Genomic DNA, 57,671 nt, shown 5'->3' with positions numbered 1-57,671 from the left:
CGCCGTCGGGCACCGAGCTGATCCGCGTCAACCAGGTCGGGTACCTGCCGGCCGCCGCCAAGGTCGCCACGGTCGTCGCCGCGGCCGACAAGCCGCATGCGTGGGAGCTCGTCGACGCCGGCGGCACGGTGGTCGCCAGCGGGGCGACCCGCGTCGTGGGCGACGACGCGAGCTCCGGCGAGCACGTGCACACCATCGATTTCAGCGGTTTCACGACCGTCGGCGAGGGGTACACCCTCCGTGTCGGGGAGGTGTCGAGCCACCCGTTCGACGTGGGCCCGACCATCTACTCTCAGATGAAGTACGACGCGCTCGCGTACTTCTATCACAACCGTTCCGGCATCGAGATCCTGGAGCAGTACGTCGGCCCCGACCACGCGCGTCCGGCGGGGCACCTGCCGGACGAGGCCCCTTGCGGCGCGGATATCGGCTGCACGTACACGCTCGACGTCACCGGCGGGTGGTACGACGCCGGCGATCACGGCAAGTACGTGGTCAACGGCGGTATCTCCGCCTGGACGTTGCTGAACCAGTACGAGCGCTTCGTCGCGCTCGGGTCGACGGCGGACGACTTCGGCGACGGCAAGCTGAAGATCCCCGAGAACGCGAACCAGATCCCCGACCTCCTCGACGAGGCCCGGTGGGAGATCGAGTTCATGCTCGCGATGCAGGTGCCGGAGGGCCAGACCAACGCGGGCATGGTGCACCACAAGATCCACGACCTGGAGTGGACCGGCCTGCCGATGCCGCCGCACGAGGATCCGCAGCCGCGCTTCCTGCGCCCGGTGAGCACGGCGGCGACGCTCAACCTCGCCGCCACCGCGGCCCAGGCCGCGCGCATCTGGCGCGATCTCGATCCCGGGTTCTCGGCCGAGTGCCTCGAGGCCGCGACGCGGGCGTGGACCGCGGCGAAGGCGAACCCGAAGGTCGTCCCGGACGAGAGCAAGGTCGTGGGCGGCGGCGGCTACGGAGACGCCGAGCTGAGCGACGAGTTCTACTGGGCGGCCGCCGAGCTCTTCCTCACCACGAAGGACGCCGCGTACCAGGCCGAGCTCGCGGCGTCGCCGTACAGCGAGGAGCTCGCCGGCGCGGACGGCACGTTCAGCGCCATGACGTGGGGACAGGTCGACGGGCTGGGCGCCATCTCGCTCGCCGTGGTCGAGGCCCAGCATGCCGCGGCGGAGCGTGAGGCGGCCCGGACCAAGCTGATCGCCATCGCCGACAAGTACCTCGAGGTCCTCGGGGCGGAGGGGTACCGGGTGCCCTTCAAGGCGAACGAGAAAGGGTATCCCTGGGGCTCCAACTCCTTCGTGCTCAACAACATGGTGGTCCTGGCCCTGGCGCACGACTTCACCGGCGAGCAAAAGTACTTCGACGGCGTGGCGTCGGGCGCGGATTACCTCCTCGGGCGCAACCCGATGGACAAGTCCTATGTCTCCGGCTACGGCGAGAACCCGCTCGAGAACCCGCATCATCGCTTCTGGGCGCACCAGCTGGACGCGTCGTTCCCGTCCGCTCCGCCCGGCGCGGTCTCCGGTGGGCCGAACTCCGGGCTGGAGGATCCGGTGGCGAAAGAGGCGCTCGACGCGGCGGAGGGCCGCGCGAAGTGCGTCCCGCAGAAGTGCTACATCGACGACATCGAGGCGTGGTCGGCGAACGAGATCACCATCAACTGGAACAGCCCGCTCGCGTGGACGGTGGCCTGGCTGGACGAGAAGGCCAAGGCGAGCGCCCAGTGACCCGGAGCGCGGGGGTGGGGCACGTTGACTGAAGGTGGGGGCTTTTGAGCCGCCAAGCACGCCAAGCACGCCAAGGACGCCAAGGACGCCAAAAAATCTAATAATATCGGCGTCTTATGGCGTCTTATGGCGCCTTGGCGGTTCCATCATCCCGGCAGGGTGGGGGATTGCCGCCACCCCGGAGCGCCGCGCAGCCGCGCCGCGCCATGCCGCGCCCCACGCCCGATGAGCGATTGGCCGCGACAACCGTCCAGCTTCTGCTAGGTTGCGCGGCTTTCATGAATCCAGCCTCATCGCTCGACGCCTTGCCCGCGCCGCTCGCGGGCGCCCTCGCCCGCCGCGGCTTCACCTCCCTCACCCCCGTCCAACAGGCCGTCCTCGCCCCTGAGCTCGCCGGGCGGGACCTTCGTGTCTCGTCGCAGACCGGCTCCGGAAAGACCGTGGCCATCGGCCTCGCGCTCGCCCCCCGCCTCGCGCGCGCCCTCGCCGAGCGCGCGGCCGCGCCCGACGGCGCGCCCCGCACCGCGGCGGCTCCGGCCGCGGTGATCATCGCGCCGACGCGCGAGCTCGCCGCGCAGATCGCCGGCGAGCTCAGCTGGCTTCTCTCGCCCCTCGGCGCGCGCGTCGCGTGCGTCACCGGCGGCACGAGCTTCGGCGACGAGGCGCGCTCGCTGCGGCGCGACCCCCTGGTCATCGCCGGGACGCCCGGCCGCCTGCTCGATCACCTGGACCGCGGGACGCTCGATCCGCGCGGCGTCCTCGCCCTCGTGCTCGACGAGGCGGACCAGATGCTCGACCTCGGCTTCCGCGACGACCTCGAGGCGATCGTCGGCAAGATGCCCGAGGCTCGCCAGACCCACCTCGTGTCGGCCACCTTTTCCCGCGAGGTCCGCGCGCTCGCCGATCGCTTTCAGCGCGACGCCGTGAGCGTCGAGGGCACGCGCCCCGGCGCCGCGAACGGCGACATCGCCCACGTCGCCCACCTCGTGCTGCCGGCGGAGCGCGACGCGGCGGTCGTGAACCTGCTGCTGCTCGCGCCCGGCGAGCGCACGCTCGTCTTCGTCCGCACCCGCGAGGGCGCCGCCGAGCTCGCCGACAAGCTCACCGCGCTCGGCCTGCCCGCGCGCGCCCTGAGCGGCGACCTCGAGCAGCGCGAGCGGACCCGCACGCTCGACGCGTTTCGCTCGGGCGCCATCACGACCCTCGTCGCGACCGACGTGGCCGCGCGCGGCATCGACGTCCCCGAGGTCGGGCGCGTCATCCACGCCGATCCCCCGGGTGATCCCGAGATCTTCACGCACCGGAGCGGCCGCACCGGCCGGGCGGGCCGCAAGGGGACGAGCGTGCTGCTCGTCGCGCCGTTCGCGCGAGAGCACGCGCTGCGCCTGCTCCGGCGCGCGCGCGTCGAGGCCACGTTCCGGCCGGCGCCGTCGCCGGACGACGTGCTCCGCGCCGCCGACGAGCGGCTCGCCGCCGAGCTCGCCGCGGTGCGCCTGGAGGGCGCGGCTGCGGGCGATGCGGTCGCGGGCGACGCGGCCGCGGTCGATACGGCCGTGGTGGATGCGAACGTGCGCGGCCCGCGCGAGGCGTCCGGCCCCGCGCCCGAGGCGCGGCACAGGGAGCTCGCTGCCCGCCTGCTCGCGGACATGGACGCGACCGAGCTCGTCGCGGCCCTCCTCGCGCGGGCGAAGCACACCGGCCCCTGCGCTCCGCAGCCCGTCACCGCCGTCGCGCCGCCCCGCTCCGAGCCGCCGTCGCGCGCCCGGCCGCCTGCGCCGCCCTGGTCCGGGGCCCCGTCGCGCGCCCGCTCCTCTGCGCCGCCCTGGTCCGGAGCCCCCTCGCGCGCCCGGTCCTCCGCGCCGCCCTGGTCCGAGGCCCCGTCGCGCGCTCGCCCCGCCGCTCGTCAAGGCAATGGGGAGCAGCCCCCGCGCCTCCCCTTCGTGCCTTTCCAGGTCAACTGGGGAGAGCGCCACGGCGCCGACCCCCGGCGCCTGCTCGCGCTCGTGTGCCGCCGCGGCGGCGTGTCGAGCCAGCAGATCGGCGCGATCCGCATCGGCTCCACCGCGTCCGTCGTCGAGGTGGCCTCCCCGGCCGCGCCCGAGTTCGCGCGCGCGGTCAACCAGCCCGACGCGCGTGATGCGCGGATCCGCATCGTCCGCGCGAGCTCGATGCGCGTCGAGTAGCGCCTGTCCTGGCGCGGCGGACCGGGGCAGACGGCCGAGATCGCTCGCAATAGTAGGGGTTTCCTGATTTCTCGGAGACCTCGGCTGTTGTACAACGGCCGGGTGAACCGAAGCCCGAACAACAAGCCACCCCTACGCCGCCTCGCGAGCCCGGCCGCGGTGCTCGCTGCAGTGCTCGGTCTTGCGCTCGCCGCGTGCGGCGGCACCGTGCCTCCGCCGAACGACCAGCTCGCCTCGTCCCAGGCCGCCATCCGCGCGGCCGACGAGATGGGCGCCGGGTCCGACCCCCAGGCCACCCTCCACCTGAAGCTCGCGCGCGAGCAGCTCGAGAAGGCCAAGCAGCAGATGCAGGCCGAGGACAACGAGTCCGCCACGCGCCTCCTCCAGCGCGCCGAGGCCGACGCCGAGCTCGCGCTGGCGCTCGCGAAGGCGCGCTCCACGCAGGCCGAGGCGCAGGAGGCGCTGAAGCAGGTCGAGAAACTGAAGCAGACGGGGGTCAAGTGAAGCGAGAGGTGATTGCGATGGCTTCTCTGGTGAAGAACCCGTCCTGGCCTGGCCGGTCTCTCGCCCTGTGCGCCGCGCTCTACGCGGCGTCGGGGTGCGGCGCGGCCGTCCCGCCGAAGGAGCTCGTCGACGCCCGCGCGAGCTACAGGCGCGCGGCGGAAGGCGCCGCCTCGCGCCTCGCGCCCGCCCAGCTCGACACGGCGAAGCAGGCGCTCTCCCGCGCCGAGGGGGCGTTCGGCGAGGACCCCGAGGCCCCCCAGACGCGCGATCTCGCGTACATCGCCGACCGCAAGGCCCAGGAGGCCGAGGCGGCGGCGGCGCTGCTGCAGGCGCAGCGCGACAAGGCCGCGGCCGAGGACGCCTTCAAGGACCTCTCGCAGCAGCAGCTCGCCAGCGCGAGGGAGGCGCTGCACAGCGGCCAGCAGCAGATCGAGCGGGAGCGGTTCGCGCGCGCCCAGGCCGAGACCGCGCAGCAGCAGGCCGAGAGCGCGCGGCAGCAGGCCGAGAGCGCGCGCACCGCGGCCGAGAAGGGCCGCCAGGAGGCCGAGGCGGCGCGGCGGGAGGCCGAGCGCGTCGCGAACGCGGCGCTCGCGAGCCTCAAGGAGATCGCCGCGGTGAAGGAGGAGAAGCGCGGCGTGGTCATCACGCTCTCCGGCGCGGTGCTCTTCGCCTCGGGCAAGTCCGATCTCCTGCCGATCGCCAAGGAGAAGCTCAGCCAGGTCGCGGCCACGCTGAAGGACCAGGGGTCGCCGCCCATCAGGATCGAGGGGCACACCGACTCGACCGGCTCCGCCCAGGCGAACCGCAAGCTCTCGCAGGAGCGCGCCGACGCCGTGAAGGCCCACCTCATCACGGCGGGGCTGCCCGGGGACAAGATCGCGACCGTGGGCCACGGGCCGGATCGCCCTGTGGCGGACAACTCGAGCGCCGAGGGCCGGGCCAACAACCGGCGCGTCGAGATCATCGTCAATCCCACCGGCCAGCAATAGCGGCGCCTGCCCCACGATTGTGCGGGGGGCGCCGGCGGTGTTAAGCACGGCGCGTGATCGGACGCTTTTTCCGCCGGATCTGGCAGGAGTACGTCATCGACCTGCGCGACCGGCTCGACGCCGAGGCGGCGCACCACCGGGCCACCACGCCCGCGGGCGTGGTCACCCGCCGGATGGTGTGCGTGTTCCTCACCGTGATCGGGGCGCTCCTCTTCGTCCGGTTCGCTGGCAACGAGAACGACACGCGCTGGATGGTCGACGGCCTGCGCGCCGTGGGCCTCGACGGCGCCGCGGCGAGGCTCCACGACGCGCTGAACACGTCGCCGGATCGCCGCTTTCACCAGCGGATCGTCTGGGCGCTCGGCCGCCTCGTCGGTTATCTGATCCCGACCCTCGTCGTCGCGAAGCTCGTGTTGCGGGCGCCGATCCGGAGCTTCGGCCTGCGCGTCCGTGGGACGGCGCGGCACCTGCCCGTCTACGGCGTCCTCTTCGCCGTCATGGCGCCGTTCCTCTTCGCCGCGTCGCTCTCGCCGGCCTTCCAGGCGAAGTATCCCTATTACAAGCTCGCGCCGGGCGAGGGCCTGTGGCCCTGGCTCTGGGCGTGGGAGGCGCTCTATGCGGCCCAGTTCGTGGCGCTCGAGTTCTTCTACCGCGGCTTCTTCCTCCACGGGATCCGCCGCGCGCTCGGCTACTCCTCCATCTTCGCCATGATGGTGCCTTACGCGATGATCCATTTCGGCAAGCCGCTGCCCGAGGCGCTCGGCTCGGTGCTCGCCGGGTTCATCCTCGGCACGGTGAGCCTGAAGAGCGACTCCATCTGGGGCGGCTGCGCCATCCACATCGTCGTCGCGACGTCGATGGACCTGCTCTCCCTGGCCCATCGCGGGCTCCTCTAGTTCCAGGGGCCACGAGGAGCTCGGGCGAGCGCGGCGGCTCCCGGGCGTCCAGATGGTGAAAGCAGGGCTAGGCCGGCGCGGCGCTGCGCTCCTCCGCCTCCGGCGGGTTCAGAGGGAGCTCCACCACGAACGTCGCGCCCGCGCCCGGCTTGCTCTCCACGCGGATGGATCCGCCGTGCGACGCCACGATCGAACGTACGATGTAGAGCCCCAGGCCCAGGCCGCCGAAGTTGCGCACCGAGACCGCGCGCTCGAAGCGCTCGAGGATCCTGCTCTGATCGGCCTCCGCGATCCCGATCCCCTGATCCCGGACGACCAGCAGCGCGCGATCGGCCTGCCTCCGCACGCCCACGAAAATAGGCCTGCCTGCGCCGTACTTCATCGCGTTCGACAGGAGGTTGATGAGGACCTGCTCCACACGAGACGGATCCCAGTGGCCGACCACGGGCTCGTCCAGCTCGAGCCGGATCAAGCAGCGGGCGTCGGCGAGCTGCTGGCTCATCCGCTCGACGACCTCGCGCGCCAAGGCCGCCAGATCGACCGGCGCGGGCACGAGCGTCAGCCGCCCGGCGTTCAGCCGCGTGACGTCGAGCAGCTCGTTGACCAGGTGCCCGAGCCGCGCGATCTGGCGATGGAGGACCTGGAGCGCGGCGTCGATCCGCTCCGGGGCGACCTCCGCGCGCTGGTAGCGGGGCAGCAGCCGCTCGAGGAGGTGCGCCTGCATCTTCAGCGAGGTCAACGGGGTGTTGAGCTCGTGCGAGGCGACGAGGAGGAACTCGTCCCGCCGCGCGATCGCCTGCTGGGCCTCGGCGAACAGACGGGTGTTGTCGAGCGCGAGCGCCGCGCGATACCCGAGCTCCTCGGCCAGCCGCAGGTCGGCGGGGCCGTAACGGCGCCGGGGCGCGGTCGCGAGGAGGGTCATGGCCCCGAAGCACCGGTCGCGTGCGAGGAGCGGAACCCGGAGGAAGGTGTGAATGCCGAGCTGCCCGAGGAGGGGCGCGGCGCGGATGTCGCCCATCCCGGGCCGGTCCGGCGACGCCGCTGCCAGCGGCCGCAGCGCGTCCATCACGGCGTCGGCCAGCTCGGCGGGCACGCCTGCGGAGACCGAGTGTCCCGGGGCGCCGAGGGCGAGGTCGACGTCGATGACGCACTGGTCGGCCAGATCGAGCACTGCGAGCTGCGCCACGCTCTCGAGGGTGGCGCTGTAGCCGAGGGCCATCAGCTTGCGGCTCGCGTCGGCCAGGAAGCGCTCGGCGAGCTCGGCCCGCTTGCGCTCGGTGATGTCCGTGGAGATGCCGCAGAGCCTGTGGGGCACGGCCCCTTCTCCGAGAGGGAATTTGACCGACAGGAAGGTGTGCAGCCCGTCCTCCAGCGGCACCGTCTCCTCCCACTCCATCGGCGCGCCCGCCTCGAGCACCTTCCGGTCGTGCTCGCGGATCATCTCGGCGACGGGAGCAGGGAAGAACTCGGCATCGGTGCTGCCAAGGAGCTGCTCGCTCGGCACGCCCAGGAGGGTGCTTACCTGCCGGTTGGCAAGCAGGAACCGGCCCTCGCGATCCTTGAGATAGATGCCCGCCGTCGAGTTGTCGACGATGGCCTGGAGCATCTGCTGATTGGCCTTGAGCGCCTGTTCCGCTCGCCGCCGCTCGGCGTTCTCCTGCTCCAGCTCGGCATAGAGCAGGGCGTTCTCCAGCGAGATCGCCGATTGCGAGGCGAGTAGCTCGATGACACTGAGCCGGCCGGGGGTGAAGGCGCCGGTGACGAGGTTGTTCTCCAGGTAGAGCAGGCCGATCTGCCGGGCGTGACGCACGATCGGGAGGCACAGCACCGATCTCGGGCGCTTGTGACTGAAATACTCGTCCTCCATGAAGGGGTGCCGGGCGGCGGCGGCGTCGTCGAGCAGCACGCGCTCGTGGCTGCGGCGAACGTAGTTGAGGACGGACTGCGGCAGCGCGGCCGACTGCGCCTCGCCCGCACCGAGCAGCCGTACCGCGCCCCCGGGCGCCTCGATCGCCGCCGCGGTCGACAGGCGATCCTCCCGGAGCAGGAGCACATGCCCCTTCTCGGCGCCTGCGTGCTCGACCATGGTGCGCAGCAGCGTCTCGAGCAGCCGCGGGAGCTTGAGCTCGCCGGAGATGCTCTGCGCGGCCTTCACCACCGACAGGACGTCGAACTGCTCGGCCCGCACGGCGAAGGTGACGGTGGGGGCGATCGGCTTGCGCGGGGCGAGGTGGGGATAACGCTGATCGAGCTGCTCCACCTTGGCGTGGGCGCCCCACGTCAAGTAGCCGGCGCGGGACTTTCGCAGGTAGCTGTCGGCGGGCGTGGAGATGCCGCGCGCGCGGTAGAACCCCGCGGCGAGCTCGCAGGCGATGGCCTCGTGCTGGACGAAACCGCCCTCCCGCGCAGCCGCGATGGCCTGCTCGTAGAGCCCGATAGCCTCCATGTCCTGCCCACGGAGCCGGGCGATCTCGGCGCGGACCAGGGCGTGCTTGTGGAGGAAGTTGTCGGGGCCGCTCCTGGCCCACTCGCCGAGCTGCCGCTCGCATTCGAGGAGCCGCTCAGGGAGCGCCTGCGGCGGGGAGGGCTCCGCCTCGTGCGCCTCGTGCGGCTCGTTGAAGGGGGCCGCGAGCGCGAGCGCGAGATAGTAGAAGTTCTCGGCGATGAGCGGGTACGGCGCGGTCCTGAAGGGGTGCTCGACCATCACGCGGATCGCCGCCGCGGACGCCTCCCTGGGAGAGCCAAGGACGAAGAGCGCCTGCGCCTTCAAGCTGTAATAGAGAGCGCGAACGCCCTGCAGATCCCCCTCCTCCAGCTGCGCCTCGAAGGCCGGCGGATCCAGATCGGACCCGTCCAGCATCGAGAAGCGGACCGGTCTCCCGCGCAGCATCTGGATCATGGCGTTGTCGCTGAGGAGGGCGATGTGCGCGAACGCGTAACCGGCCCTGCGCACGAAGCCGAGGCGCTCGTCGACCTCGTGAAGTACGTCCTCCAGCGGCTCGCCAGAGAGCAGCCGGAACACCGCGGCCCAGAGGCAGCTGAAGCACGCGTTGTTCAGATCGCCGGACTCGACCGCGGCGCTGAAGCCGGCGCGCGTGTACGGATACGTCTCTCTGTAGTGGCGTGTCCAGAAGACGACATGCTGTCCGAAGAGGTTGATCACCACCGATTTCGTGGTGAGGAGGCCGCTCCTGTCCGCCAGGTCGTGGCCGAGCTTGCCAAACCGATAGGCCTCCTGGTATCGCCCGAACGTCGGACCGATCACCCTCGCGAAGGCAGTGTACGCATACGCGGAGCTCTCGGCGCTGCCGTGGCGCAGGCTGAGCTGGACCATGCGCAGGACGACGAGGACGTGCAGGTTCGGGTCCACGAAGACCGCTGGGAGCACTATACGCTGCAGCACGCCCATCGTGATCTCGATCTCCGGGTCCGTCATCGGGGGCAGATGGATCAGGTCCTCGATGGCCCGGTCGCGCAGGGCCTGCCAGACGCTCTCGGTCTCCTTGTCAATCTGTGCGCCGGCGGGGTGGAGCGGCAGATCGATGTCGCAGGCGCGGAGCCACGAGAGGCCGATCTCCACCCCGCGGGCGTATTGCCCGCGGGTCTGATAGAAGGCGACGGCGAGCTCGACGGCGGCGGCCGTCTCGCGCCGGGTCCTCGCGCGCTCCATGAGCTCTTCCAGGAGCCGCTCGGCCTCGTCGATGCCGCCGGTGATGTACGCGGAGTGCGCGCGCTCGAAGGTCAGGTCGTAGGCCAGCTCGTGCTGCGTCTCCCAGGAGTCCAGCGCGAGCAGCGAGAGGCCCGCGGCGAAGAGCGCGGCGGCGGTCTGGAAGGCCGCGGCGGCCTTGGCCTTCCTGCCGGCGCGGAGGTTCAGCGCCGCGACCTCGTCCCGCTCCGCCTGGGAATGCATGAGCGCGGCGCCGCGGTTGAGATGGCCGACGACATCGAAGAGCGCCTCGTCGCGCTCCTCCGCGCGCTGCGCCCTGAGGAGCACCCGCCCGATCCCCAGGTGCATCTCGGCGAGCTGTCCCGCCGGGATGAGCGCATAAGCGGCCTGCTGTACCCGGTCATGAAGGAATCGATGGTCAGTGCCCCGGCGGAGCAGCAGCCCCTCCTGCACGGCCTCCTCGAGCGCGTCGCGGAGCTCCGCCGCCGGACGGCCCGCGACCACCGCGAGGGTGTCGAGGCCCAGGCTGCTGCCGAGGCACGCGGCGAGCGTGAGCGCGTCCCGCGTCGGGACCGAGAGCCGCTTGAGCTTGCCCGCCATCAGCTCGCCGACGTTGTCGGTGAACCCCTTGTCGCGGATCGCGGCGATGTCCCACCGCCACCTGGCCTCCTCCGCGTCGAAGGCGATGAGCCCCTCCTGGTGCAGCTCGACCAGGAACTGGAGCACGAAGAACGGGTTGCCGCCGGTCTTCTCGTAGACCAGCCGCGAGAGCGGCTCGACGTGCTCTGTGGGCGCGTGCGGCGCGTGGACCGTCTCCGCGACGAGCGCCCCGACGTGGGCCGCGGAGAGCGGCTCGAGGACGAGCTCGGAGACGGTGGCGCCGCGCTTCCGCGCCTCGGCCAGCGTGAGCCGCAGCGGGTGCGCGGGGCCGACCTCGTTGTCGCGGTACGCGCCGATCAGCAGCAGGTGCTCGGCCCCGGCGTAGGTGGCGAGCTGCTCGAGCAGCTGGAGGCTGGCCGCGTCGGCCCACTGCAGATCGTCGAGGAAGAGCGCCACGGGGTGCTCCTTCTGGGCGCACGCCGCGACGACGCGCTGGAGCGTCGCGAGCAGCCGGCTCTGGGCCTCGGCGGGCGGCAGCTCGGGCACGGGCGGCTGGGGGCCGAGGAGCAGCCCGAGCTCGGGGAGCACGTCGGCGAGCAGCCTGCCGCTCTCGCCGAGGGCCTCCCGGAAACGCTGCCTCCAGCGCTCAACCTGCTCCTCGCTCGCGCAGAGGATCTCCTGCAAAAGCGCCCGGAACGCCTGATGAAAAGCGCGGTAGGGGACGTCCCTCGCGGTTTGATCGAACTTGCCGGCGAGGAAGAAGCCCCGCTCCCTGACGATCGGCCGGTGCAGCTCGGCGACGAGCGACGACTTCCCGATGCCCGAGTAGCCCGACACGAGCGCGAGCTCTGGCCGGCCCTGCGCCACCACCCGCTCGAACACGGCGAGCAGCGCCTCCACCTCGCGCTCGCGCCCGTACAGCCGCTGCGGGATCTGGAACCGGTCGGAGAGGTCGCGCTCCCCGAGCGCGAAGGGCGGAATGGCGCCGCTCGCCCGCCACCTCGCGAAGGACTCGTCCAGGTCGTGCCGCAGGCCGGCCGCGCTCTGGTAACGCTCCTCGGCGGCCTTGGAGAGCAGCTTGAGCACGAGCTCCGACAGGAGCGGGGGAATCGAAAGGACGAGCGCGTGCGGCGGGACCGGCTTCTGCGCGATATGGCAATAGACCCACTCAACAGGATCGCTGGCCTGGAACGGCAAGGTGCCCGTCAGCATCTCGTAGAAGGTGACGCCGAGGGAGTAAAGATCGGTCCGCTCGTCGATCCAGCGGTTCATCCGGCCTGTCTGCTCTGGGGCCATGTACGCCAGCGTCCCCTCGATGAGCCCGACGTGCTCGAGATGCTGGAGCTCGCGGGGTATCCGGGACGCAATCCCCAGGTCGGTGATCTTCACCTCGCCGGTGGCGGGGTTGAGGAGCAGGTTCTGAGGCTTGATGTCCTTGTGGACGACGCCGTGTCGATGCAGCCCGGCGAGCGCCTCCACCAGGCGGACGGCGACGGGGAAGAAGCGCTCGAGCGGCATCGGCCCTTCCAGGAGCCGATCGAGCGACACGCCGCCGAAATCTTCCAGGACCAGCGCCGGCTGATCGCCGAGCATCTCGAGCGCATAGGGCTTGACGATGGCCGTGGTGTCGATCGCCCGGGCGACCTCGTACTCGTGACGCAGCCGCTCACGGGCACGGGGGCTCACGTGATCGCTCCGGAGCACCTTGAGCACCACGGGAAGGCCGTCGCCCTCGCGTACACCTCGGTAAAGAAGCGTGTCTGAACCCTCGCAGAGGACCTCGATGATGGCGTAACGGGACGACGCCCCATGATCGGAGCAGACGGGAATGGTGTTCACAGGAGCTGTACGACGGGGATTGTGCGACGCATGCTGCCATGGTCGGCGCGCATCGCCATCGCTTTGAGCGGGGCGAGGCGCCGGACATCATCCATCTTCCCATCTTACGCCCGCGGATCCCCAGCGTGCACGCCGCGCCTCACACCGGCGCTTCGCTGTCATGATATCGTGGCAAGGCCTGCCCCGCACGCTGGCTCGCGAACGCCGTCCGTTGAGTCCTGGACCGACGAGGCGAACAGGGCGGCAGCGGCGCGAGGGCTCGCGCGCCCCGAGCTGACGAACATGATGCCCGCGTACGTGCGGTCGCTTGCGCACGGGTGGGACGGGGAGGATGTGCGCCGCGAGCGGAACGAACTCATCGAGAGCCATGTATCCTCGCGCTTACGCGCCGGCTTCGGTCTCGACGACGCGGTGGAAGAGTTCGCAATCCTCGGGCGCGCGATCGTGCGATCCGGCAAAACAAGCGCGCGTACGCCGCAGCGCGCTTGGCTTCATTCGGCCGATCCAAAGCTTTATCCCCCTTGGGCAATCTCGCCCTATGATGATAGCTCCGCCCATGCGAGCAGAGGCGTCGGGCGGCTATCGAGGGTCGACCTGGCGCGCGGCACCGATCACCGGCTTTTTCCGCAGGTGTCTGCGACCGCGCCACGACGTCAGCCGCCGTTATTCAGCTCGGGGAGCCAAACTGGTCGCTTGCCTGCCATCGCTCCCTCTGCGCCTCGAGCGCCTTGTGCGCCCGCCAGCGTCCTCACCGTGTCCAGCGGAAGTCCCTGCTCGGCGGCGATCTCGGCGAGCTCCAAGCCGGGGGCGACGGCCGCTGGCTTGTCCACGGTAAGCCGCACACTTGAGCCGGCCAAAACGCTTCACAAAAAGGAGCCGAGGAGCAACTTTGGTCGGACAACGTGTTCTAAGGTGGCATCGTCGGCCACGCGAAAAAGGACCTATAGCCGCGCTCGCGGAGGTGGGGGGCCGCACCGGGTAGGCCATCGGCCTGCTGATGCCGATCGCGTCGCTGGCGATCGCATGCCCCATGGCCGTGGCGATCCACAGTCACGAGTCACGTGGTCGTGCTTGGCCATCCGTTCGTCAGGCAAGGCGGCTCGTGCGAGCTGGCGGCGATCTATTTCCTCGTTTCGGTCGTCTTCATTCCCGTGGGGCCAGGGCGGTCTTCGGCCGACGCGGCGAACTTCGGACGCAAAGCCTGAGCGCGCCGGGTGACCGCTCGCCGGGACTCGCGCAGCGTCCGCCGCCGCGCGTTGCCCTCGGTCCGAGCCCTGCATCGTCGTCCGGGATGTGCGTCCCCGGTACGCGCCCGGGGAGACGAGCTCAACCCGGGTCATGGGTTCGCCAGGAGCAGCGTCACCCGAGGCGAACCATCGGACTCCGCACGACGCTGTGATAGGAGAATCTGATGAAGTACCGCTGGGCGGCTGAGCTCTGGCATGGTGCGCCGCGCGGCGTGGCCGTGACAGCCGCCTGCGCGATCGGGATCGGCTCCGCGGCTTTGCTGGGGTGGTCGATGGGCGTGACCCCGCTTGTCTCGGTCGGGGAGGATCTGCCGAGCATGGTGCCGAATGCCGCGGTCGCCTTCATCCTCTCCGGCGCCGCGCTCTGGATCCTGGGCGGGGAGGGGCGTCCGGCGCTGCTGCGCCGGTTCGGGCAGCTGTGCGCCGCCGCCGTCGTCGCGTTCGGCGTCGGCGTCCTCGCGGAGTATGCCTTCGGCTGGGACCTCGGCATCGACACGCTGCTCTTCCCGAACACCGTCGATTTCCCTGCCCCGTTTCCCGGGAGACCCCCGCCGAACACCCTCCTCTGTTTCATCCTGATCGGCGCGGGGCTCTTGATGCTCCGCACGGATACGCGACGTGGCCGGCCGATCGCGGAGCTGCTCGTGCTGCCGGCCGCGGCCCTCGTGCTGAGCGCGCTGACCGCGTACCTGTTCGGCGACGGCTATTTTTACGGGCTGCCGCTCCTGTTTCCGTTCACCGGCATGCCGCTCCACGGGGCGATCGCCCTGCTCGCGCTGTGCGCCGGGATCCTCGCGGCGCGGCCCGATCGCGGGGCAATGGCCATGCGCGGGTCGAGCGCGCCGGGCAGCATCCTGCTGCGGCGCCTGCTGCCGTACGTGCTCGTGCTCCCCCTCGTCCTCGGCCGTCTCTTCCTGGCGGGCATGGCGACGGGTGCGTACGCGCTGGCGTCGGCGTTCACGCTCGTCTCGGTCGTCACGACGCTGCTCCTCGGGATCGTGGTCTGGATGAGCGCGGTGCGCCTGAATCTGCTCGACGAGGTGCGGTGTCGGGCAGAGGTGGCGCGCGCCTTCCTCGCGACGCTCACCCACTCCTCGAACGACGCCATCATCGGAGGCGACCCTGACGGGATCATCCAGAGCTGGAACCCGGCCGCGGAGCGCATCTATGGATATGCCGCCGACGAGGTGATCGGGCGGCCTGTGGCGATGCTCTCACCCCCCGAGCGCGCCGGCGAAGTGGAGGAGATCGTCACGCGCCTCCGCCGCGGCGAGCGCGGCGAGCATTTCGAGACGGTGGGCCGGGCCAAGGACGGGAGGAGGCTCGAGCTCGAAATGACGATTTCCTCGATTTTCGACGAGGCAGGTGGCCTCGTCGGCTTCTCGAGGATTTGCCGTGACATCTCGCGGCGCAAGGCGATGGAGGCCGAGCTCGCGAGCGCTCACGAAGCGGAGCTGCGCCACCGGAACGCCGAGGCGAGCGAGCGGCGGCGGCTCCAGGCCATCATCGAGCAGATGCCCGAGGCGGTGATGCTGGTCGACGCCGACGCGCAGCTCACCATGCTCAACCGGATCGCGGCCGACTACCACTGTGAGTCCGACGAGGTGCTCGACCCCCGTGGCCGCCGGGCGCCCCGCGACGTGCGGCGTCCGTCGGGCGAGCCGGTGCCGTGGGACGAGCTGCCGATCATCCGGGCCCTGCGCCGCGGGGAGATCGTGACGAGCGTCGAGGTGCTGTTCCGGCGCGCGGACGGCGCGCTCGTCCCGGGGCTCGTCAACGCGGCGCCTGTGCGGTCGGACGACGGCGAAATCCAGGGCGCCGTCGCCGTCTTCCAGGACATCACGTCGCTCAAGGAGATGCAGCGGCAGCGTGAGGAGTGGACGGGCGTCATCGCGCACGACCTCCGCCAGCCGATCCAGAGCATCGCGACCGCGAGCGAGCTGCTGCGCGTCCGGCTGGGCAGTGAGGTGCCCCCCGACGGCGAGAAGCAGCTCGCGAGGATCGCCGTGTCCGTCGACCGCATGAACCGGATGGCCGAGGATCTCCTGGACGCGTCGCGCCTCGAGGTGCGGGCGCTCAAGCTGGAGCCTCGCGCCGTGGCGCTGCGCGCGCAGCTCGTGGAGATCGTCGAGAAGGCGGCCGGCATGACGGCTGGCCACGCCGTGCGCGTGGAGATGAAGGACGAGCTTCTGCCCGTGTGGGCGGACGCGGGTCGCCTCGAGCAGATCGTCACGAACCTGCTCTCGAACGCCGCGAAATACGGGGAGCGCGGGCGAGAGATCGTCGTCGCTGTCCAGGCCTCCGGGGGGGCGGCGCAGATCGAGGTGAAGAATTGGGGGCCGGGCATCCCCCCGGCGTCGCTGCCGCTTCTGTTCAAGCGCTTCACGCGCACGCCCGAGGGCGAGGCGCGCCGCGTGCGCGGGGTCGGCCTCGGGCTCTACATCACGAAGGGTCTGGTCGAGGCCCACGGAGGGACGATCTCCGTCGAGAGCTCCCCGGGCGCGACGACGTTCCGCTTCACGCTGCCGTTCGCTGCCGAGGCGGCGCGCAGCGGGGAGGTCTGAGATCCCGAGGAGCCTCCTCGTCTCGGTCTCGACGCGCAGCTCAGGCCAGGGTCCGGCCGCCGTTCACGGACAGCTTCTGGCCCGTGATGAACTCGGCGGCGTCGGACGCGAGGAAGGTGACGGCCTCGGCGATGTCGTCCGGCGTCCCCATGCGCCGGAGCGGGTTGCTCGCCCTGTAGGCCTCGATCGCCTCGGCGCTCGCGCCCTCCTGGATGTGGCGCTCGACGACGACCCAGCCGGGGGACACCTGGTTGACGGTGATCCCGTGCGGGCCGAGCTCCATCGCCCACGAGCGCGTGAGGCCGAGCTGCGCGCCCTTCGCCGAGACGTAGCTCGAGAACTCGGGGACGCCCTGCTCGAAGACCTCGGACCCGATGTTGATGATCCGCCCCGACCGGCGCTCCTTCATCCCCGGGACGACCGCCTTCGCGAGGAGGAGCGGGCTCTTCACGAAGAACTCGAGCTGGTCGAGGCAGTGCTTCCAGGTCAGGTCCTCCAGCTTGACGAACGGCTGCGGGCCCGTCGCGTTGATCACCAGCACCTCGATGGGGCCGAGGCGGGCCTGCACCTCGCCCACGAGCCGGGCGACCTCCTGCTCGTCGCGCACGTCGGCCCGGAACGCCTCGGCCTCGCCGCCGCCCTGGCGGATGCCCTCGACAACGCGGGTCGCCTCCTCGCGGCTGCCGAAGTAGTTGACCGCGACCCGCGCGCCCGAGGCCGCGAGCTTGCGGGCGATGGCCGCCCCGAGGCCGCGGGAAGCGCCGGTGACAAGGGCGACTCGTTTGGATAGTTCGTGCGCCATTCAGGCTTCTCCAGGGGATGGGTGACCGCGGTTCGCTCGCCGCTGCGAAGGAGGTCGGCCGCTCAGGCGCGCCTCCGGGAGCCTCCCTGCCGCGCGGGCGCGGACCGCTGGCCGCGCGGCAGAAGGGTCGACAGATGGTCGAGGTCGGTCACCCCCAGCTGTAAACGAGCAGGATCCAGCAATACAAGATTTTTCCGCGTATAAACTTGAACATGGGTCTTTCCAGCAGCACAGTTGAATTTTTTCAATTCAATCCGCTGTGGGGCCTGGCGGGGGTGGTGTACGCTGGGCCACATGAACAAGCGCACGATCCGGCAAACTTTGCGGCTCCTGGTGATGCTTGCGATGGGGCCCGTGTTCTGTGCTGCCGTGGGGATCACGGTGATCCATGCGTGGCTCGACGTTCGGCGCAGGTCGCCGGCGCGGCGTCCTTTCGCGCGCGCTGGGGTGCGGCATCGCCGGCTGCGCCTGCGCGAGCAGGCGCCGCTGTGAGCGCCGCGGCGCTCGCGCTGCGGTGGATGGCGCGGCGGGGTGGCGGCGCCGCTCAGCGTACGACGAGGAGCCAGGCGAGCGCCGCGGCGGTCGAGGCGAGCGTCACCGGGACACCCACCCTGGCGTAAGCGCGGAAGCCGATCTCGCGCTCGGCGCCCACCGTCTCCACGACGATGATGTTGGCCACCGAGCCCAGCAGCGTGAGGTTGCCCGCGAGGGTGGAGACCAGCGCCGTCGTGATCCAGGCGAGGTGCGGATCGGGCTGGCTGCGGATGTACGAGTCCGCGAGAAGGATGAAGGGCACGTTCGAGACGATCTGGCACCCGGCGAGCATCGCGATGCTCAGCCCGAGCAGGCCCAGCGTCGGCCCGGAGGGGAGGAAGGGGCTGGCCGCGCGCAGCGCCTGCTCGGGCATTCCGGTCTTCTGGAGGCTCGCCACGACGATGAAGAGCGCCCCGAAGAAGACGAGCACGGTCCACGACACCCGCTCGAACAGGCCGTTCGCGTCGCGCCGGTGGAGCAGGATGACCGCGGTCGCGCCGCCGATCGCCGTCCACGCCAGGTTCGCGCCGAGCATGAACAGCGCCGACACGACCGCGATGCAGGCGAGCGGCGCCAGGGCGCTCGGCCTGTCGCCTCGCGTCGACGCGGGCTTGGGCGCGGGCTCGGGCGCGAGCTCGGGCGCGGGCGTCCGCACCGCGATGCGGCGCCGGAGCAGCAGGTGCAGCGTCACGGCCGTGACGGCGAGCCCGATCAACGCGGCGGGGCCCGCCTCCAGCAGGTACGTGCGGTACGAGATGCCGGAGAGGTGGCCCACGAGCATGTTCTGGGGGTTGCCGGCGAGCGTGAGCGCGCTGCCGGCGTTGGCGCCCATCGCGAGCGCGAGGAGGTACGGCGCCCGCTCGAGCCCCGCGCGCCGGGCGGTCCGGTCGACGAGCGGCGCCAGCATCACGCAGACCGAGTCGTTCAGCAGCACCGCGGAGGCGAGCCCGGAGGTCACCGTGACGAGGTAGAGCAGGCGGACCGGCGACAGGTCCCGCTGCGCGACCCACGCGGCGGCGCGCTCGAACACCCCCGCGGCGTCGAGCGACGCCGAGAGCAGCATCATGCCGAGCAGGAGGCCGATGGTGTTCGGCTCGATCGCGGCGAACGCTTCATGCGGGTCCAGGCCGGCGCCCGGCTGGATCGCGCTCAGGAGGACCATGGCGCACGCGCCCGCGAGCGCGCCGGCCGGGCGTCCGATGGGAAGGATCGACAGGCGCCGCGCCGCGATGAGCACGTACGTCGCGGCGAATACGAGCAGGACGGACCACACGGCGCGGATCTAGAGTCGTCGGGGGGGATCCTGTCAAACTGGGAATGCCAAGGCATGGGCAGGCAGCTCTCGACCCCCACCGCGATCCTCCTCGGCAGCGCCATGATCTCCGCCGCGGTCTATCTCGGCCTTCGCCACGGCCCGGCCGGCGTCCCCACGGAACCGCGCCCCGCCGGGGGAGCGCCCTCTCCGTCTGCCGATGCGGTGTCCTCCGCCGAGGCGGCGCTGGCGACTGGAGCAGGTGCGTCGGCGCGCCCGCTCCAGGCGCCCGCGCCGAGCGTGCCGCGCGAGCAGGTCGCGATGCAGGCCGCGCGGGCGATCGAGGCGCACAGGCCGGCCCTGATCGAGCGCTGCTACAAGCCGGCGGCCGCGGCGCAGCGGGCGCCGCGCGGGGTGAAGTACATCTTCAACCTCACGTTCGACGCGCGGGGCCGGCAGCTCGCGCGCGGCATCATCGAGGACCGCGAGGCGTCGCGCCCCGAGGTCACGGCCTGCGTGGTCGACGCGCTCCCGGCGGTCGCCGTCCCGCCGCCAGGGGCGAACGTGCGCGTCGATGTCCCGTTCTCGCTGCCGTGATCGAGGGGAGGACCGGGCTCGCGGGCTCGCCGGCGCCGGGGGCGAGCGCGGCGCCCTTGACGCACCCGCCTGAACGCCCGATGCCGGAGCGGTGACGCCCGACCAAGCCTTGAAGGAAGCGGCCACCGGCGCCCTGCGCCCCGTCTACCTCGTGCTGGGGGAGGAGCGCTGGTTTGTCGATCGCGTGGTGAGCGCGATCCGGGAGGCGGCGGCCAAGGGGGGCATCGCCGGCTTCAACGAGGACAAGTTCACCGCGGGCGACGCGCCCGTCGAGTCGATCCTCGGCGCCGCCCGCATGCTCCCGATGATGGCCCCGCGCCGCTTCGTGCTCGTCCGCGGCGTCGATCGCTGGGAGAAGAAGGACGAGGGCGACGACGGCGAGGGGGACGACGAGCGCGGCGCGAGCGGCGCGAGCGGCAAACGAGGCGTGTCGAAGCAGCTGAGCCCGCTCGACGCGCTCGCGGAGTACGCCAAGGCGCCGTCGCCGAGCGCGGTCCTCGTGCTCGTCGCGACGAAGCTCCACGGCCAGCGCCGCCTCGTCACCGCGGCCAAGAAGGGCGATTTCCTCGTCGGGTGCGAGCCCCTGAACCGCCGCGCCTTGCCCGGCTTCATCGCGACCGTCGCCCGCGAGAAGGGCAACCCGATCGCGCCCGACGTGGCCGATCAGCTCGCCGAGCTCGCCGGGCCCGAGCTCGGCTACGTCGTCGACGCGCTCGAGCGGCTCTCGCTGTACGTCGGGGCGAAGCAGCCGATCACCGAGGACGCGATCGCCCAGGTGGTCATCCGCGTCCGGCAGAGCACCGTCTGGGAGCTGATCGACGCCCTCGGGAAGCGGCGCCTCGACCGCGCGCTCGCGGCGCTCGCCGACGCCTACGATCCGCGCGACGGCGGGCTGCGGCTGCTCGGGGCGGTGTCGTGGTCGGTGCGGCAGATGGTGAAGTTCGAGTCGGCGCTCGCCGGGGGCGCGAGCCAGGCCGAGGCCGCCCAGCGCGCGGGGGTGGCCCCCTTCAAGGCGAACGACGTGGCGCAGTCGGTCCGCCAGCTCCCGAAGGGCGCGCTCGCCGGCTGGATGCGCGTGCTCGCGGAGACGGATCTCGCGCTGAAGAGCAGCCGCCGCCCGGCGCAGGCGGTGCTGGAGACGATGCTGATGGAGATGTGCGCGCGCTGAGCGGGAGAGGGCGGGGGGCGCCGCGCGCTCATCGAGAGCGTCACCGTGGGTGGCTCCGTGCGCGTCGCCGACGTCTTCGCCCCGCCGTCGAGCTCTGCGCCGCTGCCGATAGCGCCCCCGCCGTGGTCCCGTCCCGAGCCTCGATGGCTTACCCACACATTCTCTGAGGCGGAAAACCGAGCGATTTCAGCAGGTAAGCGTGTCCCGTCGGGCTCGACGGTCACCGCTCTACTGCACGCGCTGCCGATTGCGAGCGTCGTCCACCTCGTCCCAGAAGGCATCCATGCCGTCCTTGATGTCCTTCACCAGCTCGTCGATGGTCTTCATTCCGCCGAAGACCTCCGGGCCATAGGGCAGGATCACCGGGCTGTACCCCTCGTCGGTGAGGAGCTTGTTGAGGACGACGTAGATGTTGAGCCTGCCGTTGGCATCGCGGAAGAAATGCCCGACGTGGAGGGCCCGGACGGTCCTGGCGATCGCGGCCAGCGCGGCGTCGTGTGTCTTCGCCGCGTTGATCTCCTTGTTGTACCTGTCCAGGATGGCTTTCACGCGCTTCTCGGCCTCGCCCGGGCGGTAAGCGGCGCTCATCGTGCCATTGCTGTCGAGCAGGTGCACGCCAATCCTGTCCTGAACTTCCTGGCTCATCTTTCGTATGTTGACGTCGTCAGGAGTGTAGATGAGCCCCTCCCGCCTCATCTCCTCGATGGCCGCCTTGACGTCCGCTTCCCTGATGCCATAGGCGCGGGTATCTCCCGTGGGCCAGCTGTCCCAGTCATATGACCCGAACGAGGTCTGCCTGCCGTCCTCGTACTCACTCCATTGCTTTCCGCCTTCGTTGATGGTCACGCCAGCTGTGACCTTCTCATGCAGGAATCGATAATATTCAGCGTCCAGTCTGCGTTTGAAGTGAGGTCCGTCGCTGAGCAGCACATTATCGAACACGTCCATGATGGCGCTGCTGTACCCGGGCGACTTGTCGTTGTCGTAGAACGCCTCCGGCTTTTCCGTCTTCTGGGCCTCGCCGTGATGCTTGCTGTCAATGAAGAGCTTCCACCAGCGGTCAGCGGGCAGATGATCGAGGGTCGGCCGTCGCCGACTGTTGTAGGCCGTGACCTGCGCCTGATCGGGTGTCATCGGCGGAGGCGGGGTTCGCGCCGCGGAGGTGCTGGAGGTCGAGGGAGTGGGGGCGGCGGTCAGGGTCGTCGCGGGGGGGGCCTGCTTGGTGAGGGGGATATTCGTCTTGGTCGCGGCGCGGCCGCGATCCGAATTCATCTTGCTGGCACCGGTCTGGGTGGCACCGCTGAGGGTCGTGTTCTTCTTTGTCTGATGATTGTTCCCGGGGTGTTTCTTGCGCAGCATCGGCGTTGTTCCGGATCCTTCGGTAGCGAAGAGCAGCCTACCACGGTGCGAAAGCGCCCCGTCCGGTGCCTCACCCCCGTCCAGCATCCCCACGTGGCAGCTCCACCACGACCTTCGTCCCCCGCCGAGGCGGCCCGCCACCCCTCACAGCCCGGCTTCTCCTCGCTCGTCACTGCCCCCACCCCCGCCGCGAGCAGCAGGAGCGCCGGCGCCAGCGCCGCCCAGCGCAGCGCCGCGAGCGGCTCCCGCGCCGGGGATCGAAGCCTTCACTCCTCGACGTTGCGCCGCACCGCGAAGGCGAGCCCGCAGCCCTCGATCTGCTCGCGATGGAGCACGCCCATCGGCGAGAGCCCTTGCTGGTCGACCCGCCGGCCCACGCGCAAGAGCACCTTCTTCGCCGCGAGATCCACGACCGAGACGCGCGCCGAGCTCGCGGACGTCGTGGTCTCGACCGGGCTGTCGGCCACGATGATCAGCACCTCCGCGCCGGCCGCCTTCTTCGCCAGCTCGATCGGGGATCGATCCAGCTCGTTGCGGTGCCGCCTTAGCGCCGCGACGTCGCTGGCCGCGCGCACCGTGCCCTCGAACGCGGGGCCGAGCACCGCGAGGCCGAGCCGCGCCTCGGCGAGCCGGCGGACGTTCGCTGTCTCCTCGTCGACCTTGGTCCCGCCGAAATACACGCCTCGCACCTTCGTGAGCAGATCGCGCTCCGAGGGCGAGGGCGGAGGCTTCAGGAGGCACAGGAGGAACGCGTCCTTGTCGGATCCGCGCGCGGCGTCGTCGATCCTGCACGCGTCGCGCAGCTCGACGCGAGGCGCGCGCACGTACACCGCGGGCCGGTGGAGCAGGGCATCGAGCGCCCCTGGAGCGCGGAGCGAAGGGTCCACGACATCGGCGGGGTCCCCGTCGCTCGCGGCCTCGCCGAGCCAGCGATCCGTTGCCTCGAGGAAGCCCTCGTAGCCCGCCGGGAACTCCGCGCGGCGCTCGTCGAGCACGGCCAGCAGGGCGCGCCGCTCGGCCTCGATGGCGCGGCGATCCTGGACGTACATCGCGACGGCGAGGAGCACGACGGCCGCCGCCGTCAGCAGCGTGAGCAGCCGCGCGCGCCCGAGCCGCTTGTCGCTCGCGAACGTCCCCTTGATCCCGGCGCGAGCCGCGTGATGGCGCGCGCGGGCCCGGTGGCTGGCGGCCCGCTCCACGCGCGCGCGGAGCGCGGGGTTCATCCGCTCCGTCGTGAGGAACGTCGCCACGTCAGCTCTCCCCGGAGGGACCCGCGAACGCGGAGTCCCGACCCACGTTGGAGGGACCCGCGAACGCGGAATCCCGACCCACGTTGGAGGGACCCGCGAACGCGGGGTCCCGACCCACGTCGGACAGCGCTCGAGAGGCGAGCAGGTTGCGATCGATGTTGCGATCGATGAGGCCCTCGAGCTCGCCGCGGGTCACGCCGAGCCGAGCCGCTGCCTGGGCCGCGAGCGAGGTCGCGGCTACGCCGTCGACGAACTGGTACGTGGGCCTCTGCGCCGCGTCGAGCTCGACCTGGACAAAACGGAGGTTCCTTATCGCCTTTTCCCGCTCGAGCCGCGCCGCGAACGTCAGAAAATGCGTGGTGATGAACGCCTGCGGGCGGAGCTTCTCGAGCAGCGTGACGACGAGCTCGAAGATCTCCTCACCCTCGGACGGGTTCGTCCCCGAGCAGAGCTCGTCGAGGATCACCATCGCTCCCGGGCCGAGCTCCTCGAAGAGCGCCCGGATCCGGAGCAGCTCCATGCCGAGCCGCCCCTCGCTCTGATCGAACTTCGTCTCCTGGATGAGCGACACCACGAGCCCTGGGACGCGGGCGACGCTCGCCCTGCGCGCCGGTACGAACATGCCTGCCTGCGCGAGGAGCTGCGTCAGCGCCACCGACTGGAGCAGGCGAGTCTTCCCGCCCGAGTTCGGCCCCGTGACCAGCAGCGTCGTGTCGGCCCGATCGGTCACGACGTCGCACGGCACCGCCTTCCCTCCGCCGGCGACGAGGAGCGGATTGAAGAGGCCGAGAAGCACGCGCTCGCCCTCCGCGGCGGACCGGAGCTCTGGCAGGCAGACCTCGAGCCCCGCCGCTTCGGCGAGATCCCGGAAGCCGAGCGCCCCCAGGTAGACCTCCATCTCTCCGACGAGCGGGACCAGCTTGACGACCTGATCCTCGATGCCCTCGAACACCGCGTCGACGAGCCTCGCCATGACCTCTCCGTCGCCAAAGCTGTACCCGCGGAAGAACATCTCGAGCTTCGCGAGCCAGCGCCGCACCGGCGACAGGACGAACGGGTTCTCCTGCCGCTCCCGGACGGTCACGACGTCGAAGCCTCGGATGCGGCCGTCGGCGCCGACGCGGATGTCCAGGCGGAGCGTCGCGAGGTGCTCGTCGTAATTGAGGAGATCGGCCATCGATCGATATCCCTCGGTCGCCTGCACCGCCTGCCCGAAATCGCGCAGCCGGGAGAGGCCCGATCGCGCGCCCTCGAACGACTCGCTCATCAGGTCGAAGACCTCTTTGACGATCGCGAGCACGTCGAGCTGCCGCCGCGTCGGATCGAACTTCTTCCCTGCCACCGCGCCCTCGAGCGCGCCCCGCAATCGGCACGAGGCCGTGTAGAGCCTCTCGAGCTGCCTGCGAAACGTGGGTGAGCCCGAGAGCTCGTGGAGGATCTCCCTCCGGAGCTCGGTCACGCGCGGGTCGCTCGGGGGTCGCGAGAGGACGCGGAGGATGAACCCTCGGTGGACGACGGCCTCGTGCCCCCCGACGCGGACGCGGAAGCACCGGGCCACGAGCTCCTCCAGGAACAGGTCGGGCGCGAAGCTCTTCGGATCCCACGTGGAGGGCGCGATGGGCGCCCGATCGAGCGCCTGGGCGAAGAGCCCTCCGGAGACGCCGCTGGTGAACGCGAACGAGAGAGACTGCCGCAGCTCGTCGAGATCGGCCCGCGCGGGCGGGTCCACGAAGAGCAGGCTGGGGATCCTGTCCGTGGACGGGAGCGCGGGCGCGTAGGCCCTACCGGGCTCGGGCGGGCGGGCGATGCTCTCGGTGGGGACCTGCGCGCGGATCGGATGCATGAGCAGACGACCCGCGCTCGCAGGAAAAGTTCCCCCGCGCGGGGAACACCGATGAAAATAGTGGCGCCGCGCGCTGCCACGGCGGCATCGGGCTTCTGGGGACGAACGCTTTACAGTACCGTGTCCGTTCGCGTGCTCGGTCGCGCTCCCGAGCTCGACACGCGATGACGCCCGATCCGGTGTGCGCAACCCCTGGAGCCTACAGCATGCCCGACTACCCGCCGCTGTCCTCGTTGAGCATCGTGAGCGCCCTCGATGATATCCCTGAGATATCCTACATTTACCGCGATGATGGGGTGCTGGTCGCGATGAATGCGACCTGCGAGCGGCTCACCGGGGTCCCACGAGCGGCGGCGGTCGGCGTGTTCAACCTGTTCGCGAACGAGGCGGTGGTGGGTCCGGTGCTGATGCAGGGCTATCGGAACGCGTTCCGCGGAGAGACCCAGATCCTCCCCCCGACGGAGATGCGGCTGGAGAAGCAGCGATTGGCCGGCCTCGAGGTCCGCGCCTCGTTGACATGGGTCGAGACGCTGCTCATCCCGCTCGAACGAGCTCCGGACGGCACCGCCCCGTACGTCCTGGGGATCCAGCGCGACGTCTCGGCGCTCATCCAAACGCGCAACGAGATCGAGGCGGCGAAGCAGCAGATCGACTTCCAGCGCGACACGATCATCTCCCTCGAGGCCGCGCGGAAGGAGATCGAGGCGCAAAAGATGACGATTCACGCGCTCTCGACGCCCGTGATCGAGGTCTGGGACGGCATCGTGACGCTGCCGCTGCTCGGGCACTTCGACGCCGAACGCGTCAGCAGGATGACGTCGGAGCTGCTCGACGCGGTCGTGCGGACACAGGCCCGCTACGTCATCCTCGATCTCACCGGCATCGCCGTGATCGACACGGCCACCAGCGACCATCTCCTCCGGATCGTCGGCGCCGTGGGGCTCCTCGGCGCAACTGGGGTCCTCGTGGGCATCCGGGCCGATGTCGCCCAGACGCTCGTCGGCCTCGGCGTCGGGCTCGACCACCTCCGCCTGTATCAGAATTTGCGTCAGGCATTGAAGGCATGCATGCGCGAACAGGGACTCTTCTGACGCGGCGCTGGTCGCGCTCGGAGGGGCGATCCGGCCAGATGCGGAGGGCGGAGATGACACCCTGATGTTCTGAATACTTCACGGACTTGTCATTCGAATGTGCTTCACGGACGTCGCTTTCACAGCAGAGCGCCCCCGTCGCCGAGACGCCTGACGTCCGAGCGCTGTTCGTCAACATCCAACCCGGGTGAGGCGCGGCAGCGAGGTCGTCACTCCCGCGATCCGGCGCTGCGCTATCATCGAAGCTTCGAGGTAGAAGCATGCAAAGCGACGAATTCGTCCGCCGGCAGCAGGCCGACGTGATCGACAGTTACGACGAGGAGCTCGAGCTGGAGCTCGAGGACCGCCCGTTCGACGCCGACGGCAACGAGGTGCCGCTGAGCCTGCTGGAGAAGCAGGAGCGGCGGCGATACTTCCGCGAGCTGCTGCGGCTGCAGGGCGAGCTGGTGAAGCTGCAGGACTGGGTGGTGGCCACCGGGCACAAGCTGGTGATCTTGTTCGAGGGCCGCGACGCCGCCGGCAAGGGCGGCGTGATCAAGCGCATCTCGCAGCGCCTCAACCCGCGCGTGTGCCGCGTGGCCGCCCTGCCCGCGCCCAACGACCGCGAACGCACGCAGTGGTACTTCCAGCGCTACGTGACGCACTTGCCGGCCGCCGGCGAGATCGTGCTGTTCGACCGCAGCTGGTACAACCGCGCCGGCGTCGAGCGCGTGATGGGCTTCTGCAACGACGAGCAGTACGAGGAGTTCTTTCGCACGGTGCCCGAGTTCGAGAAGATGCTGATCCGCTCCGGCATCCAGCTGCTGAAGTACTGGTTCTCGATCTCCGACGAGGAGCAGCACCTGCGCTTCCTCAGCCGCATCCATGATCCGCTCAAGCAGTGGAAGCTGAGCTCGATGGACCTGGAGTCGCGCCGCCGCTGGGAGGACTACACCCGGGCCAAGGAAGTGATGCTTGCGCGCACGCATATCCGCGAGGCGCCCTGGTGGGTGGTGCAGGCCGACAACAAGAAGAAGGCCCGGCTGAACTGCATGGATCACCTGCTCGCGCAGGTGCCTTATGCCGAGGTCGACCACCCCGCCGTCGCGTTGCCGGCGCGGGTGCGCCACGAGGATTACTCGCGCCGGCCGGTGCCGCGCGACATGTTCGTGCCGGAGAAATACTGAGGGAATGGCCGAGCTCGAGATCGAGTTCCAGGTTCGCGAAGGGAGCGCGGCCGGCGTCGAGGCGGCGTTGAAGCGCGGCACGGTGCGGCGCACCCGCCTGCGGGCGCGCTACTTCGACACGCCCGACGAGGCGCTGGCGCGCGCGCGCCTGGTGCTGCGGCTGCGGCAGGAAGGCCTCTCGTCCGCGGGCCTCAGGACGAGACCCTCGATCGACTGCACGACGCAGCTCGCCACCCTGTCGCCGCAGACCAGGGCGCCCTGCGCCTCGTCGGCGAAGCAGAGGTGATCCGGCGCGTGAGGGGGAAGGTAATCTCAGAACTTTCGCGGACGTCAACCCGCTCGTGGGGCGGGACGCGCGCGCCCTCCGGTACCCTCTCGCCCCGCCCGAGCCCTCGCGCGCGCCACCTTGGCCCTATGTGCTCGAAGCCGAGGTCCGCACCGCCGCGGCCTTCGCCTTGCCCGCCGTCGCCGTTCGCCGGCTTCCCGGTGGCCCAGCCGGCAACCTTCCCGTTGAGCTCCGCGGCGGCGGCCTTGCCGCTCGTCTGACCCGCAACCTCCCTCATCCCTCTCTCGACTCCTTTTCCCCCGCGCTCCCCGCCACAGAGCAGGAATTCGACACCCTCGCTTCTTCTATAAATCGTCTTCCTCTCCAGTTATCCCTGGACACCTATCTTCACATCATGAATAGAGGACGCTGGCCCGTCTGGCATTCCAGCGCAATCCCGCGCTCCTGCCACGGACGAGGGTGATCTCATGAGCAAATACACCGCTTCTGAAGTGATCCAGCTCCCCCGCTTCACGGCCGTGGGGGCGATGGCGCTGGGCGAGCAGCTGCTCACGGCGGCGAAGCCTTCCAGGAAGCAGCTCGCGAAGGGCATTGCGCGGGTGCTCGCGGCGCTTTTGTCGCGCCACGGCGAGCTCGCGTCGGCGCTGCGCGATCAGGTCTCGCTTTCAGGGGGAGGGGAGGAGAGCGAGAATTCCGTCGAGTGCGACCGCGTCCTCGACGGTTGCTGGAGCGGCCTCCACGACTTCCTGACGGCCTTCACCAAGCTGCCGCCCGGCGCGCCCGAGGTCGCCGAGGCGAGCTCGCTGAAGGCGACCCTCTTCACCGGAGGGCTCAAGTTCCTCCAGCTCACGTACGTCCTGCAATGGTCGGAGAGCGAGCTCCGGATCCAGCGGATCCACAAGAACGGCCTCGACGCGCGCATCGAGGCGCTCGGCGGCAAGCGGTTCCTCGCCGCCCTCGAGGCCGCGCACGCCGCGTACGGCAAGGCGCTCGGCGTCACCGCGCCTGCAGCCGCCGCGGCGGCGCCGCCGAGCGTGCGCGAGGCGCTCGACGCGTTCACCGAGGCGCTGCGCGCGTACGTGATCAAGGTGATGGGCTCGGTCGAGCCCGACGAGCCGGAGACGCAGGAGCTCGCGGACAAGCTGCTCGCGCCGCTCGCGAGCTGGAGCGTCGGGCCGAGCGGCCGGGGAGCCGCCCGGAAGAACGGCAAACCCGAGGGCGAGCCCGCGGCGCCCGTTCCGCCCGGCGCGGCCGTTCCGCCCGATGGGCAGGGCGCCGAGCCGGTACCGGCCGATCTCTGAGCCCGCTCGCGTAACGCATGCTCGCAGCTGGCGCTGCGCTCCCTCCGCTTCGTCCCCCTCCCCAGGAGCATGCCTCCGTCCCCCCCGCCTCGCGCCCTCCGGCGCCACGGGCGCCCGGGCGTCCCGTCCCCCTGCCTCCGTGTGCCACGGAGCGGACAGCGCCCGTGACCTGTGCCAGGCCGCCGTGACCTGTGCCAGGGGAGGGGGGTCTGGCACTGGCTCAAGCGCAATGCATTGCGACACACCGGGGGCCGGACCCCTCGAGATCGCTCCGCAGAGCGTCTTCGGGAGTAAAAATGTGCCAAAATTCGCGTCTCGCATCGCATTTTTGTGCCAAGAGCCCTGCGAACGCCCTCCTTGTTGTGCCAGATGGGGGGGCGGACCCCTCCAGAGCGCAGAACAGAGCGTCCGCCGCCGCTCGGGACCCCTCCAGAGCGCAGAACAGAGCGTCCGCCGCCGCTCGGAGACGCCTCTCGTCGGATCGCGGAGCACGACATCCGCGGGATCCGATCGCCAACGATGGATGTGCTCGACCGTAAGCGCCGACGGGGGCGTGACTCACGGCGGCTTTCCGGTTCGCGGTCGGCGGGGTCCAGGTCGGGCGCCACGCGGACGTCGGCTCGATCCTGGAGCCCGCCCCATCCTTCGAACACCCTGTGGCCTGTGCTAGGGTCCCGCGCCCGCGAAGGAGGCTCCCTTGCACGCACCGAAGATTCTCCGGATCCGGATCGAGAAATTCCGGCGCATCCAGGAAGCGCTGGAGGTGGATCTGACCACGCCCCGGGGAGAATCAGTGCAGCAGGCCGTCTTTGCCGGGCCCAACGGCTGCGGGAAAACCAGCGTGATCGAGGCGGTGCTCCTCGGCCTGGGGATGGGCCCGCTCATCGTGCGTGACCTCGAGCGCTCCCGCAGGGAAGAGCACTGGCGTGTCCTCGTGCCTGAAGGTGCCGTCATCGAAATAGACGTCGCCATCGACGGTGCGAATCCGACCACCTGGATCCGCACGGCGGACAAGCATGTCCACCGTCTCCCTGACGGCGCGGAGGAGCCGATTCCTCCTCAGTGGTTGCAGTTCCTGGCCGTCGAGTACTTCTCTTCATGGCGCGCGCCGGAGCTGGTAGGCCCGATCAAGCCGCTCGTCGGGCGCGGCGGGCGTCCCATCGACAACGAGACCAACCGCCTGTGGCGGCTCAAGCAACGGATCAATGACGAGCGCGCGCGAGGAGGGTACAAGGGGACCCTGCCGGGACTCGGAAAGGCGGATGCTTGGCTCAAGCGGCTCAACGATGCGTGGAGCCGCTTTCACGGGGACGACGGCACCCGCATCGACGCCCAGATCGTCGATCCGGACGATGAAGAGCTGCTCGCCGATCTCTTCGTTGTGACCGACGACGGGAGAAGGATCTGCTCCATCGACCAAATCAGCTCGGGCGAGATCGAACTCCTCTCTTTTGCGGGCTGGATCATCCTCAACGACTGGAAGGGCGGCCTGCTCGTCATCGATGAGCCCGAGCTGCATCTGCACCCGCAATGGCAGGCGACGATCCTCCCGGCCCTCCACTCGCTCGCCCCGGACGTGCAGATCCTCGTTGCCTCGCACGCTGATGCGGTCTGGGATCAGACGGCCAGCTACGCGCGCTTCCTCCTCGTGCCGGACACGGATCCCCGCTCGCGCGCATGGCGTGAAGCGCAGCCTCTTCCGCGCACGCAAGAGGCGTCATGAAGCCGTCGTCGGACGTGACGGGCCTGTACCGTAATTTTCCGGCCTATCTCTGGGTCGAGGACGAGGAGACGCGCACGTACCTCCAGACGGCGTGGGAAGGTGAGTTGCACATCAAGGTCCTCGTCGCCGGTGGTCACGGGCACCTCCACGCCGTCGTGAATGCCGCACGAAATGACTACAATACGCACGTCTTTGGCTTTCGCGATCGAGACTTCGGCGGCTCCAATCGAGCACGGTGGAACGAGGACGCGGTGGTGGTCCTGACGGCGGATGTCGTCGAGATCGAGAACCTCCTCCTCGACCCGGATGCCATCGCTGCTTGCCAGGTCAACACCTCGGGCCTCAACGCAGCGCAGGTCGAGCAGGAGCTCACGATGCTCGCGACGCCGCTCACCTGGTGGATGAGCTGCCGCCGTACGATCACCGAGATCCGCGATGCGGTGGTCGACGATTTTCTCGAACATCCGCGGAGGGATCGCGTCAAATCGCAAGGGGACGCTGAGGCTGCTATCACCGGTAGCCTCTGGTGGGCGCGGGTCCTGCCCACGCTCCAGCCAGACTGGGGCAACGTGGCCACGATCGCGAGGAAGCTCACGGAGCACGAGGCCAGCTACCGCGCGATGCTGAGCACCGGCGCCTGGCGGCAGGAGTTCTCCGGGAAGGAGATCCTCCGCGACCTCACGACCAGGATCTGGACCAGAAAGCGTCCGAAAGACCCCGAATGTCGGCTCACGTTCGTCCAGGAGATCGCCAGAGCTCAGCTCGATCTGAATCGGGTACCGCAGGAGATCCGCGAGCTGCGAACCGCAATCCGGCGTCGCATCGGTCACTGAGCACAGGTTCTCGTTCGGCGGACCGACGCGGGTTTGACCTCCAAGCACCCGCCGCCCCACGTGTCAGAGAACTCGCCGCGCCATCCGAGCCTCTTCCGGAGGATCAGTCGACCATTGGCGTGATCTCGCAGAGACACGCTGTCGCATCGGAGCCGCAGCGGTCAGGCGGCCGCTCGTCTCGCTTCGTCGAGAGATCTCGGATCTCAACCGAGCAGCGCCTCGAGCGCGCCCTTCGCCCGGAGGTCGCTGAAGCTGTGGGTCGGGGCGCATGCGGCGAGCTCTGTCAGGGCGTAGGTGCCGGTGGCCACGGCGATCGACTCGGCGCCGATCGCGCGGGCCGCCGCGACGTCCTTCGGGGTGTCGCCGATGACGACGACGCGGCACGCCGCGAGCGGCGCCTCGAGCATCGCCGCCCCGCGCGCCGCGCCGATGCGCAGGAGCTCGTCGCGGAGCTCGTGATCGCAGCCGAAGCCGCCGAACGCGAACCGCTCGTAGATGCCGACCCGCGTGAGCTTCGCCTGCGCCCCGGCGCGGACGTTCCCCGTCCCGAGGCCGATGGCGCACTCCGCGCGCCGGGCGGCCGCGTCGAGCGCCTCGATGACGCCGACGTGGACCCGGGTGTCGCCGGCGAGCGACATCTCCTGCGCGAGGAGCTCGACGTAGATCGCGAGGAGCGCGTCGATGGCGTCCTCCGTGGCCTCGCGCCCGACCGTCTCGAGCCCTGTCCGGATGATGGCCCGGTCGGTCATGCCGGCGAACGAGAACGCCTCGCACGCGTCGCGCCGGTCGGCGTACCGGGCGAACGCGCGCTCCATGGCGCGCCGGCCTGCGCCGCCGGTGGAGAGCAGGGTGCCGTCGATGTCCCAGAGGAGCACGGTGGGGCGCATGTCCCCATGGTATAGATCGGCGCCGCCCCAGGGCGAGCGCGGACGGGCGGCGGGCGCGACGGCCTCGTGCGGCCTCGCCAGGCGGGTGGACCGGGGGTCGTCGGCGTCATCGTGGGTCGACCTTGAAGGCGGCGATCCGGCGCGGGTCGACCTTGGAGCCTGGGATCAGCGCTCGTCCGGCTCCACGGCACCGGAACCCGGCGGCGTCGGCCGGCGACCGGGCGTCCAGCCAGTAGCACGGCGGTCCGCCCGATCGCGGCGCGGTTGTAACGTCGGCGCAGGCTTCCGGCGGTTGGTTGAAGGCTCGCCGCGTTGTCCGCCCCGCGCAACTCGCCCAGGTTGGGAATTTCTGGAGCGTCGGCTCACCCAGCGTCGGCTCACCCAGGTTGAGCAGCCGTCAGCCCACCCAGGTTGAGGCGCCAGCTCACCCAGGTTGAGGAGCGGCGTCGCGTCGGCTGACCCAGGTTGAGAATTTTTCGAAGCGTTAGCTCATCAAAGGTGAGAAATTTATACAGATCGATGCAATGCAAGGCGCTTGCTTGGTGTTTGGCCTACATATCAAGTGGTTCGAACGAAGCTGCACGGTGATCTCGGGCATCCGCTGACCCAGGTTGAGAACACAGTCAAAATTTTGGCGCGAAAGCTCATCTTGTGTGAGAATTTTTGTTCTCTAAACGCAATGGATTCGTTGCTCCTGGCGCCTTCTCCTCGTGTCGTTCGTCCTCGCTCCTTCATGTTGGTGTCGAGCGTTTCGAGCGCAACCGTGCGGTGATCTCTGGTAGGAGAGGCGCTGGAAATCGAGAGAGCGCGCTGCTTGAGCTCTCGTGCCAGGCCTCGACCCTGAGCCCGAGGCGCACCGCGCCTGCGACGCCCTCGCGAGCTGCGCAGGGCCCCATCGCTGCGTGAAGGGTACCCGGGAGACAAGACGATGCGACGCCCGCTGCACAGCCCGATCACCACGGTCCTGCTGCTGCTCTGGTGCACGGCGCCGGCGGCGGCAGCGCCGCTCCCGCAGCGACCGCCGCCGACCGGGCCGGAGCGGGAGATGCTCGATGAGGCGAAGCGGCTCCTGGACGAAGGGCGGCTCGCGGACGCGCGCGACATCCACCTGACGCTGTGGGGGCTCACGAAGAGCGCCTCCGACGCGTTCCGCGTGGGGATGCTGTCGTTCAGGCTGCACGACTTCGCGAAGGCGGCGGAGTTCCTCTCGATCTACTTCGATATGGTCGGCACCCCCGACGCCCCGAAGATCTGGGTGCCCCCGGGCTTCAAGGAGAGCTACGAGCTCGCGCGGGCCAATTTCGCGGAAGCGCGGCGGCACGTCGGCGCGCTCGACGTGCGCGTGAGCGAGCCCGGCGCTGCTGTGCTCGTGGACGGGCGGCAGGTCGGCCTGTCCCCGCTCCCGCGACCCGTGTACGTCGCTCCCGGCCAGTACCGCGTGAGCGGACAGCTCGCCGGGGAGCAGATCGAGACCACCGCCGCCGCCGACGCGGGCGGCGAGAGGACCGTCTGGCTGACGTTCCCGCGCACCCGAGCCGAAGCGCCCGCGCATCCTCCCCCGGTGAGCAAGGCGGCCTCGTGGCCCGTCGCGGCGCCCCCTTCTTCCACGCCCAGCCCCGCGCTGCGGTGGTGGATCGTGGGCGCCCTCGCGACCACGTCGGCCGCCCTCGCCACCGTCGGGGCCCTCTCGGTCCTGGAGGCCAACGACGCTGCCGAGGACCGGGACGCCGCCATGGACCGAGCGCAGTGGGAGGTCTTCCATTGCCGGCCGGGGCTCCCTGCCTGCGACGCGTATGCCGACGCCGATGGGCGCACGAAGACGTTCACGGCCCTGTCCGTGGGCGCCTTCGTCGGTGCGGGTCTTTCGGCCGGCGGCGCCGTGGCCGCGGGGTTCCTGCTCGCGCCAGAGGTAAAGGTCCGCGTTGGGGTCGTAGGGACCGCCCCAGGCGTAGGGCTCTCGTTCGCGTGGTAGCGCCCGAGCTCCGCAGAGACGTGGTCCCGGGCAGAGAGCCGAATTTATCTTTCTGAATGGCAGTTCATCTTTGGTGGAGAATTTGCGGACATCGATCGCAATGCGAACAACGCGCGTCGTTCGACGCATGGCGGGGATCTCCGCGATCCTCCGGACGAGGAGGCCTGATATCATGGCTCCAATGTGGCAGCGCGGGCTGCGCGCTTCCGGCGCGGTGTTCCTGGGGTGCTTGCTCTGGGCTGCCTGCAGCGGTGACCCCTATGTCGATGTGGAACAGGAGCCTCTGTGCGATTCAACCGCAGACTGCCAGCCCAAGCAGAGCGGAACGCAGTGCATCGATGGGCGCTGCCGGTGTCCGGACCCGGAGGAGGCGCGCTGCTGCGAGCCCGGCGCCAGGGAGGAAGAGGGCGATTCCTGCAAGCGGGAGTGTCGGCCCATCAGCGAGTGTAACGCCATGCTGTGCAAGACAGCCGAGGATTGCCCGAAGCCTGCAGACCCCCGCTGCGGCGAGGGCGTGTGCGAAGCGGAGGTCTGCAGGCTGGCCCTCCGAGAGCGATTCCCGAACCAGCGGGCTGGCGATTGCGTGACCCTGCGCTGCGACGAGGCTGGGCGGGTGGTCGCCGTGGCCGACGACGGCGACGTCTTCAACGACGGCAACGAGTGCACGAACGACGCATGCGTGCAAGGGGTCAGCGTGCACCGTCCGAGGGCAGCGGGGAACGCCGTAGAGGGCTCCGGGTACTGCGATGGCGAAGGGCATCTGGTCGGATGCCTTCGCGACGAGGACTGTGGGAGCCCATCGTACGCCTGCTCGACATCCGGCACGTGCGTCCTCGAGTGGTGCGACAACGGCATCTTTGATGATGCCTCGGGCGAGACGGCGCGGGACTGCGGCGGCCGGTGCCAGCCGTGCAGGGCAGGACAGCCGTGCACGGCCGACAGCGACTGCATCGCGGGCGGGTGCGGCTCGGACATGCTGTGCAAGGAGACGAGCTGCCGTGATGGCATCCTGAACGGCGCCGAGACCGATGTCGATTGCGGCGCGCCGTCGTGTCCCGCATGCGCTGCCAGCCGGCGGTGCGACGCCCACGAGTCCTGCCAGAGCGGTGTGTGCGCGGACGGCAGGTGCCGTCGCCCGACGTGCGAGGATGGAGTGATGAACGGCAAGGAAACAGGCATCGACTGCGGCGCGAGCTGCCCCACTGCCTGCCCGCTGTTCATCTCAGGCGAAGAGACATGAAGAAAGGCAACATGACCACGAGCAGGCACCTTTTTGCTGCCGGCGCGATGCTCTCCGTGGCCACGCTGTGGATCGCGTGCTCGGAGGGGGCCCCGGCGCCTCCGCCGGAGCGCCCCGAGTGCGTGACCGAGTACGATTGCGACGACCCGCCGGACCCCGCCTGTGGCACGGTGAAGTGCGTCGAAGGCAAGTGCCAGCGAGAGGTGGGGGAGTACCGCGGCCAGTACCCAGGCGACTGCATGACGATCGCGTGCGACAGGGACGGGCAAAAGGTCGTCTTGCCCGCCCCGGACGACGTGCCGGACGACGGCAACCCTTGCACGGATGACTTCTGCGACGGCGCGCATCAGCTGAACGAATGGACCCGGCGAGGTCCGGCTCCTGACGGCTCGGGGCTCTGCGACGGCCAGCAAAACTTGGTCGAGTGCCTGTCGGACGCCGACTGCGGGGACCCGACCATGTACTGCTCCCCGCGCAGCAAGTGCATCCCGCTCGACTGCGACAATGGGGAGCTCGATGTAGGCACCGGCGAGTCCTATGTGGACTGCGGTGGTCGCTGCGATCCGTGTCGCCCGACGTACCCGTGTACCACGGGAGAGGATTGCAACACCGGTGTGTGTGGCTTCGATGATCGGTGCAGCTTTGCCACGTGCAGCGACGGCATCCAGAACGAGCATGAGGTCGATATCGACTGCGGATCCAACTGCCGTACCTGCGCCGCTGGAGACAAGTGCATCGACGGCCCGGATTGTCTGACGAAGGTGTGCTTCAAGGGCAGGTGCCAGCCGCCGAGGTGCGATGATGATCGCCAGAATGGCTTGGAAATAGGTGTAGATTGCGGTGGTGACTGCCCTCCTTGCCCGGCAGGGCTCCCCTGAGCGGAAGGGGCATCGTCGCCGTCTCTCTCAAAGAGCACGGGAGCGAGGCGGATATCATGAGCAAGTTCGCGAGGCCGGCCGTGATTGCGGCGCTGGGCCTTTCGGGAGTGGCGTGCGCGCCGGACGAGTACCGGCCGCTCGCGGAGAACGACGCCGTTCGCATCGACGTCTACGGGTTCGAGCCGCCCCTCGTCCGCGATGGCGTCACGTACCGGGGCGAGGTGGAGGGCTACGTCTGGAAGACGGACAACCCCAATGCGTTCGGTATCCGGAAGCACGACGACGGGGAATATCTCCCCGACAGGTTCGTCGTGAGCAACGGCCTCGAGGAGACCACGCTCCGTTGCGTCCTCTACGAGGACATCTATCCGGAGGACGACCTCATCGCCACCTCCTGTCACGGTCAGTTCGTCCAGGCCGAGCCCGGCCGTGCGATCCGTGCCACCTTCAACGAGTTCGACGGCTGGGAGGTCGTGATGCCCGAACTCTCGAAGCTCACCTCTCCTGAGCAGGACAGCGAGTTCAGCCTCAGCGCCGGCGAGGATCTGGTGCTCTCGTGGGAGCCGCTGGGCACGGACGACCGGATGGGATGGTCTCTCGGACCCGCCAGCTTCGACGACCCGGGGCCGTGTGTGAATGACGTAGAGTGGTACCGTTCGGACGGGTCCATGGACGACACCGGGGCGTTCGTCGTTCCCAGGGATTCGTATCCCACGGGCCTTCCCCCCGACGGGTGTGAGGCTTTCCTTCGGTTCGACCGCGGCCGCCGCGGGACCATCGATCCCGGCGTCCAGAGGGGCTCGATCTTCGCGCGCCAGTCTCACGAGGTACGGATCACGCTGAAACCCTAGCTTCTTTCCAGCGAGAAGGCGCACAGGTTGCCCCCCATGCGGCGCAGCCGTCTGTTGCAATGACATCGGATCGTGGAGGAGTTCATGAGAGGCATTGTGTGGCTGGCCTTGATCGCCGTCCTGGGGCTCTCCGGGGCAGCGTGTGGCCCGGACGAGTACCGGCCTCTGGCGGAGAACGAGGCGGTCGTCATCCGGGTCTACGGATACAACGTGCCGATCGTCCGCGATGGAGTCGAATACCTGGGCGAAGCGGAGGCCTACGTCACGAAGGTGGATGTCAGCGGCGCGTCCGGCGTTCGAGATCCCGGGGACGGGGAGTACCTCCCCGACAGGTTCGTCGTGAGCAACGGCGTGGAGGAGGCCGAGCTCGTCTGCTACTGGTGGCATGACAGCCATCCAGAGGACGACCTCATCGCCGCCAAGTGCCGCGGCTATCTCAAGCAGGCCGAGCCGGGCCGCGCGATCCACGCCCGGTTCAACGACCTCGACGGCTGGGAGATCGTGATGCCCGAGCTCTCGGAGCTCACGTCTCCCGAGCCGGAGAGCGTGTTCAGCGTCGGCGCCGGCGAGGATCTGGTGCTGGCGTGGGAGGCGCTGGGCAAGGACGACATGATGAGGTGGTCTATCGGACCTGTCAGCTTCGATGAGCCGGGCCCTTGTCTGGATGACGTATCCTGGGACGACTCGTCGGGGGAGGTGGACGACACCGGCTCCTTCACCGTTCCCCAAGGCTCGTACCCCACGGGGCTTCCCGCCGAGGGGTGTCAGGCCTTCGTGCGCTTGAGCCGCGGTCGGGACGGGACCATCGATCCTGGCGCCCCGGCGGGCGTGATGTTCGGGATGCAGGTCTACAAGATGCGGATGACGCTGAAGCCGTAGCGCCGTCCTCCAGGCGTGCGCGCAGGTCGGGCCGCCAGATTTTCGCCGGCCTTTCGCTGGCGCGCCGTAGGGAAGAGCTCCTTACCATTCGGCAGCCTGCTCGACGGAGAGCGTCGGCGCTCGCCCCCTGGTGCCACCGATGTCATCATGGCGCGCATGCCCCCCGCGCCGGCGTTCCAGCGAGAAGACCTCGTGGGCGGAGGCCGAGCGATCTTCTGCTGCCGGCAGCCCTCTCCGGTGCAGCCCGCCATGCGGGCGTCCGTGACCCACGCCTTTGCCGCGCTGGCGTTCTACACGAGCGGCTCTTCCCGGATCGAGCAGCGCGGTCGATGGAAAGTCGAAGCTGGAGACGTCCTCCTGGTGCCTGCCGGACAACCGCACCGCTCGATCGAGAAGGCGGCCCCGGAGTGGATCGGCCTTGGCTTCTGTGTCCCCTGCCTGGCCGCCGAGGAGGCGGGCACCTTGCTCGAACCGTTCGAGCGCGTGCGCGCCGGCGCATCCCCCGTCGTTCGGGTGGGCGCGGAGCGTCACGCGCACATCGAAATGCTCCTCCGCGAGCTGATGCGCGCGACGGAATCGCGTGATGGCGGCGCTCCTGACGTCGTCCAGCGGAGCCTCCTTGTGCTCATCCTCGACGAGGTTCGGCAGGCCGCGCGCTCGCAACACCCTGCCTCGGCGTCGCCGGGAGTCGTCGTCGATGCCCTTCGCTTCATCGAGCGAAACTGCCTTCGTCCGCTCTCGCTGAAGGACGTCGCGCGGTCCGTGGGGCGGAGCCCGGCGCACGTGACGACGGCGCTCTCCCGGGCGACGGGCCGGAGCGCGGTCGAGTGGATCGTGGCTGGGAGGATGGCGGAGGCTCGCCGCATCCTCCTCCACTCCGACGAGAGGGTCGAACTCGTCGCCGAGCGCGTCGGCTACGCGGACGCGACGCACTTCATCCGCATGTTCCGTAGAGAGCACGGGGCGACGCCGGCGGCGTGGCGCGCAGAAGCGCGGAGCAAGGGCCGCACGCTCACGCGGGACTCGGCGTCCGGCCGCACACGCTGAAGACGAGGTCGCCGACGAAGGTGGTATTGGCCTTCGTCCGTTCGGCGGCGAGACGTTCTTCCAGGGTGTCCACGTCGACCTCGGCCTCCGACGCCACGCCTTGCTGCACGATGCGCGGGAGCATCGCGCGAACGATGAACGCGAGCTGATGCTGGATCCTCGGCGTCTGCACGATGGCCTCGGCCCTCACGAGCTGCACGGTCAGGCCCGCTTCTTCAAAGACGCTCGGCATCTGGAATCCCATGTGGAGGCTCGCGCCCTCGCGCTCGACGGTCCGCCAGATCCACTGGTGCACCTGGCGGTGCAGATCCATGGGCATGAGGCTGCCCTGGCCCATCGTCGGGTCGTTCTCCTGGAGCAGGATCAAGCCGCCGGCGCGCACGGCACCGGCCATGGCGCGGACCGCAGCGACGGGATCCGGCTGGTACATGAGCACCCTCCGGCCGACGGCGGCATCGAAGCGCTCGGCGGTGGGGGAGAGCGCGGCGATGTCCCGCTCTTCGAAGGCGACTCGGCCGAGCCCCAGCTCGGCGGCTCGCCGGCGAGCGACCGCGATGGGCGCCGGATCGCGGTCCACCCCGAGCACACAGCCCCCTTCGCCGACGATGCGGGCGACCATGAAGCTCACGTCGCCTCGGCCGCATCCCACGTCGAGGACGCGCATGCCGGGAGCGATGCCGGCGTCGCGCAGAAATCGTTCGGTCATGTCGTTGACCAGGTCGGTCATCGTCGTCTCCGCGAGTTCGTCCAGTGATGTTCGTCGCGCCTCGCATCGGCGCAGCACGCCAGGAATGTACGGACTGTCCGTCCTGTGCGGCAGTGCGTGTCTTTGTGCTGGATCGGCGGGGTTTTCGATCGGCGGGCACCGGAAGTCCCGGGCGCACGTCGCGAGCGCGGCGGTGCACGCCGCCGGCGAGATCGGGCCGCGTGCACCGTGCTCCCCGGCGCCCCTCCGCTGCGCGGCGCAGACCCCGCCGCGCGCAGGACCGGCCCCGCAGGCCTCGCCGGGTGCACGCCCCGCTGCGCGGCCGGTGGCCGGCGTGACGCTGCCGGGCCACCCCCGCTCGGCCCGCGCGCACAGCGGCTCAAGTTGCGCTACTCCTCCACCTAGATGGTGCTCCAACCGATTCGCGTGGCCGCGCTCGCCCTGGTGGCAGGTCTTGTCTTCCTCGGATCTCCGGCGTGCAAGAAGGGCGGGGAGGCCTCGCCCGAGCAGGGGCGCAAGCCCGCGAAGCAGGGGCTCAGCTTCCCTGTCGAGGTCGTGCCCGTCACGGCGGAGCGGGTCGAGTACGCCGTGACGGCCGTCGGAGCGGTCGAGGCGTTCGAGCAGGTGCAGCTCACCGCGCGCGTCGCCGGCGTCGTCGAGGCGGTGAGGTTCATGGAGGGCGCCGAGGTCAAGGCGGGGCAGGTGCTCGTCGAGATCGACCCGGCCCGGTACAACCTCGCCGTCCGCGCGGCGCGCGCGACGCTCGAGCGGATGACCGCCACCCAGGCCGAGGCCGCCGCGGGGCTCGAGCGGCGCGAGGCCGAGGGCGCCGAGGGCGTCTTCAGCAAGGAAGACGTCGCGTCCTGGCGCTCTCGGGCGGCGACGACGGCCGCGCAGGTCGCCGAGGCGAAGGTCGCCGTCGACCAGGCGCTCCTGAACCTGCGCGACGCCTACGTGCGCGCCCCCATCCAGGGGAAGATCCAGACGCGCACCGTGCAGACGGGCCAGCACGTGCCTGTCGGCACCGTGCTCGCGACGCTCCTGCGCCGCGACCCGCTCCTGCTCCGCTTCCAGATCCCCGCCGCCGACGCCCTGCGGGTCAGGCCCGACATGGAGGCGCGCTTCACCGTGAAGGGCGACGAGCGGACCTTCAGCGCCAGGCTGACGCACGTCGCCGACGCGGCGGATCCCGCGACGCGCATGGTCGCCGTGACCGGCGAGGTGCAGGGCGAGGGCAAGGAGCTGCTCCGCCCCGGCACCTTCGCCGAGGTGACCGTGCCCGTGGGCGCGAGCGGCGACGCTCCCGTGATCCCACTGACGTCCGTGCGACCGAGCGAGCGAGGGTTCCTCGCGTACGTGGTCGACGGCACCACCGCGCGCGAGCGCGTGCTCTCGCTGGGGCTGCGCACGCCCGACGGGCGCGTCGAGGTGAAATCGGGCCTCTCCGTGGGAGAGCTCCTCGTTGCGCGCGGCGCGGAGGCGCTGCGCGAGGGGGCGCAGGTCCGCATCGCACCGCCAGGCAGCGTACCGGGAGGCCAATCCCCGGCGCGCCGCCCCGAGGGAGGCGCAGATGCCAGCGCCTCCGCGGCCGGCGCGCCACCGCCCGCCTCGGCCGGCGCATCACCGCCCGCGTCGCCACCCGCCTCGTCCGGCGCGCCGCCGCCCGCCTCCGCGGCCGGCGCGTCGCCACCCGCCTCGGCGGGCGCATCGCCGCTGACCTCTCCCGCCAGCTCGTCACGGAGCGTGCCGTGAGCCTCACCGAAGCCTGCCTCAGGAAGCCGGTCTTCGCCTGGATGCTGATGGCCGCGACCATCGTCTTCGGCCTCGTCGCCGTGTCGCGCATCGGCATCAGCCAGTTCCCCGACGTCGACTTCCCCACCATCACCATCTCCGCCACGCTGGAGGGCGCCGCGCCCGAGATCATGGAGCACGACGTGGTCGAGCCGCTCGAGGAGGCGGCCGTCCAGGTCGAGGGGATCCGATCGATCACGTCGACGTCGCGCCAGGGGAGCGCCTCGGTCACCATCGAGCTCGACCTGTCGCGCGACGTCGACGTCGCGCTCCAGGACGTTCAGACGAAGATCTCCCAGGCGCAGCGGCGTCTCCCGCTCGACCTCGACCCGCCCGTCGTCTCCAAGACGAACCCGGAGGACCAGCCGATCATGTGGGTCGGGCTCTCCGGCCCCTTCTCTCCCCAGCTCGTCGCCGACATCGCGCGTTACCGGCTGAAGGAGAAGCTCCAGACGGTGCCCGGCGTCGGAGAGCTCACGCTCGGCGGCTACCTCGAGCGCAACGTCCGCATCTGGATCGACGCCGATCGACTGGCCGAGAAGGGGCTCACCGTCGCCGACGTCACCGAGGCCCTGCGCCGGCAACACATCGAGCTCCCCGCCGGCCGCATCGAGACCGAAGGGCGGGAGCTCAACGTGCGGGTGATGGGGGAGGCGCTCGATCTCGCGACCTTCAAGCGGATCGTCCTCCGCCAGGGCAACCCCGGCGCGGCCGCCCAGCCGGGCGCTGCCGCCCAGGCGGCGGGGCCGCCGTCGTCGGCGCGCGCCACGGTGTACCTGGAGGACGTCGCGCTCGTCGAGGACGGCTTCGAGGACGTCCGCCGGCTCGCCCGGGTGAACGGGGAGCCGGCCCAGGGCCTCGGCGTGAGGAAGCAGCGCGGCTCGAACGCGGTCGAGGTCGCCCGCGGGGTCCGGGCCGCGCTTGCCGAGGTCCAGAAGTCCCTGCCCGAGGGGATGGAGGTCGGCGTGAACTTCGACTCGACGAAGTTCATCGAGGAGTCGGTCCACGAGATCGAGCTCGAGCTCGGCATGGCCATCGCGCTCACGGCCCTGGTCTGCTGGATGTTCCTCGGCTCGCTCTCGAGCACGATCAACGTCGTCCTGGCCATCCCGATGTCGCTGCTCGGCACGGTCGCCGCGATCTACTTCCTCGGCTTCACGCTGAACACCTTCACGCTGCTCGGGCTCTCGCTCGCCGTCGGCATCGTCGTCGACGACGCGATCATGGTGCTCGAGAACATCCACAGGCACGCCGAAGGGGGAAAGGACCGCGTCCGCGCCGCCCGCGAGGGCACGGCCGAGATCACCTTCGCGGCGCTCGCCGCGACGCTCGCCGTCGTCGCGATCTTCCTCCCGATCATCTTCATGGAGGGGGTTGTCGGCCGGTTCTTCCTCCAGTTCGGCGTGACCCTCTGCATCGCCGTGCTGCTCTCGTACCTGGAGGCGATCACCCTCGCGCCCGCCCGCTGCGCGCAGATCCTCGACGTCTCCCGCGAGGGCCGGGGCCGCCTCGGGCGGCTCGTCGATCGCGGCTTCGAGGCGCTCTCCCGCGGCTATGGCTGGCTCCTCGCCCGGGCGCTCCGGTTCCCGGCCGCGGTCGTCCTGCTCGGCGCGATCCTCTTCGCCGGCGCGATCGTCGCCATGCAGCGCCTCCCGACGGAGTTCGTCCCGTCGCAGGACCAGGGGAGGCTCCTTGTCCGCCTCCAGACGGCGGTCGGCTCGGACATCGAGGAGACCGACAGGCTCTTCCGCCGCGCCGAGGCGGCCGTGGGCGCGAACCCGGCGGTGGAGCGGGTCTTCGCCGTTGTCGGGGGCTTCGGCGGAGGGGGCGGCGTGAACACGGGCATCCTGTTCGTCACGATGAAGCCGGCCGCGGAGCGGGCGCTCTCGCAGGCCGATCTCCAGGGCGCGCTCCGCAAGGAGCTGAACGGCTATCCCGGCCTGCGCGCCGTGGTCCAGGACCTCTCGCAGTCGGGCTTCACCGCGCAGCGCGGGTTCCCTGTCGAGTTCTCGATCCGCGGCCCCGACTGGGACGAGCTCACGAAGCACAGCGAGCGCATCCGGGCCGAGCTCGCGCAGAGCGGCCTCGTCGTGGATCTCGACTCCGACTACCAGCTCGGCATGCCCGAGCTCCGCATCGTGCCCGACCGGGCGCGCGCGGCGGATCTCGGCGTGAGCGTCGAGGCCATCGCGACGACGCTGAACACGCTGATCGGCGGCGGGCGCGTCGCCAAGTACAACGACAACGGGCGCCGCATCGACGTCCGTGCGCGCCTGCTCGCGGAGCAGCGGAGCCGGCCCGAGGATCTCGCGCGCATCCAGCTGAGGAGCGCGTCGGGCGCGCTGGTCCCGCTGACGTCGGTCGTCACCTACGACGAGCGCCCCGCGCTCCAGGCGATCACGCGCCGCGACCGGGAGCGCGCGATCTCGGTCTTCGGCAACGTCGCGCCTGGGCGCTCGCAGGGCGAGGCGGTGGCCCGCGTCGAGGAGCTCGGCCGGGATCTGCCGGCCGGCTACCGCCTTGTGCTGGGCGGCGCGAGCGTGACGTTCCGCGAGTCGATGGGCGGCCTCCTGTTCGCGCTGGTGCTCGGGATCCTGGTCGCCTACATGGTGCTCGCGTCCCAGTTCAACTCGTTCCTGCACCCGGTCACGGTGCTGACGATCTTGCCGCTGTCGATCGCGGGCGCCGCGTTTGCGCTGCTGCTGACGGGGCACACGCTCAACATCTTCAGCATGATCGGGATCCTCCTGCTCATGGGGATCGTGAAGAAGAACTCGATCATCCTCGTGGATCACGCGATCGAGGTGAGGCGCGGGCACGGCGAGGGGGAAGGGGAGGTGATGGACGCGCGCGAGGCGATGCTCCGCGCAGGCCCGGTGCGGCTGCGGCCTATCCTGATGACCTCGATCGCGACGCTGATGGCCGCTGTCCCGTCGGTGCTGGCGCTCGGCCCAGGCGCCGAGATCCGAGCGCCGATGGCCGCGGCGGTGATCGGCGGCCTCGTCGTCTCGACGGCGCTCAGCCTCCTCGTCGTGCCGGCGTTCTACGTGGTCGCGGACGACCTGCGGGCGCGCCTCGCCCGGCTCCGGCGGTCGGGCTCCACGGCCGCCACGAGCTCACTTGGGGCCGTGGATCGGTGACCAGTCGGGGGGCGGGTTGAAGGCGAGGTCGATGAGCGATCCGAACGCCTCGCTCGTGAGGACGGTGGCTCCCGTTTCCACGTCTCCGCCCGCGACGAGCTCGGCCTTGGCGATCGCCGCCGCCGAACCGATCTTGGAGGGCAACCACAGGTTCCCCTGCTGATCGAAGGCGATGCTCTCCGGAAGCGCCAGCACCCCCACTTCGAGTTGAACGTCCGGGGTGAGCTCCGCTGACGCTTCGAGATCGCCGGGCTCGAACTTGGCAATGGTGTTCGAGCCCCAGTAACCCACCCAGAGCGCGCCCTGCTCGTCGAACGCGAGCCCCGTCGGGTGGCCCAGCGGCCCGATCACCGGCTCGGGGGTGAGCGCCTTCAGCACCACGTCGGCGGGATCCCCGTCGTCCGCGGCGAGCCGCTCGGCCGTGTACATCAGCACCGCGTCCTGCTCGGCGCTCGCCACCCACAGGTTGCCCGATCCGTCGAACGCGAGCGCTTGAACGTTCTCGATCTCGTCTCCGGTGATGGTCGCGGAGGGCTCCACCACGCCGGAGCCTTCGAGATCGGCTGCGTCGATCCTCAGCAAATGATCGCGGATCCCGACCCAGAGGTTGCCGGCGGCGTCGAACGCCAGGCCGCCCGCGGCGCAGGGGATGACGCCCGCGCACGCCTCGGACACGTCGAGCACGCGGTCAGGGGCGGCCTCGCTGCTCTCGCCCAGCGTGTCGACGAGCCGCACGGTGATCTGCCCCGCGTTGGCCGAGACCCACAGGTTGCCGGCCCCGTCGAACGCGATAGCGCCCTGGTTGATGATCTCGGCGCTCCCCTGGAACGCGACGCTCGGTGTGACCGCGCCCGACTCGAGCAGCGCCTCGCCGTCGAGCGCGCCGACCAGCTGGTCGCCGTTCTGCGCGGTGAACCAGAGCTTGTGGCTCCCGGGCGTGAGCTCGTAGTTGAAGGTGACCTCGGTGGTCGCGCCGTCGGCGACGCAAGCGCTCTGCTCCGGGTCATCGGGCCGGTACACGAAGCCGACGCGTTCGCCTTCCGGGTAGTCGGCCACGCTGCCTGCGCGCAGCGTGTACTCGCCCGCCGGCGTGTCGAGGGACGCGCTCGAGACCACGCGCTCGTCCGGCACTCCGGGCGAGGTCACGGCGACGTCTCCGGCGTCGTTCGGGCTCACGATCTCGATGTCGAGCGTCCCGTCGCCTCCGGCTTCGCAAGCCGCGCCACCACCTTCACCGCCGCCGCCTTCACCGCCCGAACCCGCCTCCGACGGGTCGTCGTCGCTGTCCCCACAGCCCACGGAAACCAACGCCGCGAGCAGAACCCAGGAAAGTCGTTTCATGGGGCACGAGTCTAGGAACCCGGGGCAAACACCGCAAAGGGCGTGTGGCCGCCGAACGCTCGATTTCGAAAAAAAAGCGTGGATCTACCAACGACAGCGGGCGCCGCGTGGACGTGCGCGCGCGACTTGTGCTTCCCGAGAGTGACGCTAGAAGGTTCGAATCCTTCCCCTTGCACCAAGACGATCCATTGAAGCAGCACGCATCCGGCCGGCGTGGCGAGGCCAATGAGCTGTTTCCTGCGCCCAGTCGCATCGCGCGGAATAGGCTGCCAACTCGCCGCTGTTGCTGACACCGCATCGAGCCTCTCTTCGCGTGGCGGGGCTCAATTGAGCAGAGAGCGAGGCGCTAGCCAGCGCAGCTCCGTCGACCCGCTGCGGGCGATCTCGACGCCGAGATGAAGCATACCGCAGCAGTGTCGAAATCCGGGGGAGCGACGCACGGACCTCGACGACAGGGCCACGGTAGGGTTCATGTGTACGTTCACCGGCGGCGCTGCGGTCCCGCATTGGCGTGACGGTGCCGCGGTGCGCGGCTCGCCGTCGGCGCCGCTCGCTCTTGACCGCGTCAACCACGCGCTGCGCCGTCGCGTGCCCCTTGTGGTATCCTGCGGATCATGGAGCGAGCCATCCAGAACCCGCCGCCTGGCTTCGACGAGCTCACCGTGAACGAGCAGATCGAATACGTCCAAGCGCTCTGGGAGCGGATCGCGGCGAGGGAGGACGAGGTGCCGGTACCCGAGTGGCATAGCGCCGAGCTCGATCGCCGGCGCGCCGAGTACGAAGCAGCGCCAGACGCTGGCCGGTCCTGGGAAGAGGTCGAGGCCGACCTTCGTGCGAGCCTCGCGACGCGTCGATGATCCGGCTCATCGTACGCCCGTCTGCCGAGCTGGACATCCGGGAGGCGGCGGAATGGTACGAGGACGAGGAGGCCGGGCTGGGCGGACAGTTCGTTGATGAACTACGGCACATCGTCAGCCGGATCCGCGAGCTCCCGTCGCAGTTCCCCGACGTCGGGCGGGGGACTCGTCGTGCACTGCTCAAGCGATTCCCCTATGCGATCTACTTCCTGCTTCGTGGTGAAGCCGACCAGCGGGCGGCGGTAATCCTTGCCGTACTCCATCAGCGGCGCCGCCCGTCTGTTTGGAAGAAACGCACTCGAGACGAAGGCGGAGCCGGCTAACTCGGCGCCGGCGCCGGCGCCGGCCGGATCCTGTCGGTTCGTTTCCGCCCGCGCTCGCCGGACCCATGATCGAGACAAGCCGCTCGACATCCAGCTTCATGCGCGCCTAGCGTGCGCCACATTCGGCGAGAGACACATGACCGCTCCCCAGAACCCCCTCATCAACGACCGCGACGTCGAGTTCCTCCTCTACGAGGTGCTCGACGCGCCGCGCCTCTGCGAGCTGCCCTATTTCGCCGAGCACTCGCGCGACACGTTCGATCTCTACCTCCAGAGCTGCCGGCGCTTCGCGCGGGAGGTGCTGTTCCCGACCTACAGGCCGGTCGACGAGGCGCCGCCGCGCTTCGAGGGAGGCGCCATCACGGTGCACCCCGCCATCAAGCGGGTCTTCCGGCCGATGGTCGAGCTCGGGGTGCTCACCGCAACGCGGCCGGCCGCGGTGGGGGGCCAGCAGCTGCCGCTCGTCGTCGCCACGCTCGCCGGCGCCTACCTTCAGGCGGCGAACCTGAGCGCGTGCGGCTACCTCAGCCTGACGGCCGGCGCGGCGCACCTCATCGAGACGTTCGGCGACGACGCCCTGCGGTCCGCCTTCATGACCCGGATGTACGCCGGGGAGTGGACCGGGACGATGGCGCTCACCGAGCCCCAGGCCGGCTCGAGCCTCGCCGACGTGCAGGCGAGCGCGGTGAAGACAGACGCGGGCCACTACCTCGTCCGCGGGTCCAAGATGTTCATCTCGGGCGGCGATCACGACCTCACCGAGAACATCGTCCACCTCACGCTCGCGCGCATCGAGGGCGCGCCTCGGGGCATCAAGGGCGTGAGCCTGTTCGCCGTCCCCAAGCGGCGGCCCGAGGGGGGGCAGCTCGTCCCGAACGACGTCGAGGTCGCCGGCATGATCCACAAGCTCGGCTGGCGCGGGCTCCCCAGCCTGTCGCTCAGCTTCGGCGAGAAGGGGGACTGCCACGGCTACCTCGTGGGCGGCCCCCACCAGGGCGTCGCCTGCATGTTCCAGATGATGAACGAGGCCCGCATCATGGTCGGCGCGAACGCCGTGGCGACCGCCTCCGCGGCCTACCACGAGGCGCTCGGCTACGCGCTCGTCCGGCCGCAGGGCCGGCCGCTCGGCGCGAAGGACCCGGGGGCGCCGCAGGTGCCGATCATCGAGCACGCCGACGTGCGCCGGATGCTGCTCCGGCAGAAGGCCATCGTCGAGGGCGGCCTCGCGCTCGTCTCCACGACCGCGCTGTACGCCGATCTCGCGGCGCACGCCGCGGACGCGGCGGACCGGGAGCGCGCGCAGCGGCTCCTCGACCTGCTCACCCCCATCGCCAAGACCTTCCCCGCCGAGACGGGCTTCGAGTCGAACGCCCTCGCGCTCCAGGTCCACGGCGGCTACGGCTACTCGAGCGAGTACCTCCCGGAGGCCTGGCTCCGGGATCAGAAGCTCAACTCGATCCACGAGGGCACGACCGGGATCCAGGGCATGGACCTCCTCGGCCGCAAGGTCGTGGCCGGGAACGGCGCCGCGCTCATCGCGCTCGGCGGCGAGATCCAGCAGACGATCGTCCGGGCGCAGCGAGCCGACGTCGAGCCCGCGTGGGGCGAGCGCCTCGGCGCGGCGCTCTCGCTGCTCGGCGAGGTGACGGTGCAGCTCGCCGAGGCGGGGATGCGCGGCGACACCGAGCGGATGCTGCGGCACAGCGCGGATTACATGGAGCTCGTCTCCGTTGTTGTCGTGGCCTGGCAATGGCTCGCGATGGCCGCGGCCGCCCGCGAAGGGCTGGCCAGGGGCGCCGCCCCGGCCGGCTTCTACGAAGGCAAGCTCTGCGCGGCGCAGTACTGGCTCTCGACGGAGCTGCCCCGGGTCGAGGCGCTCGCCGCGCTCTGCCGCTCCGGCGAGGACTCGTACGCCAGGATGCAACCCGGGTGGTTCTGAGGCGGGAGCGGCGCGGGGCGCCGAGCTCCTCGTCGCGCGCAACGAGCTCTGCGCCCCGACGCGGGCCGAGACCGTCGCGATTGCGGTCCTGCGGGCGCGACCGAGGTGCTGGTGGTTCCGTCGATGCGGACCCCGGGCGGCGCCCACGCCAAGGTGGAGACCCCGGAGGCCATCGCGCGGCTCCGCGCAGAGCACCCGTCGGTCACCCTCCGCTACGCCTGGCCGTTTGACCTCTCGGAGGTGGCGCGCCTGCTCGCCGCGCAGCTCGCGCGGGACCTCGTCGAACGGGTGCGTCTCGCGCCACGAATCAGCGGTGATGGGCAGCTTGTGGCAGCAGCGCTTCGGACGGATGCGTGCCCCTCGGGGCTTGCTCCGCCACTATTCAGTGTTACTATGTACTGGTAGTCAGTGACGTTAGGTAGTTCGAGGAGCTGTTCGTGGGCAAGCAAATGACGGAAATGCTTAAGGGAATCCTGGAGGGCATCGTCCTCGCGATCCTGTCCATACGGCCCGCGTACGGCTACGAGATCACGGCGCGGCTGCGGGCTCAGGGCTTCTCCGACATCGCCGAGGGCACCGTCTACGCCCTGCTCGTCAGGATCGAGCAGCGCGGCCTCGTCGACGTGGAGAAGGTCCCGTCCGAGAAGGGGCCGCCGCGCAAGGTGTACTCGCTCAACGCTCAGGGGCGGGAATACCTCGAAGAGTTCTGGAGGACCTGGAGCTTCCTCGCTGAGCGGCTCGAGCAGCTCCATGAAGGAGGCAGATGACATGTTCATCTCAGAGTTCATCTCGAAGGTGATCGGCGAGAAGGGGCAATGGCGGCAGTACAAGGCGCGCGCGAGACAACTTCCCGCGAGCTATCGCACGGCGGTCGATGCGCTGGAGCGATACCTGATGTACTTCGGGACGGGGGGCGACGGGACTGCGATTTACGCGGACCTCGTCGACCTGTTCGAACAGAGCGCGGCGAACCGGACCCCGATCCGCCAGATCGTCGGGGAAGACCCCGTGGAGTTCATCGAGACGTTCGTCCGGAACTACCCGAAGGGTAAGTGGATCATCCGGGAGCGGGAACGGCTGACCAACGCCATCGAGCGCGCCGCCGAAGAAGAAGCGAGGGGAGTCTGATGGCGAGACAGCACGCACTCCACGTTCAGGGCCTGGAGAAATCGTTCAACGGCCTGGAGGTGCTGCGCGGCGCGGACTTCGACGTGGCGCGGGGCAGCATCTTCGCCCTGCTCGGCTCGAACGGGGCGGGCAAGACCACGGTCGTGAGAAGCCTGTCCACGCTGCTCCGGGCCGACGCCGGGACTGCCAGCGTCAACGACTTCGATGTCGCCACGCAGGCTGCGGATGTACCGGCCTGGTTGGAGCTCCCCACGAACTACGGGAACGTTCGCAACGAGCTCCACGCTGCCAGCGCACCAGAGCCGAGCGAGGAAGCCGTCAAGACCCGTGCTCGGACGGGCTATGGCGACATCACGATTCACCGCTCTCTCGAAACACGAGCAGCAGCGGACCTATGACGTCAGCCCGCGAAGCACAGTGCCGTAAGCGTTGCGGCGCTGCGCATGCGATTCGTTTCAGACCCTCCAGAGAAGGCGGTGCAGCATGTCGGACACGACAAGCGGGACAGTAGTGCAGGGACACGTCGAGGACGGCTGGGGGAAGGTGGCCGATGCCTTCCGCGGGAACTTCGAAGGGAGCCCAGGCGAGGTCGGCGCGGCGTGCTGCGTCTACGTGGACGGCCGTCCCGTCGTCGACCTGTGGGGCGGCTTCGCCGATTGCGAGGCGAACCGTCCGTGGGACGAGGACACCATCGCGTTGGTCGCCTCCACGACCAAAGGCGCTACCGCGATCTGCGCCCATCTGCTGGCACAGCGCGGCGAGCTCGATCTGGACGCTCCGGTGATCCAGTACTGGCCGGAGTTCGGCGCTGCCGGCAAGGAGCATATCCCGGTGCGCTGGCTGCTCTCACACCAGGCCGGTCTGCCGGTCGTCGATGGTCCGCTGACATTCGAGGACGCCTGCGCCTGGCATCCGGTCATCCGGGCGCTCGAGGCGCAGAAGCCGCTGTGGCAGCCGGGCACGGAGCACGTCTACCACAGCATGACCTTCGGGTTCCTGGTCGGGGAGGTCGTGCGGCGGATCACCGGCAAGTCGCTCGGCACCTTCTTCGCCGACGAGGTCGCTGCCCCGCTCGGGCTGAGCGCCTGGATCGGGCTGCCCGGGGAGCAAGAGGGACGGGTGGCGCGGATCGAGTACGCCGCTCCGTTCACGCTGGAGGAGATGACCGCCGGGATGATCGAGACCACCGGCCTCGATAGGGACACGGTCATCGCCTGGATGAACGCCGTGTGGGGCCCGGACTCCGTGCAAGCCCGCGCCGGCCAGCTCGGCGGCGCCTTCGATCCCGCCAGCGACTACATGAACACGCGTGCCTTCCGCGCTGCTGAGCTCCCCTTTGGGAACATGTTCACGGACGCTCGATCGCTGGCGCGGATGTATGCGGCCACGGTGAGCAAGGTCGACGGCGTGCGGCTGCTGAATCCGGCGACGGTCGAGAAGATGACCGTCGTCCAGACCGACAAGACGAAGATGAACGGGCTGCCGCCAGGACTGGACGTTCCGGCCGACCGCTCCTTCTACATGGCGCTCGGGTTCTGGCGGGCCTGCCCGCCGATGCCCTGGGCCGGGCCCGGGTCGTTCGGCCACCCCGGCTCCGGCGGATCGGTCGGCTTCGCCGACCCCGATGCCGGTGTCGGCTTCGGCTACGTCACGAACCTCTGGTCATTCCGGATCGGCGAACCGCGAGCGTCGAACCTGGCCGCGGCGGTCGCGGCCTGCCTCGGGTGACCGAGGCCTCACGTGCTGAACTTCATGACGTTCTCGAGGAAGGAACTGGTGCAGCCTCCTCGACGGTGAGCTACCGCACTGCTGGTGGCTCCAGTGCTCGCGAGGAGCCGATGCGGCTCGGCTGCTCCAGGTATGTCCTTGGAGCAACATCTTGGAGAGCTTATCTTGTTCCTGCCCGGTGCTTACGCTACCTGATTGACGCCACCTTCAGGGGTGGCCGGACAAGGCAGGGCAGCGGGCTACCAGGCGCGCTCCTTGCTTTACAGGTGACCCAGGATTCCTCCACCAGGAGAGCGAGATGCACGTCCCGACGACGGCGATCCGGCCTCAGCTCGATATTCGTGCCCAGGCGCCCGTGCCCACGAAGCACGGCGTCTTTCAGATGTTGGTGTTCCACTTCGGTGGGACGACGAGCCCCGACCAGGGGCTCTCGCCCGATCACGTCGCGCTCGTCATGGGCGACGTGCGCGGCCGGTCGGACGTGACCCTGCGCGTCCACTCCGAGTGCCTCACGAGCGAGGTGTTCGGCTCCCTCAAGTGCGACTGCCGCGAGCAGCTCGAGGCGGCCCAGGCCGAGATCGGGCGACGCGGGCTCGGCGTGGTGCTCTACCTGCGGCAGGAAGGGCGCGGCATCGGGCTCGCCAACAAGATCCGGGCGTACCAGCTCCAGGCGTTCGGCCACGACACGGTCGACGCGAACCGCATCCTCGGCCTGCCCGACGACGCCCGCGGCTACGAGCCCGCGGCCGCGATGATCGAGCACCTCGGCATCGAGTCGATCCGGCTGCTCACGAACAACCCGGACAAGGTCGAGGCGCTCCGCGCGCTCGGCGTCCGGATCGCCTCGCGCTCGGCGGCCATCGTCCCGGCCAACCCGTTCTCCGCGCCCTACCTCGAGGCGAAGCGCCTCCGGATGGGCCACGTCATCCCGTCGCTGCGCGACGGCGAGGGCGCTGCGGTCGGCGACGCCGAGTAGCCGCGGGGGCTGCTCTCAGCCCCGCCGCAGCGCCACGGCCGCGGCGCGCTCGAGCACGCGGAAGGTGAAGCTCTCGGTGAGGAAGAGCTCCACGACGTGCCTGTCGTGCCCGTCGTAGCCGATGGACAGATCCTCCCCGACGGTCAGCTCGAAGTCGCCGCCTCGCGTGCTCAGGAGCACGCCGCCTTCGAGCGCGGGCGCCCACACGATCGGCCCGTCGATGAGCTGGCGCTCGATGTGCTTGAGGAGCGGGTACCCGTCCTCCGCGGCCGCGGCCAGCTCGTCGTACGCCTTCGGACCCAGCGCGAGCGCATAGGGACCGTCGACGCCCGCGGCGCGGAGCACCTCTCTCGCCGCCACCACGGCGCGCGGCCACGCCTCCGGCGCGGGGATCACCACGGGCTTGTGCGGCGCGACCTCCAGGATCCCCTCGATCCCGGCGGCCGCGAGCCCGTTGAAGATGGCGCCGTCCTCGAAGCGCGCGGCGTGCTCGGCGGCGCGCACGACGTCCTCGATGTTGGGTTCCTGCGCGCCGCGCCCGACGGCGTCGAGCTCGGCGAGATCGAGGCGGATGGGCGCGCGGAACTCGACGAGCGGCCGCACCAGGCGGATGCCCGCGCTCACCGAGGACGCCTCCTTCCGCTCGAGCGCGCGCGTGCGGCCCGTGTTGACGGCGGCGTACTCCCAGCCGAACGGGCCGCGGAAGTCGACGACCTTGCGGCCGGCGAGGTGCAGCTTGAGCACGCGCGTCGCCTCGTGATCGATGAGGTCCCACGCGGCGGGGAGGATGGGAGCGAGCTCGCGCTTGAGAAGATCCATGATCATGCCCCCTTCAGGCTCCCGATGCCGAGCGCACCGCTCGGCGCCATGGCGCCGGTCTTCGCCGTGGCGCCGAGCTTCGCCGCCTCCTCGGCCGCTTCCACCTCGGTGATCGGCCCCTGGCTGTTGAGATAGATGTCGATCTTCTCCTGGAAGACGCGATCATTCCGCCGGAGCCACTCGAGGTTCATCATCGCGTGCTCCACCTCCTCCTCGAGGTGGTGGAGCAGCACGGCCCGGAGCTCCGCGTCCGTGCACGCCTCGGCGCGCTGCTGGTACCAGTCGATCGCCTCGAGCTCCTCGATCAACGAGACGATCGCGCGGTGCCGTTCCTTGGTCGCCTCCGACAGGAGCTCGGGCAGCTCGTGGTAATTCTCGCTCGACACGCCGCTCTGTCCTTCTGCCTAGGCGCTCTTTCGCGCCGTTTGCACCTGGAACGCCACGATCTCCGGCTCGACGTTCGAGCGGCCGCAGGCCGTGCACTGGGCCGTGCGCTCCCGCTTCAGGCGTTCGAACTCGGAGAGCGACGCGACCACCTCGAACTCGGCGCCGCAGTCGTTGCACTTGAACTCGTACGTCGGCATGGAGCTCCTGTCTTGCAAATGTGAACTGAATCACATGTGCGGGCACAAGCGAGATCCGTGCCCTCCCAGGATTCGAGCCGACCCAGGTTGCAGCCGGACGACCGCGGGTGTCGTCGGCATCGCGCGCAAATGACGCTGCGCGGCCGTTGTCGGAGGCTGAGCTGCAGCCGCGGCGGGGGCTCGGGCCGGAGCGCCCATGCGCTCGCCGCGTGCCTCCCGGCGCTGGAACGTGTGACCTCGACAGGTCGGCCGGTCGCCTCGCTACCGCCTTCCACCGTGCGTGAACAGCACGGCGTCGCATCGACCGGGCCGTGGCCCAAACCTGAAACGGTCAGGACCGAGCAGCTGAGCTGCCCCTCGGAAACTGGAAACGGTCAGGGCCGGGCAGCCGAACTGCCCGTCGGAAACCGGAAACGGTTAGGACCTGGCAGCTGAGCTGCCCCTCGGAAACCGGCAACGGTTAGGGCCGGGCAGCTGAGCTTCCCTTGGAAACCGGAAACCCAGGCCGCGGCGTCCGCGGCCACTCTGTCGCACATCATGGCAGCTCGTCGCTATCTTTTGCGGCCGCCCCCATGACCGCGCGACGGTGCATCTCCTGCAGCGCGTCGTTCCGATCTCGCCGCTGGACCAGATCGTCGAGCTCGCCGGGCCCGATCAGCACCACGAGCAGGCCCTTCTCCGCCTTCCGGAGCTGCAGCTGGCGCACGGTGTCCGCAATGCCCCCCGGGGCGACGAGCAACGCCAGTCGGCAGCGATCGAAGCGGCCTTCCATCTTGGCCCAGAGATCTCGGAGCTCCTTGCTCCCCACGTGCTTCGACCAGTTCTTGCACTCGACCAGGAGATAGGGCGATTCCTTCTGCCAGAAGGGGTCTGTGGACCTGTTCTGGACGATGATGTCGATCTCCTCGACCTCGTTCCGGAGCCGCGTGTCCAGGCGTTCGAAGCCTGGGAGCGTCTTGAGGAGCAGCGCCATGAGGCGCTCGAGCAGTGTGCCCCGCCGGTTGCGATCGTGTTCCGCCTGCACCGCCGCCCACGTCGCTCGGATCGCACGCTCTGTCTCATCCATATCGAGCGTCGCGAGCCACCGTTCGCGGACGGCTTCCATCGCGTTGCGCACCTTGACCCGCAGCAACGCCTCGAAGACGGCGGTCTTCTCGAGGTAGTCGTACGCACCCTCGCGGAAGGCTCGCTCGACCGCCTCCCTGGACGCGTAGGCGGTCACCAGGAGGACCTTCGCCCCGGGCGCGCGCCGGCGGGTCTCGTCGATGAGCCCCAGGCCGCTGTCCGGGCCTCCTGGACCCTGGAGCTTCTGGTCCACGAGCACGACGGTCCAGCCTGGCTCGTCGAGCCGGCGCAGCGCCTCGCCGTGGGTGGTGGCGGTCTCGACGGCGTATCCTTCGGCTGCGAGGATCTCCTCGTAGGTCTCCAGGAAGGCCGGATCGTCGTCCACGATGAGGATGCGTCCGTCGCCGCTCATGGTGTCCTTCCTCTCCGCAGCGGTATCACGATCTCGAAGCGGGCGCCTCCGAGCGGGCTCTCTCCGCACACGACGGACCCCACCATTTCTCCCTCGATGACCTGGCGGACCAGCGCCAAGCCTTGACCGCTGCCACCGGCGCGCAGCGCTACCCCTGGTTCGAAGATGGCGCGGCGCTGGTCAGGCGGCACGCCGGGGCCGTTGTCGTCCACGCGGAGGAGGATCTCGTCGTCCTTCACGTCGAGGGAGACCTCGACGATGCCCTCCCGCCCGGCCACGGCCTGAGCGCTGTTTCGCAGCACGTTCGTGATGGCGAGGACGAAGCGACCGCGAGGCCCAACGACAGCTGGCGCTCCCTCGATCGGCGCGCAACGAAGGCCGCCGTTCAGCTCCCCTGCGAGGCCTGCAATGGCGTCCCGCAGGGCGGCGGAGACGTCGAACGGCGCCGCCGGCTCCTCGCCAAGGTTGGCGACCCGGAGCATCTCGTCAGCGAACGCGAGGGCGCGGTGGATGCCGGCGTCCACCCGGCCACGATGACGCTGGAGCGGCTCGATATCCATCGCGTGCCCGAGCTCTCTGACCAGGCGGGACAGCGCGATCTGGGCGGGAACGAGCGCGTTCCGGATCTCATGCACGACCATCCGGGCCTGGAGCGCGGTTGCGGCCGCTGCGCTCTCCCGGAGCGCCCGCTCCGGGTCCGGTCGGACGCTGTCGAGCGCGAGCGCGACCTCGTCCCGCAGGAGCGCGTCCGCGAGCACCGCAAAGGGGGTCGCGCGCTGCTCGGCGATGTCCTCCAGGAGAGGGCGAGCCCGGTCGAAGACGGTGTAGGACCAGCCCATGAGCCCCTGCTCGGGATCCTGACGCTGGTACTGGAGCAGCTTCATCGCTCCGAGGCGGCGCACGGTGGCCAGCGAGAAGGGCCATGAGCCATCGAGCTGCTCTTCCACCTCCACTTCGCGCCGCGGTTCCTTCAGCAGCTGCGCGGCGAGCTCCGGGGAGATCCGCCACTCGTCCGCAGGCCCGAGCGATTGCGCAGCCTCTAGCGCGAGGAGCCAGCGCACCGCGTCGAGACCGGGGAGGCTGAGGAGCGTGGCGCCGCTCCTCGTCAGCGTGTACCGGTCGGCGTGCTTCCGGATCGCTCGGATCTCGAAGGCGTAGCGTGCCGGCGACTCCCATCCGTACCGCTGCTGAGAGCGCTTCAGCCGCTCAGACGCAGCCTCGGCGATCCTGCCGATCTCTTCATCCAGGCCGCGCGCGCCCGAGCTGTCCCAGTCACCGATACCGAAGCCGATGGCGACATCAATGAGCCTTCGGAGCTCCTCCGCGGACGCATCCGGCACCAGCGACTCGACGAGCTGATCCGCGACCTCCTCCACGAAGGTCGGCAGATCCCATCTCATGTTGTAGAGGAGCTCGTCTTCCCTGTGCCAGGTGTCCCGCTCCCACCTCTCTGGTGGCGTGTCGTCCTGGCTCAGCTTTCTGGAGGCCACGACGCGCTCCCACGCAGCGGCGAAGTGGCGCCGGTGCGCGGCGAGGTCGATATAGACAACGGCGAGCCCCTCGGGCGCGCGCGCGACGCGCTCGAGGTAGCTCCGGAGCCTCTCGAGGTACCCCATGGCTCCTACATCAGGCGGCGCCGGCGGCCGAGTCAACCTGCCTCCGCTCGCCGCCGGGA

At 70.0% G+C, this 57,671-nt stretch carries 44 protein-coding genes and 1 pseudogene (1 of these 45 running past the window's edge); 31 read left to right on the top strand and 14 right to left on the bottom strand.

Features of this window, described 5'->3' with window-relative positions; genetic code table 11:
* The 5 genes from WMF19_RS30300 to WMF19_RS30280 form a co-directional block, all read left to right on the top strand.
* Nucleotides 1-1,739, top strand: the 3' portion of a protein-coding gene (locus tag WMF19_RS30300; RefSeq protein ID WP_437893560.1) for a glycoside hydrolase family 9 protein. 235 nt of this gene lie to the left of the window's left edge; the window shows 1,739 of its 1,974 coding nt (coding positions 236-1,974); its start codon lies beyond the left edge, outside the window; its stop codon occupies nucleotides 1,737-1,739.
* Between the two features lie 278 nt (nucleotides 1,740-2,017).
* The gene (locus tag WMF19_RS30295; protein WP_437893559.1) at nucleotides 2,018-3,922 is read left to right on the top strand and encodes a DEAD/DEAH box helicase; all 1,905 of its coding nucleotides are present in this window, start codon (nucleotides 2,018-2,020) and stop codon (nucleotides 3,920-3,922) included.
* 102 nt (nucleotides 3,923-4,024) lie between these two features.
* Nucleotides 4,025-4,426, top strand: coding sequence for a DUF4398 domain-containing protein (locus WMF19_RS30290; RefSeq protein WP_437893558.1), 402 nt, complete (start codon nucleotides 4,025-4,027; stop codon nucleotides 4,424-4,426).
* Nucleotides 4,427-4,443: 17 nt separating this feature from the next.
* Nucleotides 4,444-5,415: an OmpA family protein gene (locus WMF19_RS30285; RefSeq protein ID WP_437893557.1), complete on the top strand. Its 972-nt coding sequence runs from the start codon at nucleotides 4,444-4,446 to the stop codon at nucleotides 5,413-5,415.
* Between the two features lie 53 nt (nucleotides 5,416-5,468).
* Nucleotides 5,469-6,311 (top strand): CPBP family glutamic-type intramembrane protease, encoded by an 843-nt coding sequence (locus WMF19_RS30280; protein WP_437893556.1) that lies wholly within the window; start codon nucleotides 5,469-5,471, stop codon nucleotides 6,309-6,311.
* A gap of 67 nt (nucleotides 6,312-6,378) precedes the next feature.
* Here WMF19_RS30280 and WMF19_RS30275 read toward each other — a convergent pair whose 3' ends face one another.
* Entirely contained in the window at nucleotides 6,379-12,417 is a 6,039-nt protein-coding gene (locus tag WMF19_RS30275; RefSeq protein ID WP_437893555.1) for an AAA family ATPase, read from the bottom strand.
* 1,411 nt (nucleotides 12,418-13,828) lie between these two features.
* Between WMF19_RS30275 and WMF19_RS30270 the strand changes: the two genes are divergently transcribed.
* Nucleotides 13,829-16,228 carry a PAS domain-containing sensor histidine kinase gene (locus tag WMF19_RS30270; RefSeq protein WP_437893554.1) on the top strand — a complete coding sequence of 800 codons (2,400 nt, stop codon included), beginning with the start codon at nucleotides 13,829-13,831 and terminating at the stop codon, nucleotides 16,226-16,228.
* Between the two features lie 40 nt (nucleotides 16,229-16,268).
* On the opposite strand, the gene WMF19_RS30265 is transcribed toward WMF19_RS30270, so the two are convergent.
* Complete coding sequence (locus tag WMF19_RS30265; protein WP_437893553.1) at nucleotides 16,269-17,030, bottom strand: SDR family oxidoreductase; 762 nt, start codon at nucleotides 17,028-17,030, stop codon at nucleotides 16,269-16,271.
* A gap of 294 nt (nucleotides 17,031-17,324) precedes the next feature.
* Between WMF19_RS30265 and WMF19_RS30260 the strand changes: the two genes are divergently transcribed.
* Nucleotides 17,325-17,522, top strand: a complete 198-nt coding sequence (locus WMF19_RS30260; protein WP_437323329.1) for a hypothetical protein — start codon at nucleotides 17,325-17,327, stop codon at nucleotides 17,520-17,522.
* Nucleotides 17,523-17,574: 52 nt separating this feature from the next.
* Here the strand turns inward: WMF19_RS30260 and WMF19_RS30255 are convergent, their stop codons facing one another.
* Entirely contained in the window at nucleotides 17,575-18,837 is a 1,263-nt protein-coding gene (locus WMF19_RS30255; RefSeq protein ID WP_437893552.1) for an SLC13 family permease, read from the bottom strand.
* 54 nt (nucleotides 18,838-18,891) lie between these two features.
* Between WMF19_RS30255 and WMF19_RS30250 the strand changes: the two genes are divergently transcribed.
* Nucleotides 18,892-19,413: a hypothetical protein gene (locus WMF19_RS30250; protein ID WP_437893551.1), complete on the top strand. Its 522-nt coding sequence runs from the start codon at nucleotides 18,892-18,894 to the stop codon at nucleotides 19,411-19,413.
* 91 nt (nucleotides 19,414-19,504) lie between these two features.
* On the top strand, nucleotides 19,505-20,581 hold the full coding sequence (gene holA / locus WMF19_RS30245) for a DNA polymerase III subunit delta (RefSeq protein WP_437893550.1): 1,077 nt from the start codon (nucleotides 19,505-19,507) through the stop codon (nucleotides 20,579-20,581).
* Between the two features lie 228 nt (nucleotides 20,582-20,809).
* On the opposite strand, the gene WMF19_RS30240 is transcribed toward holA, so the two are convergent.
* From WMF19_RS30240 to WMF19_RS30230, 3 genes are all read right to left on the bottom strand, one after another.
* Complete coding sequence (locus WMF19_RS30240) at nucleotides 20,810-21,940, bottom strand: hypothetical protein (protein WP_437893549.1); 1,131 nt, start codon at nucleotides 21,938-21,940, stop codon at nucleotides 20,810-20,812.
* Between the two features lie 266 nt (nucleotides 21,941-22,206).
* Nucleotides 22,207-23,190, bottom strand: a complete 984-nt coding sequence (locus tag WMF19_RS30235; RefSeq protein WP_437893548.1) for a hypothetical protein — start codon at nucleotides 23,188-23,190, stop codon at nucleotides 22,207-22,209.
* Nucleotide 23,191: 1 nt separating this feature from the next.
* The gene (locus tag WMF19_RS30230) at nucleotides 23,192-25,033 is read right to left on the bottom strand and encodes a MutS-related protein (protein ID WP_437893547.1); all 1,842 of its coding nucleotides are present in this window, start codon (nucleotides 25,031-25,033) and stop codon (nucleotides 23,192-23,194) included.
* A gap of 206 nt (nucleotides 25,034-25,239) precedes the next feature.
* Here WMF19_RS30230 and WMF19_RS30225 point away from each other — a divergent pair, with 206 nt between their 5' ends.
* From WMF19_RS30225 to WMF19_RS30200, 6 genes are all read left to right on the top strand, one after another.
* Nucleotides 25,240-26,124: an STAS domain-containing protein gene (locus tag WMF19_RS30225; protein ID WP_437323323.1), complete on the top strand. Its 885-nt coding sequence runs from the start codon at nucleotides 25,240-25,242 to the stop codon at nucleotides 26,122-26,124.
* 260 nt (nucleotides 26,125-26,384) lie between these two features.
* The gene (gene ppk2 / locus WMF19_RS30220; protein ID WP_437893546.1) at nucleotides 26,385-27,290 is read left to right on the top strand and encodes a polyphosphate kinase 2; all 906 of its coding nucleotides are present in this window, start codon (nucleotides 26,385-26,387) and stop codon (nucleotides 27,288-27,290) included.
* Between the two features lie 4 nt (nucleotides 27,291-27,294).
* Complete coding sequence (locus WMF19_RS30215) at nucleotides 27,295-27,576, top strand: CYTH domain-containing protein (RefSeq protein ID WP_437893545.1); 282 nt, start codon at nucleotides 27,295-27,297, stop codon at nucleotides 27,574-27,576.
* A gap of 467 nt (nucleotides 27,577-28,043) precedes the next feature.
* Nucleotides 28,044-28,877: a hypothetical protein gene (locus WMF19_RS30210; protein ID WP_437893544.1), complete on the top strand. Its 834-nt coding sequence runs from the start codon at nucleotides 28,044-28,046 to the stop codon at nucleotides 28,875-28,877.
* Between the two features lie 697 nt (nucleotides 28,878-29,574).
* Entirely contained in the window at nucleotides 29,575-30,600 is a 1,026-nt protein-coding gene (locus WMF19_RS30205; RefSeq protein ID WP_437893543.1) for an AAA family ATPase, read from the top strand.
* Nucleotides 30,597-31,433, top strand: coding sequence for a hypothetical protein (locus WMF19_RS30200; RefSeq protein ID WP_437893542.1), 837 nt, complete (start codon nucleotides 30,597-30,599; stop codon nucleotides 31,431-31,433). Before WMF19_RS30205 ends, WMF19_RS30200 begins: the two co-directional genes overlap by 4 nt.
* A 203-nt stretch (nucleotides 31,434-31,636) precedes the next feature.
* On the opposite strand, the gene WMF19_RS30195 is transcribed toward WMF19_RS30200, so the two are convergent.
* Nucleotides 31,637-32,320, bottom strand: coding sequence for an HAD family hydrolase (locus WMF19_RS30195; protein ID WP_437893541.1), 684 nt, complete (start codon nucleotides 32,318-32,320; stop codon nucleotides 31,637-31,639).
* Between the two features lie 928 nt (nucleotides 32,321-33,248).
* Here WMF19_RS30195 and WMF19_RS30190 point away from each other — a divergent pair.
* The 6 genes from WMF19_RS30190 (at nucleotide 33,249) to WMF19_RS30165 (ending at nucleotide 39,187) form a co-directional block, all read left to right on the top strand.
* Nucleotides 33,249-34,292 (top strand): hypothetical protein, encoded by a 1,044-nt coding sequence (locus WMF19_RS30190; protein ID WP_437893540.1) that lies wholly within the window; start codon nucleotides 33,249-33,251, stop codon nucleotides 34,290-34,292.
* A gap of 454 nt (nucleotides 34,293-34,746) precedes the next feature.
* Nucleotides 34,747-35,532 (top strand): hypothetical protein, encoded by a 786-nt coding sequence (locus WMF19_RS30185; protein ID WP_437893539.1) that lies wholly within the window; start codon nucleotides 34,747-34,749, stop codon nucleotides 35,530-35,532.
* Nucleotides 35,529-36,410 (top strand): hypothetical protein, encoded by an 882-nt coding sequence (locus tag WMF19_RS30180; protein WP_437893538.1) that lies wholly within the window; start codon nucleotides 35,529-35,531, stop codon nucleotides 36,408-36,410. Before WMF19_RS30185 ends, WMF19_RS30180 begins: the two co-directional genes overlap by 4 nt.
* A 56-nt stretch (nucleotides 36,411-36,466) precedes the next feature.
* The gene (locus tag WMF19_RS30175) at nucleotides 36,467-37,261 is read left to right on the top strand and encodes a hypothetical protein (RefSeq protein ID WP_437893537.1); all 795 of its coding nucleotides are present in this window, start codon (nucleotides 36,467-36,469) and stop codon (nucleotides 37,259-37,261) included.
* Nucleotides 37,262-37,345: 84 nt separating this feature from the next.
* On the top strand, nucleotides 37,346-38,140 hold the full coding sequence (locus tag WMF19_RS30170; RefSeq protein WP_437893536.1) for a hypothetical protein: 795 nt from the start codon (nucleotides 37,346-37,348) through the stop codon (nucleotides 38,138-38,140).
* A 147-nt stretch (nucleotides 38,141-38,287) separates the two neighbouring features.
* Complete coding sequence (locus tag WMF19_RS30165; RefSeq protein WP_437893535.1) at nucleotides 38,288-39,187, top strand: helix-turn-helix domain-containing protein; 900 nt, start codon at nucleotides 38,288-38,290, stop codon at nucleotides 39,185-39,187.
* Here the strand turns inward: WMF19_RS30165 and WMF19_RS30160 are convergent.
* Nucleotides 39,153-39,914: a methyltransferase domain-containing protein gene (locus tag WMF19_RS30160; protein ID WP_437893534.1), complete on the bottom strand. Its 762-nt coding sequence runs from the start codon at nucleotides 39,912-39,914 to the stop codon at nucleotides 39,153-39,155. The two genes, WMF19_RS30165 and WMF19_RS30160, sit on opposite strands and share 35 nt — an antisense overlap.
* 384 nt (nucleotides 39,915-40,298) lie before the next feature.
* Here WMF19_RS30160 and WMF19_RS30155 point away from each other — a divergent pair, with 384 nt between their 5' ends.
* Together WMF19_RS30155 and WMF19_RS30150 are read left to right on the top strand one after the other, a co-directional pair.
* The gene (locus WMF19_RS30155; protein WP_437893533.1) at nucleotides 40,299-41,645 is read left to right on the top strand and encodes an efflux RND transporter periplasmic adaptor subunit; all 1,347 of its coding nucleotides are present in this window, start codon (nucleotides 40,299-40,301) and stop codon (nucleotides 41,643-41,645) included.
* The gene (locus tag WMF19_RS30150; RefSeq protein WP_437893532.1) at nucleotides 41,642-44,824 is read left to right on the top strand and encodes an efflux RND transporter permease subunit; all 3,183 of its coding nucleotides are present in this window, start codon (nucleotides 41,642-41,644) and stop codon (nucleotides 44,822-44,824) included. Before WMF19_RS30155 ends, WMF19_RS30150 begins: the two co-directional genes overlap by 4 nt.
* Here the strand turns inward: WMF19_RS30150 and WMF19_RS30145 are convergent.
* Nucleotides 44,801-46,165: a Vgb family protein gene (locus tag WMF19_RS30145; protein ID WP_437893531.1), complete on the bottom strand. Its 1,365-nt coding sequence runs from the start codon at nucleotides 46,163-46,165 to the stop codon at nucleotides 44,801-44,803. The two genes, WMF19_RS30150 and WMF19_RS30145, sit on opposite strands and share 24 nt — an antisense overlap.
* A gap of 614 nt (nucleotides 46,166-46,779) precedes the next feature.
* On the opposite strand from WMF19_RS30145, the gene WMF19_RS30140 reads away from it, so the two are divergent.
* From WMF19_RS30140 to ribA, 8 genes and pseudogenes are all read left to right on the top strand, one after another.
* A complete protein-coding gene (locus tag WMF19_RS30140; protein WP_437893530.1) occupies nucleotides 46,780-47,022 on the top strand; it encodes an addiction module protein in 243 nt (80 codons plus the stop codon).
* Nucleotides 47,019-47,345, top strand: a complete 327-nt coding sequence (locus WMF19_RS30135) for a type II toxin-antitoxin system RelE/ParE family toxin (protein WP_437323305.1) — start codon at nucleotides 47,019-47,021, stop codon at nucleotides 47,343-47,345. Before WMF19_RS30140 ends, WMF19_RS30135 begins: the two co-directional genes overlap by 4 nt.
* A gap of 136 nt (nucleotides 47,346-47,481) precedes the next feature.
* Nucleotides 47,482-49,284: an acyl-CoA dehydrogenase gene (locus WMF19_RS30130; protein ID WP_437893529.1), complete on the top strand. Its 1,803-nt coding sequence runs from the start codon at nucleotides 47,482-47,484 to the stop codon at nucleotides 49,282-49,284.
* Between the two features lie 437 nt (nucleotides 49,285-49,721).
* Entirely contained in the window at nucleotides 49,722-50,051 is a 330-nt protein-coding gene (locus tag WMF19_RS30125) for a PadR family transcriptional regulator (protein WP_437323303.1), read from the top strand.
* Nucleotides 50,035-50,412, top strand: coding sequence for a DUF1048 domain-containing protein (locus tag WMF19_RS30120; protein WP_437323302.1), 378 nt, complete (start codon nucleotides 50,035-50,037; stop codon nucleotides 50,410-50,412). Before WMF19_RS30125 ends, WMF19_RS30120 begins: the two co-directional genes overlap by 17 nt.
* Nucleotides 50,412-50,681, top strand: a pseudogene (locus WMF19_RS30115) (ATP-binding cassette domain-containing protein); the annotation flags it as partial. The gene WMF19_RS30120 and the pseudogene WMF19_RS30115, both read left to right, overlap by 1 nt.
* A 214-nt stretch (nucleotides 50,682-50,895) precedes the next feature.
* Nucleotides 50,896-52,140, top strand: a complete 1,245-nt coding sequence (locus WMF19_RS30110; RefSeq protein WP_437893528.1) for a serine hydrolase domain-containing protein — start codon at nucleotides 50,896-50,898, stop codon at nucleotides 52,138-52,140.
* Between the two features lie 298 nt (nucleotides 52,141-52,438).
* A complete protein-coding gene (gene ribA / locus WMF19_RS30105) occupies nucleotides 52,439-53,116 on the top strand; it encodes a GTP cyclohydrolase II (protein WP_272094217.1) in 678 nt (225 codons plus the stop codon).
* A gap of 15 nt (nucleotides 53,117-53,131) precedes the next feature.
* Here ribA and WMF19_RS30100 read toward each other — a convergent pair whose 3' ends face one another.
* The 5 genes from WMF19_RS30100 to WMF19_RS30080 form a co-directional block, all read right to left on the bottom strand.
* Nucleotides 53,132-53,935 carry a family 1 encapsulin nanocompartment shell protein gene (locus WMF19_RS30100; RefSeq protein WP_272094216.1) on the bottom strand — a complete coding sequence of 268 codons (804 nt, stop codon included), beginning with the start codon at nucleotides 53,933-53,935 and terminating at the stop codon, nucleotides 53,132-53,134.
* Between the two features lie 2 nt (nucleotides 53,936-53,937).
* Entirely contained in the window at nucleotides 53,938-54,321 is a 384-nt protein-coding gene (locus WMF19_RS30095; protein ID WP_437893527.1) for an encapsulin-associated ferritin-like protein, read from the bottom strand.
* A gap of 18 nt (nucleotides 54,322-54,339) precedes the next feature.
* The gene (locus tag WMF19_RS30090; RefSeq protein ID WP_437791338.1) at nucleotides 54,340-54,519 is read right to left on the bottom strand and encodes an FmdB family zinc ribbon protein; all 180 of its coding nucleotides are present in this window, start codon (nucleotides 54,517-54,519) and stop codon (nucleotides 54,340-54,342) included.
* Between the two features lie 535 nt (nucleotides 54,520-55,054).
* Nucleotides 55,055-55,996 (bottom strand): response regulator, encoded by a 942-nt coding sequence (locus WMF19_RS30085; RefSeq protein WP_437893526.1) that lies wholly within the window; start codon nucleotides 55,994-55,996, stop codon nucleotides 55,055-55,057.
* Nucleotides 55,993-57,612 (bottom strand): ATP-binding protein, encoded by a 1,620-nt coding sequence (locus WMF19_RS30080; RefSeq protein ID WP_437893524.1) that lies wholly within the window; start codon nucleotides 57,610-57,612, stop codon nucleotides 55,993-55,995. Before WMF19_RS30080 ends, WMF19_RS30085 begins: the two co-directional genes overlap by 4 nt.
* Nucleotides 57,613-57,671: the final 59 nt, after the last annotated feature.

It is taken from the genome of Sorangium sp. So ce124 (assembly GCF_051525235.1).
In the GTDB taxonomy this organism is placed as follows: domain Bacteria; phylum Myxococcota_A; class Polyangia; order Polyangiales; family Polyangiaceae; genus Sorangium; species Sorangium atrum.
This window is presented reverse-complemented; position numbering and strand designations above follow the sequence as displayed.

What these genes read in the sequence shown, in the direction of transcription:
- WMF19_RS30295 (WP_437893559.1), top strand. Translation starts at nt 2,018, where the DNA reads ATGAATCCAGCCTCATCGCTCGACGCCTTGCCCGCGCCGCTCGCGGGC.
- WMF19_RS30285 (WP_437893557.1), top strand. Translation starts at nt 4,444, where the DNA reads ATGGCTTCTCTGGTGAAGAACCCGTCCTGGCCTGGCCGGTCTCTCGCC.
- WMF19_RS30270 (WP_437893554.1), top strand. Translation starts at nt 13,829, where the DNA reads ATGAAGTACCGCTGGGCGGCTGAGCTCTGGCATGGTGCGCCGCGCGGC.
- WMF19_RS30265 (WP_437893553.1), bottom strand. Translation starts at nt 17,030, where the DNA reads ATGGCGCACGAACTATCCAAACGAGTCGCCCTTGTCACCGGCGCTTCC.
- WMF19_RS30260 (WP_437323329.1), top strand. Translation starts at nt 17,325, where the DNA reads ATGAACAAGCGCACGATCCGGCAAACTTTGCGGCTCCTGGTGATGCTT.
- WMF19_RS30250 (WP_437893551.1), top strand. Translation starts at nt 18,892, where the DNA reads ATGGGCAGGCAGCTCTCGACCCCCACCGCGATCCTCCTCGGCAGCGCC.
- WMF19_RS30240 (WP_437893549.1), bottom strand. Translation starts at nt 21,940, where the DNA reads ATGCTGCGCAAGAAACACCCCGGGAACAATCATCAGACAAAGAAGAAC.
- WMF19_RS30230 (WP_437893547.1), bottom strand. Translation starts at nt 25,033, where the DNA reads ATGCATCCGATCCGCGCGCAGGTCCCCACCGAGAGCATCGCCCGCCCG.
- WMF19_RS30225 (WP_437323323.1), top strand. Translation starts at nt 25,240, where the DNA reads ATGCCCGACTACCCGCCGCTGTCCTCGTTGAGCATCGTGAGCGCCCTC.
- ppk2 (WP_437893546.1), top strand. Translation starts at nt 26,385, where the DNA reads ATGCAAAGCGACGAATTCGTCCGCCGGCAGCAGGCCGACGTGATCGAC.
- WMF19_RS30215 (WP_437893545.1), top strand. Translation starts at nt 27,295, where the DNA reads ATGGCCGAGCTCGAGATCGAGTTCCAGGTTCGCGAAGGGAGCGCGGCC.
- WMF19_RS30210 (WP_437893544.1), top strand. Translation starts at nt 28,044, where the DNA reads ATGAGCAAATACACCGCTTCTGAAGTGATCCAGCTCCCCCGCTTCACG.
- WMF19_RS30200 (WP_437893542.1), top strand. Translation starts at nt 30,597, where the DNA reads ATGAAGCCGTCGTCGGACGTGACGGGCCTGTACCGTAATTTTCCGGCC.
- WMF19_RS30195 (WP_437893541.1), bottom strand. Translation starts at nt 32,320, where the DNA reads ATGCGCCCCACCGTGCTCCTCTGGGACATCGACGGCACCCTGCTCTCC.
- WMF19_RS30190 (WP_437893540.1), top strand. Translation starts at nt 33,249, where the DNA reads ATGCGACGCCCGCTGCACAGCCCGATCACCACGGTCCTGCTGCTGCTC.
- WMF19_RS30185 (WP_437893539.1), top strand. Translation starts at nt 34,747, where the DNA reads ATGCTGTGCAAGACAGCCGAGGATTGCCCGAAGCCTGCAGACCCCCGC.
- WMF19_RS30180 (WP_437893538.1), top strand. Translation starts at nt 35,529, where the DNA reads ATGAAGAAAGGCAACATGACCACGAGCAGGCACCTTTTTGCTGCCGGC.
- WMF19_RS30175 (WP_437893537.1), top strand. Translation starts at nt 36,467, where the DNA reads ATGAGCAAGTTCGCGAGGCCGGCCGTGATTGCGGCGCTGGGCCTTTCG.
- WMF19_RS30170 (WP_437893536.1), top strand. Translation starts at nt 37,346, where the DNA reads ATGAGAGGCATTGTGTGGCTGGCCTTGATCGCCGTCCTGGGGCTCTCC.
- WMF19_RS30165 (WP_437893535.1), top strand. Translation starts at nt 38,288, where the DNA reads ATGGCGCGCATGCCCCCCGCGCCGGCGTTCCAGCGAGAAGACCTCGTG.
- WMF19_RS30160 (WP_437893534.1), bottom strand. Translation starts at nt 39,914, where the DNA reads ATGACCGACCTGGTCAACGACATGACCGAACGATTTCTGCGCGACGCC.
- WMF19_RS30155 (WP_437893533.1), top strand. Translation starts at nt 40,299, where the DNA reads ATGGTGCTCCAACCGATTCGCGTGGCCGCGCTCGCCCTGGTGGCAGGT.
- WMF19_RS30145 (WP_437893531.1), bottom strand. Translation starts at nt 46,165, where the DNA reads ATGAAACGACTTTCCTGGGTTCTGCTCGCGGCGTTGGTTTCCGTGGGC.
- WMF19_RS30140 (WP_437893530.1), top strand. Translation starts at nt 46,780, where the DNA reads ATGGAGCGAGCCATCCAGAACCCGCCGCCTGGCTTCGACGAGCTCACC.
- WMF19_RS30135 (WP_437323305.1), top strand. Translation starts at nt 47,019, where the DNA reads ATGATCCGGCTCATCGTACGCCCGTCTGCCGAGCTGGACATCCGGGAG.
- WMF19_RS30130 (WP_437893529.1), top strand. Translation starts at nt 47,482, where the DNA reads ATGACCGCTCCCCAGAACCCCCTCATCAACGACCGCGACGTCGAGTTC.
- WMF19_RS30120 (WP_437323302.1), top strand. Translation starts at nt 50,035, where the DNA reads ATGAAGGAGGCAGATGACATGTTCATCTCAGAGTTCATCTCGAAGGTG.
- WMF19_RS30110 (WP_437893528.1), top strand. Translation starts at nt 50,896, where the DNA reads ATGTCGGACACGACAAGCGGGACAGTAGTGCAGGGACACGTCGAGGAC.
- ribA (WP_272094217.1), top strand. Translation starts at nt 52,439, where the DNA reads ATGCACGTCCCGACGACGGCGATCCGGCCTCAGCTCGATATTCGTGCC.
- WMF19_RS30100 (WP_272094216.1), bottom strand. Translation starts at nt 53,935, where the DNA reads ATGGATCTTCTCAAGCGCGAGCTCGCTCCCATCCTCCCCGCCGCGTGG.
- WMF19_RS30090 (WP_437791338.1), bottom strand. Translation starts at nt 54,519, where the DNA reads ATGCCGACGTACGAGTTCAAGTGCAACGACTGCGGCGCCGAGTTCGAG.
- WMF19_RS30085 (WP_437893526.1), bottom strand. Translation starts at nt 55,996, where the DNA reads ATGAGCGGCGACGGACGCATCCTCATCGTGGACGACGATCCGGCCTTC.
- WMF19_RS30080 (WP_437893524.1), bottom strand. Translation starts at nt 57,612, where the DNA reads ATGGGGTACCTCGAGAGGCTCCGGAGCTACCTCGAGCGCGTCGCGCGC.